Source organism: Sulfurimonas sp. ST-25 (assembly GCF_048079205.1).
Taxonomy (GTDB): domain Bacteria; phylum Campylobacterota; class Campylobacteria; order Campylobacterales; family Sulfurimonadaceae; genus Thiomicrolovo; species Thiomicrolovo sulfuroxydans.
On record NZ_CP182225.1, the window covers coordinates 337,284 to 392,984 of the forward strand.

At 59.1% G+C, this 55,701-nt stretch carries 54 protein-coding genes and 2 tRNA genes (2 of these 56 running past the window's edge); 26 read left to right on the top strand and 30 right to left on the bottom strand.

Annotated features, from left to right (window positions below; all coding sequences use genetic code 11):
- On the bottom strand, positions 1-563 hold the 5' portion of the coding sequence (locus ACM66T_RS01705; RefSeq protein WP_231019998.1) for a DUF58 domain-containing protein. It extends 280 nt beyond the left edge of the window; 563 of the gene's 843 nt are visible here — the first part of the coding sequence; its start codon is at positions 561-563; the stop codon falls past the left edge of the window.
- A complete protein-coding gene (locus ACM66T_RS01710) occupies positions 556-1,476 on the bottom strand; it encodes an AAA family ATPase (protein WP_231020000.1) in 921 nt (306 codons plus the stop codon). The genes ACM66T_RS01705 and ACM66T_RS01710 overlap by 8 nt, the downstream gene beginning before the upstream one ends.
- A gap of 131 nt (positions 1,477-1,607) precedes the next feature.
- On the opposite strand from ACM66T_RS01710, the gene ACM66T_RS01715 reads away from it, so the two are divergent.
- A complete protein-coding gene (locus ACM66T_RS01715) occupies positions 1,608-2,120 on the top strand; it encodes a YeeE/YedE thiosulfate transporter family protein (protein WP_231020002.1) in 513 nt (170 codons plus the stop codon).
- Positions 2,113-2,715: a YeeE/YedE thiosulfate transporter family protein gene (locus ACM66T_RS01720; protein ID WP_231020004.1), complete on the top strand. Its 603-nt coding sequence runs from the start codon at positions 2,113-2,115 to the stop codon at positions 2,713-2,715. The genes ACM66T_RS01715 and ACM66T_RS01720 overlap by 8 nt, the downstream gene beginning before the upstream one ends.
- 10 nt (positions 2,716-2,725) lie before the next feature.
- Here ACM66T_RS01720 and ACM66T_RS01725 read toward each other — a convergent pair whose 3' ends face one another.
- The 5 genes from ACM66T_RS01725 to ACM66T_RS01745 form a co-directional block, all read right to left on the bottom strand.
- Positions 2,726-3,895, bottom strand: coding sequence for a sensor histidine kinase (locus ACM66T_RS01725; RefSeq protein ID WP_231020005.1), 1,170 nt, complete (start codon positions 3,893-3,895; stop codon positions 2,726-2,728).
- The gene (locus ACM66T_RS01730) at positions 3,888-4,541 is read right to left on the bottom strand and encodes a response regulator transcription factor (protein ID WP_231020008.1); all 654 of its coding nucleotides are present in this window, start codon (positions 4,539-4,541) and stop codon (positions 3,888-3,890) included. Before ACM66T_RS01730 ends, ACM66T_RS01725 begins: the two co-directional genes overlap by 8 nt.
- A 65-nt stretch (positions 4,542-4,606) precedes the next feature.
- A complete protein-coding gene (locus ACM66T_RS01735; protein WP_231020009.1) occupies positions 4,607-4,813 on the bottom strand; it encodes a hypothetical protein in 207 nt (68 codons plus the stop codon).
- 42 nt (positions 4,814-4,855) lie between these two features.
- Positions 4,856-5,197, bottom strand: coding sequence for a hypothetical protein (locus ACM66T_RS01740; protein ID WP_231020011.1), 342 nt, complete (start codon positions 5,195-5,197; stop codon positions 4,856-4,858).
- Between the two features lie 70 nt (positions 5,198-5,267).
- A complete protein-coding gene (locus tag ACM66T_RS01745) occupies positions 5,268-7,307 on the bottom strand; it encodes a copper-translocating P-type ATPase (RefSeq protein ID WP_231020013.1) in 2,040 nt (679 codons plus the stop codon).
- Between the two features lie 168 nt (positions 7,308-7,475).
- Between ACM66T_RS01745 and ACM66T_RS01750 the strand changes: the two genes are divergently transcribed.
- Both ACM66T_RS01750 and ACM66T_RS01755 read left to right on the top strand, forming a co-directional pair.
- Positions 7,476-8,597, top strand: a complete 1,122-nt coding sequence (locus ACM66T_RS01750) for a porin (protein ID WP_231020015.1) — start codon at positions 7,476-7,478, stop codon at positions 8,595-8,597.
- 9 nt (positions 8,598-8,606) lie between these two features.
- Positions 8,607-8,867 carry a hypothetical protein gene (locus tag ACM66T_RS01755; RefSeq protein ID WP_231020017.1) on the top strand — a complete coding sequence of 87 codons (261 nt, stop codon included), beginning with the start codon at positions 8,607-8,609 and terminating at the stop codon, positions 8,865-8,867.
- Positions 8,868-8,923: 56 nt separating this feature from the next.
- Here the strand turns inward: ACM66T_RS01755 and ACM66T_RS01760 are convergent, their stop codons facing one another.
- From ACM66T_RS01760 to ACM66T_RS01775, 4 genes are read right to left on the bottom strand one after another with little or no spacing between them, the layout of a single operon-like run.
- On the bottom strand, positions 8,924-9,235 hold the full coding sequence (locus tag ACM66T_RS01760; RefSeq protein ID WP_231020019.1) for a hypothetical protein: 312 nt from the start codon (positions 9,233-9,235) through the stop codon (positions 8,924-8,926).
- On the bottom strand, positions 9,232-12,384 hold the full coding sequence (locus ACM66T_RS01765; RefSeq protein WP_231020021.1) for an efflux RND transporter permease subunit: 3,153 nt from the start codon (positions 12,382-12,384) through the stop codon (positions 9,232-9,234). The genes ACM66T_RS01760 and ACM66T_RS01765 overlap by 4 nt, the downstream gene beginning before the upstream one ends.
- A gap of 3 nt (positions 12,385-12,387) precedes the next feature.
- Positions 12,388-13,392: an efflux RND transporter periplasmic adaptor subunit gene (locus ACM66T_RS01770; RefSeq protein WP_231020023.1), complete on the bottom strand. Its 1,005-nt coding sequence runs from the start codon at positions 13,390-13,392 to the stop codon at positions 12,388-12,390.
- Entirely contained in the window at positions 13,389-14,588 is a 1,200-nt protein-coding gene (locus tag ACM66T_RS01775; protein WP_231020025.1) for a TolC family protein, read from the bottom strand. The genes ACM66T_RS01770 and ACM66T_RS01775 overlap by 4 nt, the downstream gene beginning before the upstream one ends.
- Positions 14,589-14,748: 160 nt before the next feature.
- On the opposite strand from ACM66T_RS01775, the gene ACM66T_RS01780 reads away from it, so the two are divergent.
- Together ACM66T_RS01780 and ACM66T_RS01785 are read left to right on the top strand one after the other, a co-directional pair.
- Entirely contained in the window at positions 14,749-15,900 is a 1,152-nt protein-coding gene (locus tag ACM66T_RS01780; RefSeq protein ID WP_231020027.1) for an SO_0444 family Cu/Zn efflux transporter, read from the top strand.
- Positions 15,901-15,962: 62 nt separating this feature from the next.
- Positions 15,963-17,219: an arsenic transporter gene (locus tag ACM66T_RS01785; RefSeq protein WP_231020028.1), complete on the top strand. Its 1,257-nt coding sequence runs from the start codon at positions 15,963-15,965 to the stop codon at positions 17,217-17,219.
- A 236-nt stretch (positions 17,220-17,455) separates the two neighbouring features.
- Here ACM66T_RS01785 and ACM66T_RS01790 read toward each other — a convergent pair whose 3' ends face one another.
- From ACM66T_RS01790 to ACM66T_RS01825, 8 genes are all read right to left on the bottom strand, one after another.
- Positions 17,456-18,304, bottom strand: coding sequence for a protoheme IX farnesyltransferase (locus ACM66T_RS01790; protein WP_231020030.1), 849 nt, complete (start codon positions 18,302-18,304; stop codon positions 17,456-17,458).
- The gene (coxB, locus tag ACM66T_RS01795; protein WP_231020032.1) at positions 18,301-19,659 is read right to left on the bottom strand and encodes a cytochrome c oxidase subunit II; all 1,359 of its coding nucleotides are present in this window, start codon (positions 19,657-19,659) and stop codon (positions 18,301-18,303) included. Before coxB ends, ACM66T_RS01790 begins: the two co-directional genes overlap by 4 nt.
- A 12-nt stretch (positions 19,660-19,671) precedes the next feature.
- Positions 19,672-19,953 carry a cytochrome C oxidase subunit IV family protein gene (locus ACM66T_RS01800; RefSeq protein ID WP_231020034.1) on the bottom strand — a complete coding sequence of 94 codons (282 nt, stop codon included), beginning with the start codon at positions 19,951-19,953 and terminating at the stop codon, positions 19,672-19,674.
- Between the two features lies 1 nt (position 19,954).
- Positions 19,955-20,602, bottom strand: coding sequence for a cytochrome c oxidase subunit 3 (locus ACM66T_RS01805; RefSeq protein ID WP_231020035.1), 648 nt, complete (start codon positions 20,600-20,602; stop codon positions 19,955-19,957).
- The gene (locus tag ACM66T_RS01810) at positions 20,602-22,248 is read right to left on the bottom strand and encodes a cytochrome c oxidase subunit I (RefSeq protein WP_231020037.1); all 1,647 of its coding nucleotides are present in this window, start codon (positions 22,246-22,248) and stop codon (positions 20,602-20,604) included. Before ACM66T_RS01810 ends, ACM66T_RS01805 begins: the two co-directional genes overlap by 1 nt.
- A complete protein-coding gene (locus tag ACM66T_RS01815) occupies positions 22,241-23,074 on the bottom strand; it encodes an SCO family protein (protein WP_231020038.1) in 834 nt (277 codons plus the stop codon). The genes ACM66T_RS01810 and ACM66T_RS01815 overlap by 8 nt, the downstream gene beginning before the upstream one ends.
- Positions 23,075-23,319: 245 nt before the next feature.
- Positions 23,320-25,440, bottom strand: coding sequence for a hypothetical protein (locus ACM66T_RS01820; protein WP_231020040.1), 2,121 nt, complete (start codon positions 25,438-25,440; stop codon positions 23,320-23,322).
- On the bottom strand, positions 25,437-25,925 hold the full coding sequence (locus tag ACM66T_RS01825; protein WP_231020042.1) for a hypothetical protein: 489 nt from the start codon (positions 25,923-25,925) through the stop codon (positions 25,437-25,439). The genes ACM66T_RS01820 and ACM66T_RS01825 overlap by 4 nt, the downstream gene beginning before the upstream one ends.
- A gap of 131 nt (positions 25,926-26,056) precedes the next feature.
- On the opposite strand from ACM66T_RS01825, the gene ACM66T_RS01830 reads away from it, so the two are divergent.
- On the top strand, positions 26,057-27,052 hold the full coding sequence (locus ACM66T_RS01830) for an NAD(P)-binding domain-containing protein (RefSeq protein WP_231020043.1): 996 nt from the start codon (positions 26,057-26,059) through the stop codon (positions 27,050-27,052).
- A gap of 257 nt (positions 27,053-27,309) precedes the next feature.
- Here the strand turns inward: ACM66T_RS01830 and ACM66T_RS01835 are convergent, their stop codons facing one another.
- From ACM66T_RS01835 to topA, 7 genes are all read right to left on the bottom strand, one after another.
- Entirely contained in the window at positions 27,310-28,962 is a 1,653-nt protein-coding gene (locus ACM66T_RS01835) for a hypothetical protein (protein ID WP_231020045.1), read from the bottom strand.
- A 262-nt stretch (positions 28,963-29,224) separates the two neighbouring features.
- Complete coding sequence (gene amrB / locus ACM66T_RS01840) at positions 29,225-30,004, bottom strand: AmmeMemoRadiSam system protein B (protein ID WP_231020047.1); 780 nt, start codon at positions 30,002-30,004, stop codon at positions 29,225-29,227.
- Positions 30,001-30,582, bottom strand: coding sequence for an AmmeMemoRadiSam system protein A (gene amrA / locus ACM66T_RS01845; RefSeq protein ID WP_416768709.1), 582 nt, complete (start codon positions 30,580-30,582; stop codon positions 30,001-30,003). Before amrA ends, amrB begins: the two co-directional genes overlap by 4 nt.
- A 63-nt stretch (positions 30,583-30,645) precedes the next feature.
- Positions 30,646-31,809 carry a cation:proton antiporter gene (locus ACM66T_RS01850; RefSeq protein ID WP_416768710.1) on the bottom strand — a complete coding sequence of 388 codons (1,164 nt, stop codon included), beginning with the start codon at positions 31,807-31,809 and terminating at the stop codon, positions 30,646-30,648.
- A gap of 3 nt (positions 31,810-31,812) precedes the next feature.
- Positions 31,813-32,661: a biotin synthase gene (locus tag ACM66T_RS01855; RefSeq protein ID WP_231020053.1), complete on the bottom strand. Its 849-nt coding sequence runs from the start codon at positions 32,659-32,661 to the stop codon at positions 31,813-31,815.
- The gene (locus ACM66T_RS01860) at positions 32,658-33,179 is read right to left on the bottom strand and encodes a metallophosphoesterase family protein (protein ID WP_231020054.1); all 522 of its coding nucleotides are present in this window, start codon (positions 33,177-33,179) and stop codon (positions 32,658-32,660) included. Before ACM66T_RS01860 ends, ACM66T_RS01855 begins: the two co-directional genes overlap by 4 nt.
- Positions 33,176-35,401 (bottom strand): type I DNA topoisomerase, encoded by a 2,226-nt coding sequence (gene topA, locus ACM66T_RS01865; protein ID WP_416768711.1) that lies wholly within the window; start codon positions 35,399-35,401, stop codon positions 33,176-33,178. The genes ACM66T_RS01860 and topA overlap by 4 nt, the downstream gene beginning before the upstream one ends.
- 182 nt (positions 35,402-35,583) lie before the next feature.
- Between topA and ACM66T_RS01870 the strand changes: the two genes are divergently transcribed.
- Positions 35,584-36,411: a hypothetical protein gene (locus ACM66T_RS01870; protein WP_416768712.1), complete on the top strand. Its 828-nt coding sequence runs from the start codon at positions 35,584-35,586 to the stop codon at positions 36,409-36,411.
- Here the strand turns inward: ACM66T_RS01870 and ACM66T_RS01875 are convergent.
- Both ACM66T_RS01875 and ACM66T_RS01880 read right to left on the bottom strand, forming a co-directional pair.
- Positions 36,408-37,484, bottom strand: coding sequence for a DegT/DnrJ/EryC1/StrS family aminotransferase (locus tag ACM66T_RS01875; protein WP_416768713.1), 1,077 nt, complete (start codon positions 37,482-37,484; stop codon positions 36,408-36,410). The genes ACM66T_RS01870 and ACM66T_RS01875 overlap by 4 nt on opposite strands.
- Positions 37,481-37,894, bottom strand: coding sequence for a hypothetical protein (locus tag ACM66T_RS01880; protein ID WP_416768714.1), 414 nt, complete (start codon positions 37,892-37,894; stop codon positions 37,481-37,483). Before ACM66T_RS01880 ends, ACM66T_RS01875 begins: the two co-directional genes overlap by 4 nt.
- Before the next feature lie 152 nt (positions 37,895-38,046).
- Here ACM66T_RS01880 and ACM66T_RS01885 point away from each other — a divergent pair.
- From ACM66T_RS01885 to ACM66T_RS01925, 9 genes are all read left to right on the top strand, one after another.
- Positions 38,047-38,122: transfer RNA gene (locus ACM66T_RS01885), tRNA-Val, on the top strand.
- A 139-nt stretch (positions 38,123-38,261) separates the two neighbouring features.
- Complete coding sequence (gene thrS, locus ACM66T_RS01890) at positions 38,262-40,070, top strand: threonine--tRNA ligase (protein WP_416768715.1); 1,809 nt, start codon at positions 38,262-38,264, stop codon at positions 40,068-40,070.
- Positions 40,067-40,600, top strand: a complete 534-nt coding sequence (gene infC / locus ACM66T_RS01895; protein ID WP_255707412.1) for a translation initiation factor IF-3 — start codon at positions 40,067-40,069, stop codon at positions 40,598-40,600. The genes thrS and infC overlap by 4 nt, the downstream gene beginning before the upstream one ends.
- A 133-nt stretch (positions 40,601-40,733) precedes the next feature.
- A complete protein-coding gene (rpmI, locus tag ACM66T_RS01900; protein WP_231020065.1) occupies positions 40,734-40,925 on the top strand; it encodes a 50S ribosomal protein L35 in 192 nt (63 codons plus the stop codon).
- 98 nt (positions 40,926-41,023) lie between these two features.
- Entirely contained in the window at positions 41,024-41,377 is a 354-nt protein-coding gene (rplT, locus tag ACM66T_RS01905; RefSeq protein WP_345970534.1) for a 50S ribosomal protein L20, read from the top strand.
- Positions 41,378-41,462: 85 nt separating this feature from the next.
- Positions 41,463-42,083 carry a uracil phosphoribosyltransferase gene (gene upp, locus ACM66T_RS01910; protein WP_416768716.1) on the top strand — a complete coding sequence of 207 codons (621 nt, stop codon included), beginning with the start codon at positions 41,463-41,465 and terminating at the stop codon, positions 42,081-42,083.
- A gap of 80 nt (positions 42,084-42,163) precedes the next feature.
- Positions 42,164-44,209, top strand: a complete 2,046-nt coding sequence (locus tag ACM66T_RS01915) for a TonB-dependent receptor plug domain-containing protein (protein WP_416768717.1) — start codon at positions 42,164-42,166, stop codon at positions 44,207-44,209.
- Positions 44,210-44,223: 14 nt separating this feature from the next.
- A complete protein-coding gene (locus tag ACM66T_RS01920; protein WP_416768718.1) occupies positions 44,224-44,760 on the top strand; it encodes a YfiR/HmsC family protein in 537 nt (178 codons plus the stop codon).
- Positions 44,757-46,082, top strand: coding sequence for a GGDEF domain-containing protein (locus tag ACM66T_RS01925; RefSeq protein ID WP_416768719.1), 1,326 nt, complete (start codon positions 44,757-44,759; stop codon positions 46,080-46,082). Before ACM66T_RS01920 ends, ACM66T_RS01925 begins: the two co-directional genes overlap by 4 nt.
- Position 46,083: 1 nt before the next feature.
- On the opposite strand, the gene ACM66T_RS01930 is transcribed toward ACM66T_RS01925, so the two are convergent.
- Positions 46,084-47,205, bottom strand: coding sequence for a hypothetical protein (locus ACM66T_RS01930; RefSeq protein ID WP_416768720.1), 1,122 nt, complete (start codon positions 47,203-47,205; stop codon positions 46,084-46,086).
- 110 nt (positions 47,206-47,315) lie between these two features.
- Here ACM66T_RS01930 and ACM66T_RS01935 point away from each other — a divergent pair, with 110 nt between their 5' ends.
- Together ACM66T_RS01935 and ACM66T_RS01940 are read left to right on the top strand one after the other, a co-directional pair.
- Positions 47,316-48,188, top strand: a complete 873-nt coding sequence (locus ACM66T_RS01935) for a hypothetical protein (protein ID WP_416768721.1) — start codon at positions 47,316-47,318, stop codon at positions 48,186-48,188.
- A 130-nt stretch (positions 48,189-48,318) separates the two neighbouring features.
- Entirely contained in the window at positions 48,319-48,543 is a 225-nt protein-coding gene (locus ACM66T_RS01940; RefSeq protein ID WP_416768722.1) for a hypothetical protein, read from the top strand.
- A 103-nt stretch (positions 48,544-48,646) separates the two neighbouring features.
- Here the strand turns inward: ACM66T_RS01940 and ACM66T_RS01945 are convergent.
- Positions 48,647-48,734 (bottom strand) — tRNA-Ser (locus ACM66T_RS01945).
- A 144-nt stretch (positions 48,735-48,878) separates the two neighbouring features.
- Between ACM66T_RS01945 and mnmG the strand changes: the two genes are divergently transcribed.
- The 7 genes from mnmG to ACM66T_RS01980 all read left to right on the top strand — a co-directional run.
- Positions 48,879-50,759, top strand: a complete 1,881-nt coding sequence (gene mnmG, locus ACM66T_RS01950) for a tRNA uridine-5-carboxymethylaminomethyl(34) synthesis enzyme MnmG (protein WP_231021210.1) — start codon at positions 48,879-48,881, stop codon at positions 50,757-50,759.
- The gene (locus tag ACM66T_RS01955; protein ID WP_416768723.1) at positions 50,756-51,625 is read left to right on the top strand and encodes a hypothetical protein; all 870 of its coding nucleotides are present in this window, start codon (positions 50,756-50,758) and stop codon (positions 51,623-51,625) included. Before mnmG ends, ACM66T_RS01955 begins: the two co-directional genes overlap by 4 nt.
- 50 nt (positions 51,626-51,675) lie before the next feature.
- Positions 51,676-52,203: a ubiquinol-cytochrome c reductase iron-sulfur subunit gene (petA, locus tag ACM66T_RS01960; RefSeq protein ID WP_416768919.1), complete on the top strand. Its 528-nt coding sequence runs from the start codon at positions 51,676-51,678 to the stop codon at positions 52,201-52,203.
- Between the two features lie 13 nt (positions 52,204-52,216).
- On the top strand, positions 52,217-53,431 hold the full coding sequence (locus ACM66T_RS01965; protein ID WP_416768724.1) for a cytochrome b: 1,215 nt from the start codon (positions 52,217-52,219) through the stop codon (positions 53,429-53,431).
- Positions 53,432-53,441: 10 nt separating this feature from the next.
- A complete protein-coding gene (locus ACM66T_RS01970; protein ID WP_231020087.1) occupies positions 53,442-54,383 on the top strand; it encodes a c-type cytochrome in 942 nt (313 codons plus the stop codon).
- A 168-nt stretch (positions 54,384-54,551) separates the two neighbouring features.
- Complete coding sequence (gene moaA / locus ACM66T_RS01975) at positions 54,552-55,517, top strand: GTP 3',8-cyclase MoaA (RefSeq protein ID WP_231020089.1); 966 nt, start codon at positions 54,552-54,554, stop codon at positions 55,515-55,517.
- Positions 55,517-55,701, top strand: partial view of a 7-carboxy-7-deazaguanine synthase QueE gene (locus ACM66T_RS01980; RefSeq protein ID WP_231020091.1) — the start only. It continues 574 nt past the right edge of the window; only the first 185 of its 759 coding nucleotides appear in the window; the start codon lies at positions 55,517-55,519; the stop codon falls past the right edge of the window. Before moaA ends, ACM66T_RS01980 begins: the two co-directional genes overlap by 1 nt.

The following is a 55,701-nucleotide window of genomic DNA, read 5'->3' on the forward strand; positions in this document are numbered from 1 at the left end:
CTGCGCAGCCCCTCAAAATCCGTTTCATCCCCGAAGGGGGAGCGTTGCCGCAGCAGGAAGCTGCGCAGGGGTTCGCCCCTGGGTTCAGGGTAGACGATGCGCTCGCAGCTCTTGGCGATCTCGAGGACGAAACGGACCGTCGAGAGGGGAAAGAGGCTCTGCAGGGTGCAGGGCCCCGCCTCAAAGTGCCCCCGCCGCTCGGGGCTGAGCTGCAGCGCGGCACTGAGCGTCGTGTGCGGGGGGATTTCGGGCAGGGTGTTGAGGGCCTCCCCGCCGTGCAGTTCGACGGCCCAGGCCCCCAGCGCAGAGGTGTTGCGTATTTTGAAATGGCACTGCGTTGTCCTGCGGGCGAAGAGGCGGTCGCAGCCGTTTGGTTCCGCCTCGAGGCAGCCGAGGTTGCGCAGCCCGAGCGGCCCGGCGGCAAAGGCGCTGGCAAAGACGAAAAAGAGGGTGATGTAGACGAGGTTGAAGTTGTGCATATAGGCCTCGAGAAAGAGGCTGAAGAGCAGGATGACGACCAGGAGGCTGAAGCGCGTCGCCCGTTGGCGGACGCGTCTACGCATCCGCAGGAACGTGCGAAAAGAGCTCATGGCGGATGCGGTTCAGGGTCGTGACCCCCTCTTTGAAGGCGAGGCGGTGGAGGCAGACTTCGCCGAGGACGGCCTGGACGTCGTCGGGGACGGCGTAGTCGCGCCCGTGCAGGTGGGCCCAGGCCCGTGTCATCGCCGCCAGCGCCAGTGCCCCCCGTGTCGAGAGGCCGTAGACGAAGCGGCCGCTGTCGCGGGTGTAGGCGATCAGCGACTGGAGGTACTCGATCAGCGCCGGGCTGAGGTGGACTGTCCGTACCGCCTCCATCGCCGTGTTGATCGCCGCGGCGTCCATGAGTGGCACCGCCGCGGCGGCACGGCTGCCTCCGCCCAGCAAGACGGCACGTTCCGCCTCTTTGTCCGGGTAGCCGATCCCGAACGAGCAGAGGAAACGGTCAAGCTGGGAGTGGGGCAGGGCAAAGGTGCCGACCTCTTCGTGGGGGTTCTGGGTCGCGATGACGAAGAAAGGCTCTTTGAGATCGTGGCTTTTGCCGTCGATGGTGACGTGGTGCTCCTCCATCGCTTCGAGCAGCGCCGACTGGGTTTTGGGCATGGAGCGGTTGATCTCGTCCGCGAGGAGGAACTGGGTGAAGATGGGGCCCTTTTTCAGGACGAACTTACCGCTCTCCTGGTCGAAGTAGCTGACCCCGAGGATGTCAGAGGGGAGCAGGTCCCCGGTAAACTGGACGCGGCCGAAATCGAGCCCCATGACGTTCGCGAAGGTCTTGGCGAGGGTCGTTTTCCCGACGCCGGGAATGTCTTCAAGCAGGACATGGCCTCCGGCGAAGAAGGCGGCGAGCGTCAGGGAGATGGCGTGGCGCTTGCCGAGCAGGTGGGCTTCGACGGCGTCGACAAGGGGGCGGAATTCGGGGGCGATTGTCTCATTCATGGCTTTATCATAGCATACCGTTTTGCACGATGATCAAAATATTTGAACGAAATTAAAAATTATCTTGATTTATGTTTTTCATTGTCAAATATTATAATTATAAAAACAAATAGGATTGATAAAGGATGATTATGATTAGACGTATTCCCTGGTGGGCCGGCGGACTGCTGATGGCGCTGCTCCTGCTGTTTACCTTCTCCGTTTTCGGAGCGGACCGTCCTATCGGTGCTTCGACCTACGTCCCCTACTTCGCGGGGCTGCTCTTCAACCTCGACCCCGAGCAGTACGGCTACCTCAAGCAGATCGACGGGGCCGGCGCCTGGGAGGGCGTGATGCTGCTGGGCGCGCTTTTCGGCGGGTTCGTCACCTCGGTCTTTATCACCAAGAGTTTCCGTTTCAGCGTCATTCCGACCGCATGGAAAAAGTATAAGAACGGCTCCGTCCTCTCCCGCCTGGCATGGAGCTTCGCGAGCGGCTTTTTTATGATCATCGGCGCGCGCCTGGCGGGGGGATGCACCAGCGGCCACTTCCTGAGCGGCATGAGCCAGACGGCGGTCAGCGCGATGATCTTCGGCGGCGTCGTGATGGCGACCCTACTCATAACGGGCCGTCTCTTCTACAAAAAGGAGGCGCAGGATGTTTGAGCGTATCATGGGGATGTTTGACACCGTCGCGAACGAGGGGCACGGTTCCATCGCCCTTGTCTTTGTCATCGGGATTCTCTTTGGGGGGATCATACAGTACAGCCGCGTCGACAAATTCGAGAAGATCGCCGGGTTCGCGATGCTGCGCGACACCGTCGTGCCGAAGATGCTTTTCCTGGCCGTAGGCGTGGCGAGTATCGGGCTCTACTTTATGATCGAAGCGGGATGGGCGCACTACCACATCAAGCCGATCCTGCTCGGCGGGCTTATCATCGGCGGGGTGATCTTCGGCGTCTCCATGGCGATCTTCGGCAAATGCCCGGGAACGGGCCCCGTATCCATCGCCGAGGGGCGGATCGACGTCCTCGTCGGGGCCATCGGCGGGCTGCTCGGCGGGCTCGTTTTTACCCTCTTCTACGAGCCGGTCTTCAAAACGATCATGGGGCCGGACCTCGGAAAAAGCGTCCTGACGGGGGGTGCCGGCGATTACGGCAGTGTGACAATCCTCGTTTTCGGGATCGCGCTGGTCGCCGTGAGCATGCTCATCCCGCTGCGGCAGGAGTTCGACGAAGCGGACCTGAACCGGCTGGGCTGAGCCGCGCGCTTTATTGTTTTGCCTCTCCCTGCGGAAAGCAGAGGCGGAACCGCGTCCCCTTCCCCTCCTCGGAATCGAGCGCAAGCGCGACCCCGTAGGCGTCGCAGATCCGTTTGACGATGGAGAGCCCCACTCCGAAGCCTCCGCCTATATCCGTGGCACGGGTGAACTGCTCGAAGATCCTGCGCTGCTGCTCCGGCGCTATCCCCATCCCCTCATCCACGACAATGATGCAATTATCATCCATTTCCAGCTGCACGGTTGCGCCCGCCGGGGAGTACTTGACGGCATTGCCGATAAGGTTGCCCAGCAACAGCTGCGCCTCCGCCTCGGGGATGGCAATGTACAGGGTGTGCGTCTTGAGCAGAAGGCGCTGCTGTTTGCTCTCCATCAGCGGCCGGTAGTAGTCCGCGCTCTTTTGAGCTACCTTCGCCAGGTCGATAGCGTGGGGCGTTTCCGTTTTGCGCGCGAAATTGAGGTAGGTCAGGGAACGGTAGATGTCATAGAGCTGCCGGGTACTCGCCGTGATGTTGCGCAGGGTCTTCTCGCTGCAGCGGCCCGCTTGCAGGAGATGCTCGGCCGCCATGGAAAGGGCGGTGATGGGGGTGTTGAGCTCATGGGTGACGTCGCTGACAAAGCGTTCGGTCTGTACGACGCGCTGATGCAGGGGGCGCATAAAGAGTTTGGACAGGGTCCAGGCGACGGTGGCGGCGAGCAGCGCGATGGCGGCCATCATCGCCAGGACGACCTCGCGCAGCTCCGCGAGCACCCCGAAGAGCGCATCGGAGCTGACGACGACGTAGCGGATACTCAGGTGCTCCTTCGGGGCGTCAGAGACGAGGACCATGCGTCCGCCGTACTCTCGGTAGTCGGGCCCGTCGGGAACGAGGGCGGGGGGGAGCTCCCCCGAGACAAGCCGCCCGTCCGTCCCGATCAGGGCGATGCGGACATCCCCGCCGTGTAGTGCGGGGATCTGCAGAGGGGTGCCGTGCATATGGGCCATGATGATCGCCGTGCCGATGCGATCGGCAATATGCTCCAGCCGGTAGTGCTCGTTGTTCTCGAAGGCGTGCTTTTGGGCCGTGTAGTACCAAAAGCCCGCCAGAAGGATGAAGAGAAAAGAGGAGACGATGTAGAGCCCCAGGAAAGAGTAGAAGGAGCGTTTTTCGAGTTCATTCATAGCGGTAGCCTATGCCGCGGACGGTGGTGATGCGTTCGCCGCCGATCAGCTCGCGCAGTCGGCGGATATGCGAGCGCAGGGTCGCGTCGCTGGGGAGCTGGTCGTAGGCCCAGAGGTTTTGCACCAGCTCTTCCGAAGAGAGGGTACGTCCGGGGTGGGCGAGGAAATACTCCAGCATCGCCGCCTCTTTCGGGGCGAGGGATTGCCGTCCCTGCGCCGTTTCGATGCGCTTGGCGTCCGGATCGTAGAAGCAGTCGTCTCCGAGCCTTACTTTCTGACGCTGTTCAATGTTGAAGAGCCGCTTGCTGTTCTCGATGCGCAGCCGCAGCTCTTCGAGGGCGAAGGGTTTGCGGATGTAGTCGTGGGCGCCGGCCTCGAATCCGGCCTTCAGCCTGGCCGTGTCTTCATAGGCGGTGACGAGGATGGCGGGGGTGGTAACGCTCAGTTCGCGCAGGCTCTGCAGCAGGGCGATGCCGTTCTGGCCGGGGACGTTGATGTCGAAAATGAAGAGGTCGTAGTGCTTTGCGTCGATCAGGGCCGTTGCTTCGTCGGCCGTATAGGCCCGGTCCGTCTCGTAATGATCCGCCAGGTAGTCGCCGACGATGTCGGAGAGAACGGGGTCGTCCTCGAGCAGGAGTATGCGCATGGCCCGCCTTCATTGGGAATGACCCAGTTTAATCTGTTTGCGGTTAGAAGCGGCTTTCTGGCGCTTCAGCCGTTTTCGGTCAACTCTGCCTTGAGCTTTTCGTAGGTACCGATATCGATCTCCCCGCGGGCCAGGCGTTCATCAAGCAGTTCAAGGGCCCTGGAACGCCGGCGGCCGTTGTCACGTCCGGCGGCGAGATAGAACACGGCGGCGATGATCAGCAGGGGAAGCAGCCACCACAGCCACATCCAGCCCATGCCGTAGGTATGCATCTTGTCTCCTTTTGTGGCGAGGCGTTATCCAAGGCAGTCGCCTCAGTTACCCCCGGTACACTTTTTCTGACCGCCCATGCCCTGGCCGCCCATATTTTTGCCGCCCATGCCCTGCGGCATCATGGGACCGCCTTTGCGCATCTTCATGTTACACATATTGAGCTCCTGCGTCGTCGTGGCGCTGTTGACGCAGCTCTTGACGTTGTCGAGGTGCTGCATCATCATCATACGGTCATGATTCATATCACCGTTCATCATCATTTTGCCCTGCTGCATGTTGCCTTGCTGCATGCCCATACCGTTGCACTTGCCCATTTGGGCGGCCGCCGTTGTCGTCAGTCCGAGTGCGAGCAGCACTGCCGCAGCGAGCGTGATCGTTTTCATCCTTCATCCTTTGAATGGTATTGAAGAACAGTGTAGTGGGATAGTGTGCAGAGAGTGTGCATGCCGGGCCTCAGTGTGCCGCCCGTTTGAGCAGCTGCGCATTCAGGGCGACGATGACGGTGCTGATGGACATCAAAACGGCGCCGAACGCCGGGCCGATGACGATGTTCCAGGGGGCGAGGACCCCGGCGGCGAGGGGGATGGCGACGAGGTTGTAGCCGCTTGCCCACCAGAGGTTCTCTTTCATCTTGCCGTAGGTGCGGCGCGAAAGCCGCACGGCGTCCACGACGCTGCGCAGGTCGCTTCGGGTCAGGATGATGTCGGCGCTGTCGATGGCGATGTCCGTCCCCGCGCCGACGGCGATGCCGATGTCTGCCCCAAGCAGGGAGGGGGCGTCGTTGACGCCGTCGCCGACCATCGCCACGCGCCTGCCTTCGGCCCGGCGCGCTTTGACAAAGGCGAGTTTTTCGTCAGGCAGCAGCCCCGCGCGATAACGGTCGATGCCCGTCATATCGGCGACGGAGGCGGCGACTGCCTCGTTGTCGCCGGTCAGCATCCAGGTCTTGATGCCGAAGGATTTCAGCGTCGCAACGGCATCCGCGGAGCTGTTGCGGATCCTGTCATCAAGGAGGATGACGCCGACGGGGCGGCGGTCGACGATGACCCAGACCGTCGTCGAGGCGCTGTCGCTGTACACCTGCAGGGGCGACGGGATGGCGAGCCTTTCGCGTGCAATGAGCTGCGGGCCGCCGACCATGACGGCACGCCCGTCGACCTCCGCCGAAGCCCCGATGCCGGGAATGGCTTTGAAGGCGTCGGCCCGGAGCGGGCGGACCCCGACGCTGTCGGCATAGGCGGTGACGGCGCGGGCGATGCTGTGCTCGGAATCGCGTTCCAGCGCGGCAGCATAGGCGAGCATTTCATTGTCATCTTCCAGGGCCACCGTTTTGCTGACGGCCAGGCGCCCTTCGGTGACGGTCCCCGTTTTGTCGAAGCAGATGGTGTCGATGCCGCGGAGGGCTTCGAAGGCCTGCCGGTTGCGGATAAGAATGCCCGATTTCGCCGCGAGCGACGTCGAGATGGCGACGACCAGCGGCACGGCAAGGCCCAGGGCGTGGGGGCAGGCGATAATGAGGACGGTCACGCCGCGCAGCACGGCGTCGGCGGGGGAGAGAAGCAGCGACCAGACGGCGAAGGTGGCACTCCCGGCGGCGAGCGCGGCATAGAAGAGCCACCCCGCGGCGCGGTTGGCCAGGTCCTGGGTGTGCGAGCGGCTCTGCTGGGCCTCTTTGACGAGGGCGATCACCTGCGATAGGTAGCTTTCGCTGCCGGCCTTGTCGATGCGAACGCGCAGGGCGCCATCGAGGTTGAGGGCGCCCATGAAGAGCGTTCCGCCTGCCGTTTTGAAGATGGGTTTGGACTCCCCCGTGAGCAGGGCCTCGTTGACACTGCTCTCTCCCGCTTCGACCGTACCGTCCGCGGCAATGTTCTCCCCGGGCCGCACGAGGATGAGGTCGCCGGGCTGCAGGGCCGTGACGTCGACGTTTTCCGAGGTGCCGTCCCGGTTCAGTCGCGTCGCCGTCTTCGGCATCAGCCGTACGAGGTCCTCAAGCGCGTCCGAGGCGCCGAGGATGCTTTTGGCCTCGATGTAGTGGCCGATGAGCATCACGTCGATCAGGGTGGCCAGCTCCCAGAAAAAGGCTTTGCCGCCGGGGAAGACGAGGGTGGAGACGGAGTAGCCGTAGGCGACGGTGATCGCCATCGAAATCAGGGTCATCATCCCCGGCTGCCGCGCTTTGAGTTCGTCCAGGGTCATTGTCAGGAAGGGTTTGCCGCCGTAGAGGTAGATAAACGTGGCAAGCAGGGCGGTGAGCTCTTCGCGGTAGGGGAAGTCGAAGCGGATGCCGGCCCAGTCCTGGAGCATCGGCGAGAAGAGGAGGATGGGAACGGTGACAATGAGCGAAACAATGAAGCGCCGCCGCATCTCCTCCATGTGGTGCATATGGCCCATGCCGCCGTGCCCATGCCCCGCATGCGCATGGGCCGCGGCATGCTCGGAGTGGTCATGCGCCATCGCGTGTACATGGTGCATCATGTGGTCGTGTTCCATGGGATACTCCTTCGTCAGACTGCTTTCCAACATCATAAAATGTTTGTGTGCACACAGTGTGCACACTATATTGATAGGGTTTTCGTAGACACTTTTTGGGTGCCGATTCAACGAACGGGCAGCTCCGATACCCACCGCGGGCGTCGGCGCCCGGGTTAAGGAGCAGTCATGAAATGTATGACGCGACAGGGAGTACTGCTGTTTTCCCTGGCGACGGTGCTGACGGCGCAGGACGACATTGCGCAGCTGCGCGAGGAGATCACTTCGCTGAAAACATCGGTGGCCGAACTGCAGCGGGCCCGGGAGACGAATGCCGACGGCGTTTTTACGCTCTCGGGGTATGCGGCGGCGGGGTATGCCTATGCCGAACACACCAACGGCGGTTTCGACCTGGTACAGTTCTCGCCGATTTTTCAGTACGCCTACGCGGACCTTGTCCTCTTCACCGGCGAACTTGAAACGAAAATGAATGACGATCTGGAAACGAGTGTGGAGCTGGAGTACGCCTCCGCAAGCATCTTCCTTAACGATTATATGGTGCTGGTTGCCGGGAAGTTTCTCTCCCCGCTGGGGCAGTTCCGGCAGAACCTGCACCCTTCGTGGATCAACAAATTGCCGACGGAGCCGATCGGTTTCGGAGAGGACGGCGCTGCCCCGATCTCCTTTACCGGTCTCGGCCTGCGCGGCGGGATCCCGCTGGGGGCGCTGCAAAGCAACTACACCCTTTTTGTCGCCAATGCCCCCGTGCTGGAGCTTGCCGATGATAACAACACGAGTATCGGCGCAATCGCCGCAGAAGGCCCTACCAGTTCCGATACCGCGGGCTACACCGTCGGTCTACGCTATGCCGTCGACCCGCTGCCCAACTGCGAGATCGGCGTCTCCGGCGCCTACGGCAAGGCGGCGCTCGAAGGCGAATCGAAACGCGATTACACCGTGTTCGATGCGGACCTCTCATGGCACTACGACGGCGCAGACCTGAAAGCGGAATACAGCCAGCAGACGGTCGGGAAGCTGGGCAGCAGCGTCGCCCCGGACACCTTCACCTGGAAGGCATGGTACGCGCAGCTGGCCTATCAGTTCGGGACGCTGCCCGTGGAGCCCGTCGTGCGATACGGCGCCTTCCGCCCGGCCGATTCCGACCTCGACCGTGACCAGGTGTCTATGGGGCTTAACTACCTGTTTGCCCCGAGTGTCATCGCCAAGGTGGCGTATGAGTTCAACAATGCGGACAAGGCGCCGGAATACGATGACAACCGCGTCCTGGCCCAGTTCGCCTTCGGTTTTTAGGAGGGGATGATGAACCGGTTTGCACAATTAATCTGTATCCAGGCGATGGTGGCGGGGGCCCTCTGCGCGGCGCCCGCCGGTGAGGGCGACCCCGTCAACGGGGCGAAGGTGTGGGCCGACACCTGTGTGCGGTGCCACAACATACGGCCCCCTTCGAACCTTTCCGAACGGGCATGGCGGATCTCCATGCAGCACATGCGGGTCCGCGCCAACCTGACGGGCAAAGAGGCGCGCGATACGCTGGCGTTTATTCTGGAATCAAAAGAGTGACCGCCGCGCGGCCCTTGAGGCCGCCTGTCCCCTGTTACAATCACTTCGACTGTTTTTTATTTCGACGCGTTGTACTCAAGCGTCAGCTTGCCCGTTTCGGGGTCCCGGACGCAGTCGTAGACCGCTTCGACCGTTTTCGCCTGCGTGACGCACCCCATGCGCGGGTCGGCTGCCGACATCTGGGTAAGGACCGCACGCTGTTTTTTCGCCAGTTCCGAGCTGCCGCTGACCATATTGGCCCCGCATTTACCGGCCCCGCATTTCATGGCACCGGCGGTAGGGGTGTCGGATGCTTTTTTCTGATCGCTGCAGCCTGCGAAGGCGACGAGCGCTGCGAGCAGCGCGGCGGTATAAAGAGTTGGATTCATCTGTTTTCCTTTTGAGTGGTGTGGGCAGTGTCGCCCGGTTGTTTGTTCAAGTGGCGCCGCTCGTACATCTCGTAGAGAATCGGGATGATGAGGAGGCTGAGCAGCGCCGAGGTGACGATCCCGCCGAGCATCGGGGCGGCGATGCGCTGCATCACCTCGCTGCCGACACCGTGGGTGTACATGATGGGGGCGAGGCCGGCGAGGATGGAGAAGACCGTCATCAGCTTGGGGCGGACCCTCTTGACGGCCCCCTCATTGATCGCCGCTTTCAGGGCTTGGGCGTCGAAACGTTCGCCCAGCGCCGCGCGGGAAGCTTCCACGCTGTCGGTGAGGTAGACGATCATGACGATGGCCGTCTCCGCGGCGATCCCCAGCAGGGCGAGGAAACCGACGATGACGGCGATGCTCATGCTGAATCCGAGCATCCAGACGTAGACGACCCCGCCAAGCAGCGCAAAGGGGAGCGTCAGGAAGACGATCAGGGTCGCAACGAGGCGCCGCAGCGAGAGGTAGATGAGCAGTAAAATCACCGCCAGCACCGCCGGGATGATCCAGCGCATCTTCTCCATGGCCGAGGCGAGGTACTCCGCCTGGCCCGCCCACTCCATGTGGTAGCCCGGCGGCAGCGGGAAGTCCGCGAGGGCCTTCAGCGCCGCGTCTTTATAGGCGACGGCGCCTACGCCCGGGCGCGGGGTGATGTAGACATAGGTGACCGGCGTCGCCATTTCGCTCTTGATGACCGAGGCGCTTTCGCGGTAGCGGACGTCGGCGAAGGTACAGAGGGGGACGAATCCCAGCGGCGTCTTGACGGGAAGAGCGCGGATATCGTCGAGGTTCCGCCGTTCATCCTCCTCGAGGCGAAGGGCGACGGGATAGCGTTCGATCCCTTTGTAGAGCGTCGTCACCTTCATGCCGCCGATGGCCGCACGGGTGGTTTCGAGCAGGGCCGTCTTTGCCAGCCCGTAGCGCTGCAGTGCCGTTTCGTTGATATCGATGTCGATATAGTAGCCCGCGGCGGAGCGGTCGGCGAAGACAGACTGGGATTCGGGCAGTGGCATCAGTTTCTGTTCGATATCCCGTGCCAGCCGCTGCAGCGTCGCGGCGTCGCTGCCGTAGAGCTTGATGCCCACGGGGGTGCGGATGCCGCTTAAGAGCATATCGATCCGGCCGCGGATGGGGTAGGTCCAGGAGTTGACAAGCCCGGGAACCTGGAGGGCTGCCTCCATGTCGTTTCGCAGCTGCTCGTAGGTCATCCCTTCCCGCCACTGGGAGGGGTCTTTGAAGGTGATGATCGTCTCCAGCATCCCCAGGGGCGCGGGGTCGGTGGCGGTGTCGGCGCGCCCCCCTTTGCCGAAGACCGTCTCCACCTCGGGGAAGCTCTTGAGGATCTTGTCCGTCTTCTGCGTCAGCGCCTTGCTCTGGTCGATGCTGATCCCGAAGGGTGTCACCGGCATGTACATGAACGTCTGTTCATTGAGCATCGGCATGAACTCCCACTCGAGCTTCTCGTACAGCGGCGCGATGGCGACGAGCAGCGCGAGGGAGGCGGCCAGGACGACGTAGCGCAGCTTCAGCCCCCACGCCAGCAGGGGCTGGTAGAGCCAGAGGAAGAAGCGGTTGATGGGGTTGGCGGTCTCTTCGCGGATGGGGCCGCGGATAAAGGAGACCATCAGCACCGGCACCAGCGTGACGGCGAGAATGGCGCCCGCGGACATGGCGAAGGTTTTGGTGAAGGCCAGCGGGGTAAACAGCAGCCCCTCCTCGCCCGAGAGCGCGAAAATGGGGAGGAAAGAGACGACGACGAGGGCGAGGGCGAAGAAGATGGGGCGTCCCACCTGCTGCGCCGCCGCCACGACCGTCTCGGCGTGTTCGGCCGGTGTGAGCTCGCGGCCCAGCTCCCCGCGCTTTTTACGCAGCCGCTTATGGGCGTTTTCGATCATGACGATGCTCGCGTCCACGACGGTACCGAGCGCAATGGCGATCCCGCCGAGGCTCATGATATTGCTGCCGATGCCGGCGAGCTTCATCAGCCCGAAGGTCGCCCCGATGACGAGCGGCAGCACGAGCAGCACGATGAGCGAAGAGCGCAGGTGCATCAGGAAGAGGCCGATGATGATCACGACGATGATGCTCTCTTCGACGAGGGTGTCGGTCAGGGTTCCGATTGCCTTGTCGATCAGCCCGGAGCGGTCGTAGGTGGTGACGACGTCGACCCCGTCGATGTGCAGGGCGGCCATTTTCGCCTTGATCTGCTGGATGACGCTGTAGACGTCCTCGCCGTAGCGTACCATGACGATTCCGCCGACGACCTCGCCCCGGCCGTTAAGGTCCGCCACCCCCCGGCGGGCGGCGGGCACGACTTCCACCCTCCCCAGCTGCGCAAGGGTGACGGGAATGCCCTCTTTGACGGTGACGACGAGGTTCCGGATGGCATCCAGGTCTTTGAGGTAGCCCTTCGCCTGCACCATCCACTCGAAGCCGTTCTGGATGACGATGCGCCCGCCGGTATCGTTGTTGTTCTGCCGCAGCACCCGCGCGACGTCGCCGACGGAGAGGCCGTAGCGGATCAGGGCGTCGTTGTTGACGGTGAGCTGGAAGGTCGGCACGAAACCGCCCACGGTGGCGACGTCGCTGACGCCGTCGACGCCCATCAGGGCATATTTGAAGTAGTAGTCCTGCAGGGTGCGCAGCTCGGCGAGGCTTTTCGTTTTCGATGTCAGGGCGTACTCATAGACCCAGCCCACCCCCGAGGCGTCCGGCCCCAGGGCGACTTCCATCCCCTCGGGCAGTTTGCTCTGGATGGCGGCAAGCTGCTCCAGGACCCGTGAGCGGGCCCAGTAGAGGTCTGTTCCCTCCTTGAAGATGATGTAGATGAGCGCATTTTCGTAGGTGGAGAAGCCGCGCACGGTGCGGATGTCGGCGATGGAGAGGAACTGCGACACCAGCGGGTAGGTTCCCTGGTCCTCGACGATCTCGGGGCTCTGCCCCTTCCAGGTGACCTGGACGATCACCTGGGGCGGGGAGAGGTCCGGCAGGGCGTCGAGCGGCGTCGTCATCACTGCCCGGTAGGCGCCGAAGATGAGAAAGAGCGTCGCCATAAGGACAAGAAAGCGGTTTTTGACGCTGAAGGCGATAAGGCGTTCGATCATTCCCTACTCCAGTCCGCTGATCTGGGCGTCGGCATCGAGCATAAAGAGGGCGTCGCCGGCGACTTCATCCCCGGCGCTCAACCCGGAAACGACCTCGAAGCGATCCTTGTCAAGGGGTTTGACCTCGATCTTGACGGGTTCGAAAACCCCCTTGAAATCCCCGGCGCGGAAGACGTACCATCCGCCGTTCTTGCGCAGCACTGCCGTGCGGGGAAGGGTGAGCAGCGGCAACGCCGCCGCCGCTGCAGTGACCGTGGCGTACATGCCCGGCAGCAGCTCGCCGTGGGGGTTGTCGACGGCGAGGCGCAGGGTGACCGTGGCCGCCTTGGGGTCGATGTCGGGGTAGAGCGTAAGCTTTTTGGCGGGGTAGGCCCGCTCCACGCCGCTGGCCCTGACGGTGAAATTGTTCAGGGAGGCGAGCCGCGGCAGTTCCTGCTGGTAAAGCGCGGCCTCGACCCAGACACGCTCAAGGTTGACGATGGTAAAGAGCTTCATGCCCGCTTTGAAAGCGGAGCCTTCGACGACGCTCTTTTCAAAAAGCCACCCCGATGCCGGGGCGTGGATCGTGGTGAGGGAGTCGGCTTTCATCCCGGAGCGGACCGCGTCGATCTCGGCGCGGCTGACACCGAGCAGCGTCAGTTTTTTACGAAGGCTGCGCAGCATCTCCGGGCTGGGGCGCGTCGCGTTGAAACGCAGGGCAGTGAGGTAATCCTCCTTCGCCTGGAGCACCTCGGGCGAGTAGACTTCGGCCAGCGCCTCGCCCTTCTTGAGCCGGCGGTAGCGCGTATCGGCGTAGAGCTTCTGGACATAGCCGCCGAACCGTGGCGATACGTCGTACATGCGGGAGTCTTCGGCACGGACATAGCCGTAGTTGGTCTGCGCCCGCGCGGCGCTGGTCTGCTGTACTTTGACCGTTTTGACGGCAAAGAGCTGTTCGACGCTCGGCCGCTCATCGGCACATAGCAGCAGGGGCAGCAGGGCTGCGAGGACTAAGATGTGTTGTCTCATTTGATCTCTCCCGTCAATGCTTTAAGGCGCGCGCCGGCGCGGAGGTAGTCGGCTTTCGCGGCGATGCGCTGTTCGTCGAAACGGAGCTTGCGTTCGAGCAGGTCGAAATAGTTGAAAAGGTCGCTGCCGCTGCGCAGTTTCGCGTCGCTGAGGTCGACCATGTGCTCCACCTGGGGCAGGCTCTCCTCGGTGATGATGCGGTAGGTGCGGTAGGCCTCGGTCAGCGCCGCGTACGCCGTCTCGATCTCGCTGCGCAGCTGCAGGCGGTAGTCGGCGGCCGCCTCCGCCGTTGCCAGCTCCGCCTTCCGTGCCGCCTCGGTGTCGTCGCGCTCTGCGCCGTAAAGGGGGAGCGCCGCGCCGACGGTGACGCTCAGGTAGTCGGGGTGGGCTTCGCGGTAGTAGTAGCCCACCATCACGAAGGGGTCGGCGTTGGCCGAGAGTGTTTTGACCTTCGTCTCCGCCGCCGCGGCCTTTTGGTCGGCTGCTTTGACGCGGTAGATCCGGTTGTTCTCCAGCCGCTGTAGGTAGGTCTCCAGGGGCGGCGGGGGCGCAACCGCTTCATCGGCCTCGACGGCGTCGAAGGGGGCCTGCACGAGGTAGGCCAGTCGCGCTTTTTGCGCCGTGAGCATCGCCGTGAGCTTTTCCCGGCGCACGGCGATGTCGGAGCGGAGCAGCTCGGCGGACATAATCCCCATATGGCGGTCACGCTGGGTGGAGGCGTAGGCGGTGTTGAGGGCGATGTTCTGGTTTGTTAGTTCCAGGTAGTTTTGCAAGACGCCCAGCCGCGCGTTTAGTTCGGCGACGGTGTAGGCCCGCAGACGGATCCGCTTGGCCAGCTCTGCCTGCGCCGCCTCAAAGGAGGCGAAGAGCACGGCTTTCTGTGCCCGTACCTTCTCACCCGCCGCGCCGCGTTTCCCGAACCAGGGGAATTTCTGTTTGAGCGTGACGGAGGTGAACTGCATCGGCTCGAGGGTGCGGTCCATGGGGTCGTCGAACTGGATGTCGTTGATGCCGACGAGCAGCTCCGGGTTGGCGAAGAGGGAACTTTTGTCCTCCAGGGCGTCATAGGCGCCGAGGCGCTGTTCGATTATCTTCAGCGAGTGGTGCTGTGCAAGCGAGCGGTCGATCAGGGTGTCGATCCCCTCGGCCCGGAGCGCGGCGGCAGCGAGCAGCAGGGCTAAGAGCGGACGGAACATCGGTCTCCTTTTGAGTGAATAGGAAATGATACTGCGGCTGTGTGTAAGAAGTGTGCAGGTCAACCTTAGCGCCCGGACATAAAAACGGTAAGCTTGGCGGATAAAAGCGGGTTATAAAACGTTTCGTCGGACAATAGCGTTTTCGCATGAAGGAATAGCAATGGAGTTTCTGCTTCTGTTTTGGGGTGCACTGGTCGACCTGAGCAATGCGATGGCCCCCTATATCATTTTCGGCCTCCTCTTCGCGGGCCTGCTGCACGAACTCGTGCCTGATGCGCTGGTTACGAAGCACCTTGGCAGCGACAACGTGGCTTCCGTCGTCAAGTCGACCCTCTTCGGCATCCCGCTGCCGGTCTGCTCCTGCGGGGTGATCCCGCTGGCGACCTCCATCAAAAAGAGCGGGGCGAGCCACGGGGCGACGCTCAGCTTTCTCATCTCGACGCCCATTACGGGCGTAGACTCCATCCTCGCGACCTACGGGATGTTCGGATGGGCCTTTACCCTCTACCGCGTCTTCACCTCCATGCTGATGGCGATGATTGCCGGGATCCTGACGAACCTGTTCGGTTCGGAGCCTGAACCCGCGTCCACGCCCGCGCCGAAGGCCCCGGCCTTTTCGATGGCCGCACCGCCGAAACAGGCCGCGACCGTCGGCTTCAGCATGGCCGCCCCTGTCAAAGAGGAAGAGAGCTGCTGCAGCTCCGGCTGCGGCTGCGAAACGGAGACGAAAAAGCGCTTTTCGATGGTCGGCGCGCTGCGCTATGCCTTTGTGACCCTGCTAGGCGACATCGCCAAACCGCTCTTCTGGGGGCTCATCGTCGGGGCGCTGATCACCGTGGCGATCCCCGAGGACCTCGGCACGCTCCTCGCCGAAAACAGCTGGCTTTCCTATCTCATCGTTATCGCCGTCGCCGTGCCGATGTACGTTTGCGCGACGGCCTCGCTGCCGATTGCCGCGGGGCTGATGCTCTCTGGGGTGAGCGCCGGGGCGGCCTTCGTCTTCCTGAGCGCGGGCCCCGCGACGAACACCGTCACCATCGGTGTCGTGAAAAAGATGCTGGGAACAAGGGCCCTCGCCATCTACCTGGGCACCATCACCGTGGCCAGCGTCGTTTTCGGGCTCATGCTCGACTGGCTCTTCATCCGTGCCGAGATCGACCCGAAGGCGTTGGTGCACCTGCATGAAGAGGCGGGCATCATTGCCGTCGCGTCGTCGCTGCTGCTTTGGGGGCTGGTGCTCTACTTCCTCGCCAAACCGTGGTTCCGCAAAAAAGAGTCATCGTGCTGTTCGGGGGAGAGCTGCTGCAGCTGAGTCTTGATTAAATCAAGAAAGATTGATATAGTTTCGCCTGATTCAAACCCAAGGATGTTCCCATGCTGACGGCGGCCCTGCTCTTTCTTCTTACCCTTCTTTTCGTCATCTGGCAGCCCAAAGGGCTCCAGATCGGGACGACGGCCGTCATCGGTGCCGTCATTGCCGTCGTCCTCGGCGTCGTCAGCGTCGATGACGTTTGGACGGTGACGGGAATAGTCTGGGATGCGACGCTCGCCTTTATCGGGATCATCCTGCTCTCCCTCGTCCTCGACGAGATCGGCTTCTTCGAGTGGGCGGCGCTGAAGATGGCGAAACTCTCCGGCGGCAGCGGGAACAAGATGTTCGTCTACATCCTGCTGCTCGGCGCCCTGGTGGCGGCCTTCTTCGCCAACGACGGGGCGGCGCTCATTCTCACGCCGATCCTGCTGGCGAAGATGAAGCACCTGCGCATGAACCCCGTCGCCGTGTTCGCATTCCTGATAGCGGGGGGCTTTATCGGCGACAGCGCCTCCAACCCGCTGGTGATCTCCAACCTTACCAACATCGTGACAGCGGGCTATTTCGACCTCGGCTTCTGGGAGTATGCACAGGCGATGTTCCTGCCGAACCTTTTAAGCATTATCGCTTCGATCATTGTGCTCTGGATCTATTTCCGCAAAGATATCCCGCTCAAGGTCGACGTCTCCGAACTCCCCGAACCTTCGTCGGTCATCAAGAATATGACGATGTTTAAGCTCAGTTGGGGTTTTCTCGCCCTGCTGATGGCGGGCTACTTTATCGGCGACCGCTATGACCTCCCTGTTTCCCTCTTCGCCCTGGGGGGGGCGGTTATTTTCCTCTTCATCGCCAACTACTACAAGGCGGTCAAACCCGTTATGACCGTCAAGGCGGCGCCGTGGCAGGTCGTCTGGTTTTCCATAGGCCTCTACGTCGTTGTCTACGGGCTGAAAAACGCGGGGCTGACCGATTACCTGGCCGATGCCGTCACGGCGATGGCGGCGCAGGGAGAGGCGGTGGCGGTCATCGGGACCGGTTTCCTCTCCGCCGGTCTCAGTGCCGTCATGAATAATATGCCCACCATTATGATCATGGACATCGCTATCGCCGACGCGGGACGGGACGCCCTGGCGTACGCGAACATCCTCGGGGCCAACCTGGGGCCGAAGATGACGCCGATCGGCTCGCTGGCGACCCTGCTGTGGCTGCATGTCCTTGCCAATAAAGGTGTGAAAATTGGGTGGGGGGAGTATATGAAAGTCGGCCTTGTTATTACGCCGCCTGTTTTGTTGGCGGCGTTGGTTGGGCTGTTGTTTTAGATGTTTATTGTTCCCTTTCTTCTTTGCTCGCACAAAGAAGAAACCGAACCCGAAAGAAGAAAGTGCGAAAGGCTGCCGCTTTCGGGATATTCCATTCTCTTGTTATCCGCTCGACACGCTAATTTGCGCTTCGGCCTTGACGGAAGAAGCGGATTGCCGCATGCTTCTCTTAACTCTTAACTCTTAACTCTTAACTCTTAACTCTTAACTCTTAACTCTTAACTCTTAACTCTTAACTAGATCGTATCGATACTCATCAGGGTCATTGTGCCCAGCAGGAAGAGGTTGATCCCCCGGAAAAGGGTACTGGCGCGTTCCGCGGTGAGCTGTCGGAAGGGGATGCGTCCGCCCGCGGCGGCCGTGGCGGCGGCCAGTGCTGCCAGCAGTAGAAGGATGGCGGAGCTTCTGATCCCGAAGATCGCCGCGGTGTAGAGGGCGCAGAAGATGGTGAGCATCCACCAGACGCAGAGCACCCGTCGAAACCCGGTCTCGCCGAAGATCTCGACGGCCGTCGGGAAGCCCGCGGCGCGGTAGTCGGCGTCGTGTTTGGCCGCGAGGAGCCAGAAGTGGGGGACCTGCCAGACGAAAAAGAGCAGCCCCAGCGCAAAGAACTCCGGATCGGCGAGGCTCCGCCCTGCGGCGAGCCAGCCGATGGCAGGGGGGATCATCCCCAGCAGGCCTCCCGGTACGACGGCGAAGGCCGAATAGCGTTTGAGGATGGTGTAGACGCCGTTGTACCAGAAAGGGACGAAGAGGAAGAGCAGCAGGCCCGTCGTCTTCAGGGTGGCGGAGATCAGGAGCGTCCCCAGGGCGATCAGCGCCAGTGAGACGGCCAGTGCGGCATCGGGATGGACCCGCCCAGAGGGGATGGGCCGCCGTTTCGTGCGTTTCATCTTGCTGTCGCTCTCCCACTCCTGGTACTGGTTCAGCGCCGAAACGCCCAGGGCGAGGAGCAGCACGGCCAGCGTCGAGGGGAGAAGCGGCGCAAGATCTCTGCCGCCGCCCAGGGCGAAGCCGAAAACGGCGGAGAGCGTCACCGCCGCCGAGAGGCGGAATTTGGTCAGTTCCATCAGTGTGCGAATCATTTGAGCTCCTTCATGTAGGTGACGAGCGCTTCGATCTCCTCAGCGGAGAGCATCTTCCCGAAGGGGGGCATAAGCCCCGGCGCAAAGCCTTCGACGATGTCGGCGTTCGGGGTTTCGACGGAGCTGCGCAGGTACGCTTCGTCGGCCGTTACCTCGCGGTTTTTGCCGTCGGTGACGACCGTCAGCTTGCTGCCATAGAGGCCTTTGAGCGTCGGACCGAGCTTTTTCGAACCGTCGAGACTGTGGCAGGCGCCGCACCCTTTTGCATTGAAGAGGGTCGCCCCGTCAGGGGCGGCAGACGCCTCCTGCGGTGCGGTCGGTTCGGCTTCCGCCGGTGCGGGTGCTGCGGCCGGCTCCATCGTTGGCGCTGCGGCGGGAGCGGCCGTCTCGGGGGCCGCACCGCCGCCGTTTTGCTCTTTGATGAAGGCCACGAGCGCCTTCAGCTGCTCGGCGTCGATCTGGCCGGAGAGGTCGGGCATGACGCCATCCGGGAAGCCCTCGGCCACGTCGGCGCCCGGTGCGCGGATGGCACGTTCGAGGTAGGCGTCGTCGACGACGGTCCGGCGCGTTTTGCCGCCCGTTGTCACGGTGACTTCTTTGCCGAAGAGTCCCGCAAAAGAGGGACCGACGATAACCGAACCGTCGAGGCTGTGGCAGGAGGCGCAACCCAGCGTTTTGTAAAGCATCTCCCCTTTGCTTTTGGGTGCGGCCGTGTCGTGGGGGCTCAGCTTGTCGCTGGCGTACCACGCATCAAAATCCGCCGTCTTCATGACCTCGACTTTCGTGAGCATCTTTGCGTGTCCGACGCCGCAGTACTCGGCACATTCGATGTCATACCTTCCCGGTTTTGTGGCATTGAACCAGATGTGCGTTTTACGCCCGGGAACGACATCCTCCTTGACCCGGAAAGCGGGGACGAAGAAGCTGTGCAGGACGTCGCCGTCGGGCGCACTCATGATCAGCTTAACGTTTTGGCCGACGGGAACGTAGAGTTCGTCGGTCTGTTTGCCGTTGGGATAGGTGAAAGTCCAGGACCAGCGCTTGCCCAGCACGTCGATGGTGAAGGCGTCCTTGGGCATGGTACGCAGGTCCCGGAAGGAGGTGTAGCCGTAGTAGAAGATGACGAAGAGCAGGATCGTCGGGATGACGGTCCAGGCGATTTCCAGCCCCAGGTGGTCGCGAATGTTGCGGATCTCCCCGGGCTCGACACGACTGTGGTGGTAGCGCACGATAAAGAGGAGCATCAGGCCGGCCACGAGGACGAACATGGCGATGGAGATGCCGGTCGTGATCCAGAAGGCCCGGTCCACGTCGGCGGCGTAGGTGGAAACGTCTTGATTGAATCCTTCGAGCATGCCTTCTCCTTTTTATGAGTGGGCCACGTCGATACCGACGATGACGAAAAAGACCAGTAAGATCACGAGAGCCATGCCCACATACCCTTTGAGGTACGCGGTCTCGCTGCGCAGGTGCATGTAGTACGCGGCGACCAGGGCCACCTTCATGGCGGCGATGAGCAGCTGGATGCCAACCGTGCCGCCGACGGCAAGGGGGAGGAGCGAGGGCTGCACGAAGGTCAGCAGCGTCAGCAGCAGCAGGCCGCCCAGCACTTTGGTATAGAGGGCGACGGAGGGGGTGGCGTGTTCCATCTCAGACTCCTATCATGTAAAACAGCGGGAAGAGGATGATCCAGACGAGGTGGACGAAATCCCAGTAGAGCGTCACGTTCTTCATCACGATGGTGTGCTCGGGCCGGATGCCGCCGGAGCGGATCAGCAGGAGCACCCAGCTCATCAGCGCCACGCCGGCGATGACGTGCAGGCCGTGCAGACCCGTCATGACGAAGTAGAGGCCGAAAAAGAGGATCTCGCCTCTGTCCAGGGCGTCAAGTACCCCCGAACCGGGGTAGATGCCCCGGCTGATCTCCATGTTCCACTCGACGGCCTTGATCCCGAGAAAGATAAGGGCCATCAGGGCGGTCGCGCCCACGAGCAGGACCGCGGCGCGGACCCTGCCCCGGCGCAGCATCATCGTACCGAGCCCCATGGTGTAGGTGCTGATGAGCAGGATCATTGTATTGGTGCCGCCCAGCCAGACGTCGAGGTGGCCGGAGGAGGCGACATAGCTCTCCGTGTGGCGGTAGAAGTAGATGGCGAAGAGCAGAAAGAGTGTCCCAAACATCATCGCCTCGGTCATCAAAAAGACCCAGAACCCGAACTTGGCTCCGCCGTAGTCATTGTGAAAGTCGACGACGGGATGGGGCTGTCCCTGTGCGTCGTATGCCATTTCCTGTTGCATCAGCGTATCCTCCGGAAGTTTTCATCGAACTGCACGAGGGGCTCGCCCGCCTCGTACTCATAGGGCTCGAAATCCACGTAAGGGATCTTGGGGAAGTTCTCCAGCGGCGGGGGCGAGGGGATGTGCCACTCCAGTGTCGTCGCGTTCCAGGGGTTTGGACCGGCGTCGCGTCCCGAGCGGAGTCCCCGGTAGAAGGTGTAGACGATCATGACCAGGCCGGATGCTATCAGCAGCGCCCCGACCCCGGAGATCTGGTGGTAGACGGTGAAATCGGGCAGATAATCGAAATAGCGGCGGGGGTTGCCGAAGAAGCCGGCGAGGAACATCGGGAACCAGAGCATATTGAACCCGACGAAGGCGAGCCCGAAGGCGATGCGCCCCAGCCCCTCGTCATAGAGCTTCCCGGTGATCTTCGGGTACCAGTAGTGCAGCCCCCCGATAAACATAAAAATGACCCCGCCGAGAATAGTGTAGTGGAAATGGGCCACGACGTAGTAGGTGTCGTGCAGGTGGATGTCCGGGCCGATGGCGCCCAGGGTCAGGCCCGTCAGCCCGCCGACGGTGAAGTTGATGATACTCCCCAGGATCCAGAGCATCGGCGTGGCGAGGACGATGGAGCCTTTGTACATCGTCGCTACCCAGTCGAAGATCTTTACTCCCGTGGGCACCGCGACGAGGAAGGTGAGAAAGGAGAAGATGACCCGGGCCAGGTCGCTCATGCCCGAGGTGTACATGTGGTGGCCCCAGACGAGGTAGCCGATGCCGGCGATGGAGGCCGAGGAGATGGCGATGGCGTGGTAGCCGAATATGGTGCGGCGGGTGAAGGCGGGCAGCACCTCGGAGACGATGCCGAATCCCGGAAGGATCATCAGGTAGACCGCCGGGTGGGAGTAGATCCAGAAGAGGTGCTCGAAGAGGACCGGATCGCCCCCCTTCGTCGGGTCGAAGATCCCTATTCCCAGGGTGCGTTCAAGGATGACGAGCAGCAGGGTGATGCCCACGACCGGGGTCGCGAGCACCTGGATCCATGCCGTGGCGTAGAGTCCCCAGATAAAGAGCGGCATCTTGAAAAACCCCATGCCGGGGGCGCGCAGCCGGTGGATGGTGACGATGAAATTGAGCCCCGTCAGGATCGACGACAGGCCCAGGATAAAGGCGGCGCTCAGCGTCGAGAGTACATGCGCGTCGGTGCGGATGCTGTAGGGGGCGTAGAAGGTCCAGCCCGTGTCGGCGAACCCGTGCCCCGTGACCAGGGAGGAGATCCCCAGGATTACGCCGAGGACGTAGAACCAAAATGAGATGAGGTTGAGCCGGGGGAAGGAGACGTCGTGTGCGCCCAGCATCAGCGGCAGCAGAAAGTTGCCGAGGGTCGCGGGGATCCCGGGGACGATGAACAGAAAGATCATCGTGACGCCGTGGAAGGTGAAGAGTTCGTTGTAGGTCTGCGGTTCAAGGAACTGGGCCCCGGGCGCGAAAAGCTCCGCGCGCATCGTCAGCGCGGCGCCCACCGCCAGGAAAAAGAGCGTAAACATCAGCGTCATATACATCAGGCCGATGCGCTTGTGGTCGATGCTGAAGATCCACTGCAGGACGGGGTTGCGCAGATGGCCGAACATGGTATGGGTTTCATGATAGAAGCTAGGCATTGTTGTCCTCCATGGAACGCTTTTTTCTGCCGGAGAGCACCAGGTAGAGGAAGAAGCCGGCCAGGATCAACGTCAGGGCGATGGCCCCGAACTTTTCGGCGGCAAAAACGTAGGTTTTGTTCTTCGGGTCGAAGGCGAAGCAGAAGAGGAGCCCCTTGGCGATGGTGGGGCGCACTTTTCCCTGTGAGGCTTCCATCAGGGCCATCTGGATATCAAAGGGGAGCTGCTGGATTCCGTTGAGGTAGCGGGTAATCTTCCCTTGGGGCGAGAGGGCGACGAGCACGGCGGGGTGGACATACTCTTCCATGCCGTTCGGTCCGACCTGTTTTTCGTATTGGAAGCCGACGGCATCGGTCACCTTTCGGATGTTTTCGTCGCTGCCGGTCAGGAAGGTCCAGGCGGCGGGATCGAAGGGACGGGGCATGGAGGCGAGGAGGTTCGCCTTTTTCTTGGCTGCGTCGGCAGGCCCCTCGTCGGGGTTGAAACTGAGGGTGATGATCTTATACTCTTTGCCTTCGGCCAGTTTGACCATCGTGAGGTTTTGGGCGAGGTCGTTGAGCTGGGGGGTGCAGAGGCCGGGACATCCGTAGTAGTTGAGGGTGAGAATGGCCGGTTTGCCGTCCATGACCTCCCCGAGCGTGACACGGTGCCCTTCGTCATCGACAAAGGGGACATCCAGCGGCAGCTGTCCGGCGGGATGTTCGATCATCCCCAGCGTGGGCGGCGTATCGGCGTAGCCTGCCGCGGCACAGAGCAGAATGCATGCGAACCAGTAGAGCGGCAGCGCAATTGGGTAGGTCTTTTTTCGTCGTATGCCGGCGGACATGGGATGGTCTCCTTGTGAACAACGTCGAAATGATGGTCGTGATAGAGGCCTTATAGTCGTCGGCCCGATAAAACTGCTGGATTCCCCTCCGGCATTTTCGGGTAGAAAATGCATGTTTTTGATCCGGAAACCGGAATGGCATTATTCGGATTTCTAATACTATGCTAACGAGAAAAACCAAAAGAAATCTTTGGATTTTTGTCTAGTTTCGGTCCGCCCCGTTTCGTTTCAATCCGAAAGAGGGCTTAGATCGTGCAGTGGTCCTTGTGGATCTCCCTGCTTTTGGGAAAGGGGTCGATGGAGAGGAGGAAAACGGGGAGCAGCAGCAGGTCGGTGGCGAGGGAGAGCGTAATGAGCTCGGCGCCGAACTTGCCGATGTCGCGCAGGCTCGCGATCGACGTCATCATCAGCGACGCGAAGAAGATGACGAGGACGAAGGCGCCGATGACGACGGGGACGGCGCCGTAGAAGAAGGTGATCTCCAGGGCGTGTTTGCGGCTGCGTCCGAAGAAGCGGGCGCGGAAATACTTGAAAGCAAAATGGACTGTCGCATCGGAACCGAGCCCGACGGAGATGGACATCGCGATGAGCATCTCGAGGTTGACGGGGGTGTCGAGCAGTTCCATCGCCAGACCGAACCAGGCGATGGGGATGGCGTTGGTGATAAAGCCGATGTAGATCATCCGTCCTGACCCGAAGATGATCCCCATGATCAGACCGATGATGACGAGGGCCGTAAAGAGCGAGGCGGCCAGCACGACGATCTGCTGCTGTTTGGCGCTGCGCACGAGGGTCTGGACGTCGCTGAAGTGCAGGGGGAGCGCCCGGTAATCGCGCAGGTAGGTCAGCAGCGCCGCCGTATCGACGCCGGGCTCCATGAAGAGCGTGAGTTTGAGCGTCTGTTTTTCGTCGTCGAAGTAGCGCTGGTTGAGGTCATACATGTCGATAAAGAAGAGCGCGCGTAGGATCGCCTGGTCGTCCATTGGTTCGTCGGGGGCTTCGGCCTGGTGAATGAGGCGCAGCAGCGCGGCGACGCTGTCGACCCGGTCAACACTGGCGAAGCGGCCTGTCAGCTCCGAGGCGAAGGTGTCGATCTTGGCCACGGTGGCGGGGTCGATCTCCTCGAACGGTACGGTAAGCACGAGGGTGCGGCCGCTCTGGCCGGGGGAAAGGAGCAGGTCCGCGCGGGTCAGGAAGAGGCTGAGCCCCAGCAGCAGGATACCGATGGTGACGAGGTTGAGCAGTCGCAGGAGTTTGGGATTGTAGTCCAGTTCCCGGCTGACGAAGTAGTAGACGGGACGCGTAAAACGCACGCGGGGGTGGCGCACCCGGAAATAGCTGAGTAGGGCGATCAGCAGCGTCGTGTTGAGCAGCAGGGCGATGAGGGAGGCGCCGATGATGCTGATGCTGAGCATCCGGACGATTTCGTTCTCGGAGAAGAGCAGCGTTCCCAGCCCCACGGCAGTGATAACGGTGGTCCAGAGTGCCGGCGTCACCGTACGGTTGAGGGATTTGAGCAGGGCCCGGTGGGAGTCGTCTCGGTACTGTGTCACGTGCCACCGGTAGTAGAAGTAGAGATAATCCACCAGGGCGATGGCGATGATAATGAGCCCCAGGGCGAGATGCAGTTCGTGCAGTCCGGTGATGAGGTAGACGAGTTCGAAGGTGAAGAGGAGGGTGCCCGAGACGACAACGATCGCGGCGAAGGCGGAGACGTAGTTGTGAAAGATGATCCGGAAAAAGAGTATGACGGCCAGGATGATCAGGCACAGATACAGCAGGGTCTGCCGGTAGCTGAAGCTGCTGTCGGTTTCATCGAGCGTATACCCGAACGGGATGGAGAGCTGTGTCCCGGCCAGCCGTTCGTCCCCGTAGAGGTAGAAATCGAAAGCGCCGAAGTCCTCCGTGACGTAGCGGCGGTAGGCGTCGGGCAGGGCCCGGATAAACGCATACGCCTGGGCGGCATTGAGTTCGGAGAGGGGAAGGGCCTTGATGAGCGACGAACCTTCGGTTGCCTTGTCGTTGTAGATGTAGCGGCTGCTAAAGAGCGAATCGACGTGCCGTACCCCTTTCATCTGTGTCAGCTGCGTATGGAGCGCCGCCAGTTTTGACTTGGTGTCGTCATCGAACCGGTCGACGTAGACCCGCAGATGCTGCACATTCTCGGGCACGATTCCCAGGGCCTTCGTCATGGCAAGCTCCTGCGAACCCCCCAGCCAGAACCGTTCGTCGCTGAGAACAAAACTGAAACGCCCCAGGGCGAGCGTCAGCAGGGCTAGCAGCAGAAAAAGCCCGATCACGGCGGCGCGATTACGGGTGATGAAGGTGACGTAGCGGCTGACTTTGGGGGTCTCTTGGTATCTCATGGCTGCTTCTTTTTGTCGAGGATGAGGTAGGGGCGTTTGTCGACGCCGATCTGCTCCGCTGCCTTCTTGATGCGGGCGACCTTGACGTGGATGATTGGCGGGGTAAGGCGGTTGAGTTTGGGCAGGGGGGCGCGCCTCAGCATATAGTCGAGCATCGCCTCTTTGGGACGGGGGGCGTTGTAGATGGCGTTGATGACGGCCCCGGACTTGAACATGGGATGGGCGTAGAGAAAAAAGTAGTAGTGGTAGCGCCGCTGCATCTTTTCGTTTTCTGTAATCATGCCGACAAAATCCCGCGAATGGGGGCAGCGCGGATCGATAAAGGCGTAGACGTCCGTCGGCCCTTTTCCCAGTTCGATGGCGTCGCCCTTGATGTCAAAGAGAAGGGGCAGCACTTCGCTCAGCGGTTTTTTGATGGTTGCCCCGGCGGCATAGGGGGCGGTGAACAGCAGGACCGAAAGGAGGCTGAACAACAGAAATTTCATGCTTAGTGACGATTATAGTATACCTTCTTCCCATTTGTCTGTATAAATAGAACAAATAGGTGGCAGCGGAGGGGTTTCGTTAACCTAAAGTGCTACAATAATAGGCAATTTAAACGGCTGCAGGAGAGAGTATGGATCAAGTTTACAACCTGGCGATCATCGGGGCGGGCCCCGCCGGAATCGCTGCCGCGGTAGAGAGCTATCTGCTGGGGATGCGCGACATCATCATCCTGGAGAAGGGGCAGAGCCATAACGAGACGATCCGCAAGTACTACAAGGACAACAAGCGCGTTGACAAGGATTGGCAGGGGCAGAAGGTCGAGCTTGACGGCAACATCTATTTTATCGACGGTACAAAAGAGAGCACGCTTGATTTTTTTGATGAGGTGCTGGCGAAGCACTCGGTAAAACTGCAGCCGCAGACGGAGGTGCAGAAAATCGTCAGAGGCGACGACGGCATCTTCGACGTCATGGTCCCCGGCGGCAGCATCCGCGCGCGCTACGTCGTCGTCACCATCGGCCGGATGGGCAAACCGAACAAACCCGATTACAAGATCCCGCCCGCGATCCGCAAACAGGTCAACTACACCCTCGACGATGTCGGTGAGGGCGAGAAGATCCTCGTTGTCGGCGGGGGCGATTCGGCCGTCGAGTACGCCGTCGACCTGGCCGCGAAAAACGACGTAGCCATCTGCTACCGCCGCGCGACGTTCCGCCGGGCCAACCCCACGAATCAGACCGACATCGCCAACGCCATCGCCCACGGCGAGGTGCGCCCTATTCTCAACACGAACATCGAAGGGCTTGAAGAGGATGCGGGCAAAGTGAAAGTCCTCTTCGAAGAGCGCGAGCCGGAGAGTTTCGACCGCGTTATCTACGCCATCGGCGGGACGACGCCGAGCGCCTTCCTTACCGGTTCGGGCATCGGCATCGAAGAGGGGTGCCCGGTCCATGACGAGAACTACGAAAGCGACGTCCCGGGCATCTTTGTCGCCGGGGACATTACCCAGGAACGCGGCGGCTCCATCGCCCTGGGGCTTAACCACGGTTTTTATATCGCGCGGCACATCCTCGACAACGACAAAACGCTGCGGCGCGATGACGATGTCATCAAGCGTCTCGATTAAGGGTCCCTGTAGAAGCTGAAACGAGCAGAAAATGATCCGTTCTCTAGAGGAGAATAAATCCGAAAACGGTATTGGTTGATTGCAAAAGAGGTTATCAAATTACGAGGTGAGAGAAAGAAAGCGTGGTGAGGTAATGAACTCCTAGAGTTAAAACATTCAACGAGACCGGTTTTTCATCTGCTGAACGCTCTTTCTTTCCCGAAGGAAGATGTTTCCGCTTTTGCAGCGGAAACATCTAAGATAGATACCTGATCTGATTATTTAAAATAGAAGCGGGTGTCGATCAGATTCGCTTCCGTAGAGCCTGTGGTCGCGGCTTCATCATAATTGCCCCACAGAAGTTGCTGGTTTGGTGCAGCACCGCGTCTACAGTCAACGCTATCACCTGAACCGCCTGTGCCTCTGATCTCGAGAACCAGGTTTGAAACACCGTCATAGTGGAATGGCTTTTTCAGAGTGATGCCTACCCAGTCACCCGCTTTCACTGCAGGGGTGTTGATCATACCGGAAAAGACAAGGGTTTTATCTGTCATAAGGTTGTCTGCGAAAACACTTGATAAATCCATGGAAGTCGTGTGCGCCATGGTGACGTCGTAATCAAAGCCTGAATCCGCAGGATTGTCGGTGTTGGCTCTACACTCGATACGGTTGATCGTACCTGCAGATCCCAGTTGGTAAGCGCTGTAAAGCTGTTGCATAGAACCTACCGTGGCCCAGAACGGGAAGGCTTGTCCACTATTGCTGGTAGACATGAGAACATTTGTCGTTGCGCCGTTGAAGCGGAATTTGGCATTGTTGACATAGCCGTCTACCGTGCCTGTAGCGGTGTTAATGCCATAAACACGCTGGCTGCCCCCCATATCGACCGCTTCGGCATAGTTCAGACCCCCCTGTCCGATGGACGTTGTGAAATCGACGACAAGGTTGTCTGTCCCGTTATAGTTGAAGCTGCCGTCCAGAGGAATCCATACCCATCCGCCGGCAGGAATGCCGGCCGGGACATGGACGGTGACATCCTGTGCAACGGTTACAAACTTATCGGCGTTGTCGGCAAATGTCGCCGAAAGAACGTTAGATGATGCATGCCCCATTTTAACGGTCATCGTATAGTTCCCTTCAACGGAGAGTTTGTTCAGCCGCAAGGCATAGCCGGTAATGGGACCGGAACCGTTGATATCGGCTGCCATGTACATGTTCTGTAAATGGAGATTTGCTCCTGTCGTCAATGGGTAGGCATGGTCCAGACCCGTGCCGTAGTACTGGGTGTTGTCCCCGCCGCTGAATGCGAATGTCGCTTTCAGCAGAGTCCCATCAAGACCGGTGGCTGTCGGTGAAACGGCGCCAAAATTATAGGCCCTGCGCGGCTCTGGCCTATCACCTCTCTGGGCATAGAGGTTGGCTGAACATGCTGCGCTTCTTTCAAACTCAATGACAAGGTTGTCTTTACCATTATAAGCAAACGGTTCATCAAGCGTGATGTCGAATGCTTCTCCCGCATTGCCGGCCGGGATGGTCAGTGTTCTGTTGTCGAAAACAGTCTGCAGTGAACCATAGCCATTTTCTACGTTGTCAGCGTAGGTGGCTGTCAGGTTCGATTCGCCGCTATGTCCCAACCTGATGGTCATCTGCGGACACGAAATCGCGGCGGGTTCGTCGTAAAAATAGTAAAGAGAGATCTTCTCTATATTACCCGAGCCCTCGATTTCCGAAGCCAGATACAGGTTCTGATACTTTTGATAGGCATCATCATTATTTAGCGGGTACCTATTGCCTGATGTCACGCTGTCAACGACCGTTTTCAGGAAAACCCCTGCCGGTGTTGACGATCCGCCACCGCCGCCACATGCCGTCATGGCCACGATGGCCGCCGCTGATACGGCTGCCGTTAGCATTTTGCTTACCAAATTCATCATGTACTCCTTATATGATTTTGGTCGTGTTTTCATTACCTATTAACCATTCTACACCTTTACATATTGAGATTGCTTAAATAGAAAATAATAGTAAACATTAAGAATAGAAAAATTTTATATCATTAAAATAAATTATTATATATTTATAGGAAAAAGTTTTATGGAAAATAGGGAGAAAAACGGCTAGCGTTGTGTCCATTAGACCGATGGTTTTTGGGGGTAGTACTCTTTAGGCAGCAGCAGAAACGATATTCCGCTGTTAGTAGAACACCGCCGAAGTATACCCGACGACGTTGCTCGTATCCTTCGTAGCCCAGCTGCTGGTGCGGTAGTCGAGGAGTTTGACGTTGAGGTCGTCGTTCTGCGCGGCGATCAGCACCCCCTCCACTCCGATGGCACCGCAGGCTTCGCATCCCGAATGCATCATGGAAGGTTCGCGTTTGTCAATGGCGTTCAGACAGATATTGTCGAGCCTGTTCGCCTCCTCCTCCGTATAGAAGTGGCTCAGATCCGTACTGATGACGACGACGTTCTCTTCGTCTTTGAGCAGATCGGTAATGATGACGCCGAGGGTTTTCGGATCGAAGGCGCCGTAGACCATCTCCACGACCTCAAGTTGTGGGGCATAATGCTTGATAAAAGGCATCTGAACCTCCGTCGAGTGTTCCATGTGCATCGCCGGCTCGAACGCAAGCCCGTAGGTCTCCTTAAGATGCTCGGCATACGCCCTGTCAATGGTCAGCGACCCCAGCGGAGTGGAGAACTCGTCGAAGAGGGAGACGCTCATCCCGTGAAAGGCTACCCGGTGGGACGGTCCGATGACGATGGCGCGTTTGGCGCTGCTGTGGCGCAGCTGCTCGAAGGCCAGGTGCGCAGTGAAGCCGGAGTACATGTACCCCGCGTGGGGGACGATCAGCGCCCGCGGCGTTTCGGGGACGTCGACGTTCCCCATCTCTTCGAACGCTTTGAAAAAGCGCTCGATCTCGGAAGCCTGGGCCGGGTAGAAGGAGCCGGCATGTGCTGTAGTGCGTGCGCTCATAGCACACCTCCTGTTTCAAGCGGGGCATCCTCGAAATGCTCCGCCTGGTAGGTGAAGATCTCGGGATGGTGGTTGAGGACGTCCGTCCCCAGGCCGGCCTTGAGGCCGAGGTGGGCGAAGAAGGCGTCGAAGTCGGGCAGCTCCTCCCACACCTGCGGCAGGAAGGTTGCACTGCGTCCCCCCAGCTGCAGGATGACCCCGTCGACGTTCGGGCGGATCTTGCGCCGCAGGTCTCCGGTATCGTCGTAAGGGAGATTCTCCGGAACACTCAGGAGCGATACCTCCACACTGCAGCGGCGGTATTCACGGTCGGTCAGTGCCGAAAAGCGGGGGTCGCTGAAGGCCGCCGCTTTGGCATTGGCGATCACATCTTCGTAGAGTGAGGTGTGCGGCACGATGGAACCGATGCAGCCGCGCAGTGCCGTTCCCCCGATCTTGAGGGTAACAAAAGTGGCACGGGGCTCATCCAGTTCCGGGAATTGTGCAACCAGTTCGGCTTTGTCGAACGGAAAAGGTTCACCGAACACCGATGCGATCGCTGCGCGTGCAAGCTGCAGCAGGAGGGTCTGAAGCGTCATAGCCGTCTCCTTTATGCCATATTAGATGATTATAGCACAAAAAGTGTTACCAGGGGTGACAGGTTATCCGTGGAGCTCTTCCGCCGGCATCCGGACGATATGAAGCAGTTTGATAGCGATCATGACGACGATGACTTCGAAGAGCGAGGCGAGGATCAGCGCGTAGTAGTGGAGCTTGTCGATGCTGTTGTTGGTGTAGGCGAGGGTCGTAATGGCGATGAGGAGCGTCAGGGGCATGGCGTGGCTGAGGCCGATGCGCAGGGCGTCGCGCCACCCCATTGCCGGGGCGAAGATCTGTGCGGCGATCAGGCGGATTGCGATCATCAGGAAGGTGACCATCAGGGCTTTGGCAATTAGCCCCTCCATCATCAGTGCACTGAGATCGAACGTTGTGCCGATATAGATGAAAAAGAGGGGTACGAGAAAGCCGAAGCCGAAACTGCCGAGTTTCTCCGGAAGCTCATGTTTATGCTCGAAAAAGGTGGGGATGAACATCCCCGCGATAAAGGCGGCAAAGGCCAGTTCGAGGTCGAGGTAGAGCATGATGGCCACCAGCAGGAAAAGGATGCCGATGGAGAGGCGGACGTCCTGTTCTCGGTTGTCCACGTGGGGCATCAGCATCGTGGCGACTTCGGGAAACCACCAGAAAAAGAGCTGCAGCAGCTTGAACAGCAGCATGATAATCACGATAAAGAGGATGAGCGAACCGATGGTCTTGAACAGTCCGATGCCGTCGCCGTACTCGAGCGCGGCGGAGGAGACGGTCAGGATGGCGATAGAAACGACCTCACCGATCCCGCCGGCGAGCATGGCGAGGCCCAGCCATTCGGCTTTGCCGTACTCCTTGTTGAGGGCTGCGACGAGGCCGACGGAGATGAGCGGCAGCAGGACCATGAAGATGCGGCCGAGATCAAAATACCAGACGGCGATGCCGGAGAGGGCATAGAGGGCCGCGAGGTAGAGGGTGATGCGCCTCAGAACGGTGCGATCCAGACGCCAGAAGGTGCGCAGATTGATCTCCATTCCGGCGAGGAACATGAGAAACAAAAAGCCCACTTCTGCAATGAATTCGAAGAAGTGGCTGCCGTGCAACAGTCCGACGAAACCGAAAAAGGCGCCGAGGATGATCTCGATCGGCGTCGTGGGGATCTTGAAGAGTTTGGCAAGGAAGGGGGAGAAGATGATGATCAGCGCCAGGGTGATAATGAGCGTGATATCATGATCCATAGGTTACTCCCCGACACGGTCCGCAACGGCGAGGCCGAGATCGCGTAGCATCTCGAGGTCGGCATTGCGGTCGCGGCCTTCGGTCGTGAGGTAGTTCCCGACGACGATGGAGTTGGCGCCGGCGGCAAAAATCTCGTGCTGCCGTTCCCCGAACATCAGTTCCCGCCCGCCTGCGACCATGATGCGCTCTGCGTTCGGAAGCATCTGCCGCGTCAGCGTGATAAGCTCCAGGGCTTCGTCCGTCGTGAGGGGGTTGGGACGCAGCGGCAGGGCCGGATTGTGGTGATAAAAATTGATGGGAACGGAGACCGGGTTCAGTTTCTGCAGGGAGGTGAGCATACTAATGCGGTCCTCCTGGCTCTCGCCCAAGCCGAAGATCCCGCCGGAGATCAGCTTGAGACCGACGGCATTGACGTTTTCGCAGGTCTCGAACCGTTCGTCCCAGGGGTGGGTGGTGCAGATCTGCGGGTAGAACTCCCGGGAGGTCTCGAGGTTGTGGTTGTAGGCTTTGATGCCGGATCGTTTGAGGGTTTCGAGCTGGGAAACGGAGGCGGTACCGTTGCAGGCGATCAGTCGCAGCCCAGGGACCTCAGCGTTGACGGATTCGGCGACTTCGCAGACGAAATCGAGGGTACGTTCGTCAAGCCCTTTGTGCGCCGTGACCAGGCAGAAGCCAAGGGCACCGGAGGCTTTGGCTGCACGGGCCTCTTCGATGATGTCTGTGACGGGCTTTTGCTTGTAGCGGGCAATATCGGCCTTATAGCGTACACTCTGCGAGCAGAACTTGCAGTCTTCGCTGCAGGTGCCGCTGTTGATGTTGCTGATGGCGCACAGAAAAACCTTCTCGGTCATGCCGATTCCCTCTCGAAACTGAAGTGTCTGGCGTGGAAGGCTTCCTCTTCCAGCGGCCGGCTGTACTGGGTGACGCCAAACGTGTCATCCGTGATCTCAAGCATAGCACATTCCGAGACCGGTTTGGAGCGCGCGCATGCCTCGCCGGGATTGAGGTAGAGCGTCCCGTTTTTAAAATCGCACTCGAAGGTGTGGGTATGGCCGAAGAGCACGATCTGGGCGTCGGGTGCCATATAAAACGGCAGGTGCATCAGTTTGAATTTCGTTTTTGCCAGTTTGAAGTAGTGGGGCTCCTGCACCAGGCTGTAGCGGTTATGGACCGCCGCGAGATGGGGGTCGTTGTTGCCGTAGACGGCAACGTAGCGTTTGCCGCAGGTTTTCAGCTGTTGGAGCATCTCCTCTTTGACGATGTCGCCGCAGTGGATCAGAAACTCGGCCCCCTCGGCCAGCAGGTGGTCGATCACCTGCTGGGAGTAGTCCACTTTTTTATGGGTATCGGAGAGCAGCCCGATTTTCACGCCTCTTCCTCAATCGGGGTGCGGTGCTTGCACTTGACGCACTCATAGACCTCTTTGCCGCGGTAGGTGCGGCGGGCAAGGACGCCGTCACACCCCTCCTGGTCGCACTTCTTGTCCGTCGGCTCGAACTTCGAGATGAACTTGCATTTGGGGTAGTTTTCGCATCCCCAGAACGCGCCGCGGCGCGACTGGCGGAAGAGCAGCTTGCCCCCGCAGTCCGGACAGGGGACCGAAGCTTCTTTCGGGGCTTCGAGGGGACGGGTGTTTTTGCATTTCGGGTAGGCGCTGCAGGCCAGGAATTTCCCGTTGCGGCCGCTTTTGATGACCATCGGGCTGCCGCACTTGTCGCACACCTCGTCGGTCGTTTCCGGTTCGGCGGCGGGTTTTGCCTCGCCCCCCTCTTCGGCAACCTGTTCGGTGTATTTGCACTTGGGGAAGCCGCTGCAGGCGATGAACTTGCCGTAGCGGCCCGAGCGCATCAGCAGCTCCGAACCGCATTCGGGACAGTTGCGTCCGATCGGCTCGGCCATTTTGAGGCTCTTGATCTCTTTTTTCCCCTTCGTGATCTCCTCCATAAAAGGGAAGTAGAAGTCGATAAGGACACTCTGCCAGTCGTGATGTTCGTCGGCGATCTTGTCGAGGATCTCCTCCATATTGGCGGTGAAGTTTGCGTCGACGATCTCCGGGAAGTGCTTCTCGAGCAGTTCGGTGACGGTAAAGGCGACTTCCGTCGGAACGATCTGGCGTTTTTCAATGTTGATATAGCTGCGGGCCTGCAGCGTCGAGATCGTCGGCGCGTACGTTGACGGGCGGCCGATTCCCTCGGCTTCGAGCTTCTTGATCAGGCTCGCCTCGGAGTAGCGTGACGGTGGCTCGGTAAAGTGCTGGGTCGGCGCGATTGATTCGAGGGCGATGCTCTGCCCCTCTTCGAGGGTCGGGAGCAGTTTGTCCTTGTCGTCGGTGCCGAGGACTTTATAAAAACCGTCAAAAAGGAGTTTGCGGCCCGTCGCCCGGTACTCGGCGCTTTCGCTTTTGAAGGTGATGGACTGCTGCTCGAAAACGGCGTCAGTCATCTGGCAGGCGAGGAAGCGGGTATAGATGAGGCGGTAGAGCTTCAGCTCGTCGGGTTTGAGGTATTGCGCGGCGACCTGCGGCGTGAAGTCGAGCATCGTCGGGCGGATTGCTTCGTGGGCTTCCTGGGCACCCTTGGCCTTCTTGCCGTAGGCTTTGGGAGACGCTGGCAGGTACTTTTCGCCGTAGGTATTGGTGATGGTGTCGCGGGCCGCCTCGACGGCCTCTTTGGCCATATTGAGGGAGTCCGTACGCATATAGGTGATGACACCGGAGGTGCCGGTGGGTGTTTTGACCCCTTCGTAGAGGGTCTGTGCCAGCATCATCGTCTTCTTCGGGGAGAAGCCGAGCTTGCTCGACGCCGTCTGCTGCAGGGTCGAGGTCATGAACGGCGGCGGCGTGGAGGTCTTGCGCTGCTTGGTCTCGATCGCATTGACGCTGAAGGCTTCGCCGCGGATGCGTTCGGTCATCGCCTCGGCCATTGCCTGGTTCTTGATGGCGAGCTTGTCGAGTTTTTCACCTTCGTAGCTGTAGAGGTTGGCGTCGATGCCCGGGGCAAAGACGGTATCGATGGTCCAGTACTCTTCGGGTTTAAAGGCCTTGATCTCCCGCTCGCGGTCGACGATGATCTTCAGTGTCGAGGACTGGACGCGGCCGCCGGAAAGCCCTTTTTGGATCTTGGAGCTCAACAGCGGGGAGAGTTTGTAACCGACGATGCGGTCGAGCAGGCGGCGGGTCTGCTGGGCGTTGACGCGGTCCATGTCGATCTCCCGGGCCGTCTCCAACGCGTGCGCGATGGCCGTTTTGGTGATCTCGTGGAAGACGATGCGCGGCAGGGCGGCGGGGTCCTTTTTGATCGCATGGGCAATGTGCCATCCGATCGCTTCTCCTTCGCGGTCCTCATCGGTCGCGATATAGATTTCATCCGCTTTTTTTGCCAGCTCCTGGATCTGTTTGACGGTGGGCGCATTCTCCTTGGAAACGCTGTATTCAGGGGTGAGCGTACGTGCTTCTTCGTCGACTTTGATGCCGAAACGGCTTTTGGGGAGGTCGCGGATATGCCCCTTGGAAGCGATGACTTCGTACCCTTTTCCGAGGAAGTTCTTGATGGTTCTTGCCTTGGCCGGGGACTCTACGATAATCAGTTTCAATGAGTTTCCTATATATATAGTATTGGCGATTTGAGTTCGCAAGTGTAGCGAAAAAAGTTTTAACGCCGCGAAGCCGGATGGCGAGATTAAGGCAGAGACAAGTTTGCCGCCGCCCGAAAACGGTGCAGGGCTTTGAGGGGCACGGTTTTGTATAATGGTCCGACGTCAAGAGGGAGGAAACGATGGAAATGACAGAAAACCGTCTTATGGATGAGGCCCGGCACGAACCGGTGAAGAATGTTTTTCGTCTCGGGTGGGAGTTTATCGTAGTAAACCGTACTCTGGCACTGATGACGGTGGCCGCTTTTGTCCTGTTGACGCTGCTGGAGCTGGTCCCGATCGTCGGTCTGGCGGCCTCGGTGGCCGTCGGGGTTTTTGCCCAGTCGGTGCAGATCTATGTCGGGCGGGCTTTCGCGGAGGCGGCCTCTATTGACGCTTTCCTCTCCGAGGCCCGCCTGACGACGCTGAGTACCTTCCTGACCCGTTACCAGGCGCCGGCTTTCGGGGCATGGCTCGGATGGTTCGTCATCAGCATGGGGGCGTTCATCGTCTGGATGACTCTGGCACTCTCTGCGGGGTTTGATCCCGCGATGCTGGAAGAGACGATAGCGGATGAGGCCCAGCTGATGGCATTGATCGAGGCGATGGGGCTGAGCCTGCTGCCGGTGTTGCTCATCGGCATGCTGATCATCTATGTCTATCCCATCGCCCAGGGGCGGGTCATCCTCTCCGATACCTTCGGCGATGCCTTCAAGGCGGTCTTTTCGGTCTTTCTGCCCTCCGTCTGGAAAGCAGCGGCGGCGGGGGAGTATTTCCGTTTTCTCTTCGTGTTCGGATTGGCGCTTTTGGGAATAGGCATGCTCGTGGGGATCGCGATGATGCTTCTGTTCTTTATCCCCCTTCTCGGCCCGGTCCTGTTTGCACTGCTGATGGCAGGACTCTTTTACGTGATGTTTTTGGTGATGGCGATTGCGAGCATTTTGGCACGCTCGATGGTCGAAGCGTTTTAGAAGCTGCAGCCTCGGTAGGCGTACTTCTCCGTCGCTTCGCGCACGGCCGCGGCGACCTGCCTGACTTCGCCGACGGAGAGCCTGTGGTGGCACGGCAGCTGCAGCAGCGCCTTGTAAAAATCCTCCGTGATAGGTAATCGAACCCCCTCATCCTTGAAAGCGGTCGTTTTGTAAAGCGGTTTGCAGCAGACGGTCACTTCAATCCCTTCCCCTCTTATGCCGCTATAGATATCCTCTTTCGGACAGTAGAGCTGCGGGGTCAGCAGGATGGGGTAGCTTGCGGGTGCGTCGTCGGGGGCACGCTTCATGCAGTCAAAGAGAGTGGAGCGCAGATGCTCGTCCAGCAGGGCGCTGTTTTCGCGGCGGCGTTCGCAGGCGCTCTCCAGGTGTTGCAACTGTTCCAGGGCCACAGCGGCGGCGAGGAGATCCAGCGCTGTATCGGCTCCCCGCAGGGGGAGGTCGTAGTTCCAGAGGCTGCCCGGCTGACGGCCCCCCCGGCGGAAAAGGCGGGCACTTTGCGCGGTCGCATCGTCGTCGGTGAGCAAAAAGCCGGTGGGGCTGACGCCGTCTGGCATGAGGGGCGCGAGGGACCAGACGGCAGCGCCGGAAACCTTCATCGGGAGCAGGGAACCGGTGGCGTCCTCTATCAGCGCCAGCGCGGCCGGAATCTCCGGAGCGGTCGAACGGATGCCCCCGAAGTGGGCGAAGAGGAGAGCGTCTGTTCCCGCATCGATCGCCTTTTCAACGGCGGCGGTCATGAGCACGCCGTCAAGACCGATATCGGCGTAACGGGTGCGGACACCGCTGCGGCAGAGCGCACTTGAGCGGTGCGGCGGGGCCATGGCGTCGGTGATGATCGTCGCTTCTTTGAGGGGTGCGAGGAGCGCTTCCAATACGGAGGAGGGGGTGTCGAACGCAATGGCGTGGGCGCAGCCGTGGTAGGCCGCAACGGCGCGCTCCAGCCGGTCGGGTGCGTCAGGGTCGAGTGCAAAGGTACGCGCCGCGAGGGCGTCACGTTCCCCGGCCCGGGCCGAAAAGGGGATGGGGGCTGATGTGCCGCCGGGGGCGCTCATTGTTTCGGCGACTCCATGGCATCATCGAGATCGGCATAACGGGTCTCGTCCTTGGGCTCGGGCTCCGCTTCGATCACGAAGTGGCTGTGTTGCACTCCCCTTTGCGGTGTCACCGAACGCGAAGAGCGTTTGCGAAGCAGGTAGCGTTCGGTGCGGTAACCGCCGAAAAAGAGCGCCCCGAGCAGGGCCAGGACGAAACTGCCGATCGCCCAGGTTTTCGTATAGGCGCTCCACTCCCCCTGCCAGACGGTTTCGATCAGCAGCAGGATGTCAAGTTCCCCCGTTACAATCATCAGCAATCCGAGAAAAAAGAGGTAGGGGGCAACGAGCAGGATAATAAAAAGCAAAAAAGGATTGACATAAACGGGGCTGTCCGCCATGCGCGACCGTTCCAACTCCATTGCCGTCATTTGCGCTCCTTAATGCTGTAAATATATAATCATAGCATAGCTGCCGTTGTCTAAACGCTTTTGCCTGTGCGGCGGAAATGGCGACAGAGCATGCTCTCTTCTTAAGCAGTTTCTAATGTATGAGGGGCTATAATTTCGGCCTCTTAACTGATGGTCCCATAGCTCAGTTGGTAGAGCACCACCTTGACATGGTGGTGGTCACAGGTTCAAGTCCTGTTGGGGCCACCATTCTTCCAAACAACATTAAATCCTTTCTTTTATATGATCCTTTAACGAAGTTCCATAGGAAAATGCGCTAGAATCACGCCAATATTTTCGGACGTCTTCGGGTGTCCCGTGACAAAATGAATGTTAGGAACAGAGATTGATGGATGCTATTGCACTCAAACATAACGACGATATCATTGATTTGCAAACCGCCGAGGCCCTCGGAATCAGCGGGGAAGCGATCACACTGGATAATTCGGACGACGCCCTGGAAGTGTTGCGCCACTCCACGGCACACCTGATGGCCCAGGCGATCAATTCGCTCTACACCAATGCCAAGTTTTTCGTTGGCCCCGTTGTCAAAGACGGATTCTATTACGACTTCAAAGTCGACGAAGAGATCGGTGAAGCGGACCTGAAGAATATCGAGAAAGAGATGCTCAGACTGGCGAAGAAGAAGTTTGACATCGAACGCTACGAGATCTCGATGGAAGAGGCGAAACACAAATTCGGCAACGACGAGCTGAAACTCGATGTCCTGAAACGGATCCCGGAGACCAAAGTCTCCGTCTACAAGCAGGGTGATTTCGAGGACCTCTGCCGCGGTCCGCACCTGCCGAGCGTGCGCCATATCCGTCACTTCAAACTGACGAAGATCGCCGGGGCCTACCGCGGCGGCGACAGCAAGAACGAGATGCTGACCCGTATCTACGGCGTCGCTTTTGCAGATAAAGAGACCCTCAAAGCCTACCTCGACCGCATGGCGGAGGCGGAGAAGCGCGACCACCGCAAGATCGGGAACGAGATGAAACTCTTCACCTTCCGCGAAGAGGTCGGTGCGGGCTTCCCGATCTGGCTTCCGGCCGGCGGACGCCTGCGTTCCCGCCTGGAGGGGCTGCTCTTCAAGGCGCACCGCAAGCGCGGCTACGAGCCGGTCCGCGGCCCGGAGATGCTGCGTTCGGATCTCTGGAAGACCTCCGGGCACTACCAGAACTACGGCGAGAACATGTATTTCACCAACATCGATGAGATCGAGTTCGGTGTCAAGCCGATGAACTGCGTCGGCCACATCAAAGCCTATGAACACGATTTGCACTCCTACCGCGACTTGCCGCTGAAGTACTTCGAGTACGGTGTTGTCCACCGCCACGAGATGACGGGGGCGCTGCATGGGCTCTTCCGGGTTCGGGAGTTCACACAGGATGATGCGCACATCTTCTGTACGGCGGAACAGATCGAGGAGCAGATCATCGAAGTCATCGATTTCGTTGACAAGATCATGCAGACCTTCGGTTTCGAGTATAAGATGATGGTCTCTACCAAGCCGGAGAAGGCCGTCGGCGACGACGCGGTGTGGGAGATCTCAACCAATGCGCTGAAAACGGCGATGGAGAAACACGACCTCGCCTATGAGATCGACGAGGGGGGCGGGGCCTTCTACGGGCCGAAGATCGACATCAAGATCACCGATGCCATCGGACGCGAGTGGCAGTGCGGTACGGTCCAGCTCGACTTCAACCTGCCGGAGCGTTTTGCACTCGAATACACGGGCGAAGGCAACGCCAAGGTACAGCCGGTGATGATCCACCGTGCCATTTTAGGTTCATTTGAGCGATTTATTGGTATATTGACAGAGCATTACGCTGGGGAATTCCCGATGTTCGTTGCGCCGACGCAGGTTGCGATCATCCCGATCGCCGAAACGCACAACGCTTACGCGAAGGAGCTGTCGGACGCCCTGATGGACATCGGAGCCGATTCGGAGATCTTCGACAAGAACGAGAGTCTGAACAAACGGATCCGTACGGCGGAAAAAGGACGGGTGCCTATGATCATCGTTATCGGTGATGAAGAGGTAAGCAATAAAAAAGTGGCGGTACGCGACCGCCGCGAACGGACGCAGTATGAGCTCTCGGAAGCAGAGTTCATGGGGCTGATCCAGAAAAAAATTAATGAGGTACATTTTTGAGTAAAAAACAAGACCGCGTCATCATGAACGATGACATCCGAGCTCACGAGGTACGCTGTGTCGTAGACGGCGGAGAAGCACTGGGCATCGTCCCGACAGATGTCGCGATGGACAAAGCAAACGAGCTCGGACTCGATCTTGTTCTGATCTCCCCGACGGCAAAACCGCCGGTTGCGAAGATCATGGATTACGGCAAATTCAAGTACCAAGAAGAGAAGAAGAAAAAAGAGGCGAAGAAGAAGCAGGTCAAGATCGAGGTCAAGGAGATCAAGCTCTCCGTCAAGATCGCCGAGAACGACGTCGGCTACAAGGTCAAACACGCCCGCGAGTTCCTCGAAGAGGGCAAGCACGTCAAATTCCGCGTCTTCCTGCGCGGCCGCGAAATGGCCCACCCCGAAGCGGCCAAGGACGTTCTGCTGAAGGTGTGGCCGATGGTCGAAGATATCGGCGTCATGGACAAAGAACCGCGCCTGGAAGGGCGCTACTACAACATGCTCGTCCTGCCGAAAAAAGACGACAAGAAGAAATAACCCTTCCCCCCACTGCCGGCAGCCGCCGGCATCTTCCGGACACCCTATTCCAATTTAACGTTTTTTACGCTATAATCGCGTCCTCATTTTATACCTGCAGGTGTAAATGTCGAGATTACAGAAAGGATGCACGATGCCAAAGATGAAATCGGTCAAGGGCGCTGTCAAGCGTTTCAAGGTCAAGAAAAGCGGCAAAGTCAAACGCGGTACAGCGTTTCGCAGCCACATCCTGACAAAACAGGATGCCGGTACACGCCGTAAGCAGAACACGCCGAAGTATCTGACAAATACAGATGCCAAAGCCGTCAAAGAGATGATCGCGTAAGCGGTCCAACAGATAACTCTCCAGCTCAGGCTGGGCAAGTCCGCACAGCGGCACCCGGAACAGTGAAACAGATGAACGGGTAAAGAAAGGAAAAGAATATGCCAAGAGTAAAAACGGGTGTCGTCAGACGCCGTCGTCACAAAAAAGTACTGAAACTTGCACGCGGTTTCTACAGCGGTCGCCGCAAACACTTCCGCAAAGCGAAAGAGCAGCTCGAGCGCAGCCTCGTCTATGCTTACCGTGACCGCAAGCAGAAGAAACGCGATTTCCGCAAACTGTGGATCGTTCGTATCAACGCGGCATGCCGCCTCAACGATATGAACTACTCTACGTTCATGAACGGTCTGAAAAAAGCAGGCATCGAGCTTGACCGTAAAATTCTTGCCGACATGGCGATGAACGACGCAGCGGCTTTCTCCGCCGTCGTCGCACAGGCCAAAGCGGCACTGTAATCTTCCGGGGCTGCGGCCCCGATTCTCTTTTTCCCTTTTAGACAATCTTCTGTACAATTGATGATCCTTCTTTTGAGGAACATTCATGACCCATGCACTCCATTCCGCTTTGACAACCCATCTCATCAACCGGCTGCGTGACGGGACAACCGATGCAGAGCAGTTCCGACGTCTGGTAAAACAGCTGACGCTGCTACTGGCGAACGCGGCGCTTGGGGAGCATGATCTGAAGCCCGTACCGCTGCGCACCTGGCAGGGGGAGTGCGCGTATGCCCTGGTGGATGAGTCGGAGATCGTTTTCGTGACGATCCTGCGCGCGGGGCTGCCGATGCTCGATGCCGTCATGGAACTTTTCCCCAAGGCGTCGGCCGGTTTCCTGGCGATGAAACGGGATGAGGCGACGCATGAAGCGAAGCTTTATTATGACCGCGTGCCCGAATGCCGCGGCCGGCATGTCGTGATCGTCGACCCGATGGTCGCGACGGGGGGATCACTCAGCGATGCCGTGACGCTGCTGCGGCAAAAAGAGCCCGCACGGATCACGTCGCTGCATATCATCGCCTCCCCCGAAGGGGTGCAGAAGGTCATGGCCGGCCATCCCGATTTGGCCCTCTTCGTCGCGCAGATCGACAGGGAGCTCAGTGCGGACAAATTCATCCTCCCCGGCCTGGGCGACGCCGGAGACCGGGCCTTTAATACCCTATAGATATAGTCGCAGAATTTAACAATCCCCTCAGATGTTCTCTTATAATATAGGATTATGTTATATCGTATTGAGGGTATTACGTGAAACTGGGAACAGTGTTGGGATGCGCCTTCCCCCTGATGCTTATGGCTTCCGGGACGGGCAGCGACGATCTGGCAGCTTTGCTGGAAGAAGCGAACCGTGGGGTTGCATCAGCGGGTTTGAACCTCGACTACACCGCCTCTGTCGTCTCGGTTCTTGAACATGACCAGCTGTTCCGGCTCGGGGTGAACACGCTCTTCGAGGCCCTCTCGATCATGCCCGGTGTTGAAACGAGCATCAGCCAGTTCGGAGTCAAAAAAGTGATCGTGCGGGGGCTGGACAATCCCAACACCTTCACCTTCGACAAAACGCGCCTGGTACTCGACGGCGTTCCTGTCGAAACCGCTTTTCTGTCGAACACTGCCACCTTTCTGGAGCTGCCCGTGGGCATCATCGAGCGGATCGAAGTGCTTCGGGGACCGGCATCGGCCTATTTCGGCAGTGGGGCCTTCAACGGGGTGATCAGCGTGACGACGCGCCACCGCGCAGCGGACGGCAGCGGCCTCTTTTTCGGCGGCGGGAGTTATGCCTACCGTATGGGCGGCGGACGCATCTTCGCGCCGCTGGGAGCGGAGACGTCGCTGCAGGCGGATGTCTACCTGCAGCGTTCGGACAAATTTCTCTATGCCGGTGACGACTTTGTACCGGACTATATCTATGATCCGGGGACGGGGGCCGTCCCGTTTCTTCGCGCCTCTGAAAGTAATGAACGTCTGAACGACTACAGTATCGGCATGCATTTTCAGCACGGCGGGTGGAGCCTGAAAAGCCGACTGAAAAGCAGAGAGAGCGGGAATTATTACGGGTGGAACGAACGCCTGGAGCTTGATACGGATCCCCGCAATATCGAGCGGTACTTTTTTGCCGAAGGGGGGTACGAAGCGCCGGTGGGGAGAGCCACGACGCTGCATACGACGCTCGCGTACAGTTTCTACGACCTTGATGTCGAGGCTCAGGACTATTATCACGATCCGAATGCCGGGGTCTGGGTCCCCTACCGCTTCAGTGTAAACGAAAGCGAGGACAGTTTTCGGGTCGAAAGCCGTCTGAAGAGCGGGGCTGTTGAGGGAAATGCCATCGAAGCCGGTGTGCTGTGGCAGCGCATCCGGGAGCGCAGCAACGAGATCAGCGACACGATTACCCCCTACGGCGACCGTCCCGTCGTTGAAGAGGGGTTGCGACGCGACAACCTTGCCCTCTACCTGCGGGACAGTTGGGATGTCAGCAGGAAGGTCGGTCTGCTGCTTGCCGCGCGGGGGGACTACTATGCCAAGACGAAACGCTTCTACCCGAGTCTGCAGGCCGGCGCCCTCTATACGCCGGATGACCGCTGGCAGTTCAAGCTCAATTACGGCCATGCCTTCCGTGTCCCTTCCTGGGTCGAGCAGTATTCGGTCGAATACGGTCCCGGCGACGGTACCCGTGCCGGGAACCCGGGGCTGACCGCGGAAACGACAGAGACGTTCGAAGCGATCGCCATTTTTAAACAGGACACCGGGCAGCGTCTACAGCTCAACAGCTATTATGCGCTGCAGCGCGATGTCCTCGATATCGATGACAAACCGGCCGAAGGCGGCTACCGGAACTGGCCGTCGCGGACCTCTGCGGGGTTTGAAATGGCGTATGATGCGATGCTGCTGGCCCAGGATCATCTGCACCTGAGCCTTTCGTATACCCATACGACGTACCAGACGGCCGGCAGCGGGATCGAGCAGCTGATGCCGACGGCGGCGCTCTGGATGACGAAGGGGTACTATGTCCACTATATGACGCCGCTCTTTTCGCTCTCGCTTTTGGCCAAGTATATCGGCGAACGACCCTATAACCGCGAGTTTGAATCACGGGCGGGATCGTCGAACCTTTCCCCCTACCTGACGCTGGACACGACGCTGGCCTATGTCAGTCCGGTGCACTGGAGCCTGCTGATCAGCATGAAAAACCTCACCGATGCCGATGTGCGCTATCCCAGCTACTACTCCCGCCATCCCGAGGGGCTTCCCCGGGAGGGCAGGAACTTTCTGATCACGGCAGAGTACCGGTTTTGAAACGGTTGGGCACCTTGGCACTTTTGCTTCCGCTGGCCCTGGCGGCATACCAGTATGAAACGGTGCTGCTTGAGACCCAGGCGAAGCTGGTACCGCGTTTTTTGCGGATGAGCACAGGGGTCATGAATAACGTGGAGGGACGTCTGGCGATCTGCGTCGTGTACGACGAGGGCGAAGCGGAGGTAGCCGATGCCTTTGCCGGCATGGTCCGTTCCGCCTACCCCGACGGGTGGAAAGGGGAGCGGATCTGGATTGTCAAGAGCCGGTACGGAAGCCTGGAACGGCGCTGTGCACGCAGCGAGCTCCTTTTCCTGCTCAACGCGGAAGAACCTAAGGTCTGGCGTGCTGTCTCTTTTGCGACGGCGAAGCGCAAATTGACGGTCTCCTACGAAAACCGCTATCTTGAAGAGGGGGTACTCGTCTCGCTGCACGTGGGTCGGAGTGTGCGTCCCTACCTCAACCTATCGCAGGCGAAAGCGGCGGGGATCCACTTCAGCAGCGGACTCAAACGCATCTCCAAATTCCTGGAGCCACCGAGGGGGCGACAATGAAAGCGTCGATTAGCGTTCGTACCCGCATCCTCGGCACGGTGGTCGTCTTTGCCCTCGCACTCTTTTTACTGGTGCAGTATCAGTACGAAGTCAAGCTCAAGGTCATTCTTAACGCCACCGAACAGAGCAAGTATGAGACCGTCGCCAACACGGTCCTCCCCGTCCTGGCGGTAAACACGGCTTTTGAGCTGAGGGAGGAGAATCGGCAATATATGACGGAGCTGGTAGAACAGAACCCGGACCTGGTACGCATTGTTCTCCGGACGGAGCAGATGGGGACGATCGACACCCAGGTGAGGGAACCGTCGGAAGGTCCCAAGATCCGTCTGCAAAAACGCCTCCCCGACCCGCAGGGCGGAAGGGCACTGGGGGACGTCACCTTCGTCTTTACCAGCCGGGTCCTGCAGATGACGGAGCATGAACAGCGGACGTTCATTGTCAGCTTCGTGCTTGTCGCGGGAGTGCTGCTGATGCTGCTGATCATCATTCTGCACTATGCCATGCGGCCGATCTACGTGCTGCTGGAGTGGATCCAGAACTTTGATCCCAAAACCGATGACATGAGTACGATGCCCGCAGCGTGTTGCGATGAGGTGCGGATGATCGAGGAGTCGATGCAGCAGATGTTTGAACGTATCCGCCACTACACATCCGAGCTCGATGAGCTCAACCGGCACCTGGACGAAAAGGTACGCGAACGCACGGACGAACTGAGCTGGACCAATGCGCAGCTCCAGGAGGAGATCCGCATTCGCGAGGAGGCGGAGCAGGCATTGAAATCGGCGAACGAGCGTTTGAAAGCGCTGAGCCGCCTGGATGTGCTGACCGGTATTGCGAACCGGCGCTCGTTCCAGGAGCACCTGACGGAGCATTGGTCGATCTGCGTACGCGAACATCTGCCGCTTTCGCTCATTATCTGCGATATCGACAATTTCAAGCGGGTCAACGACTCCTACGGACACCCCGCCGGCGACGTCGTGATCCATACGATTGCCGAGATCCTCGGCAGCGAGATCAAGCGTGCAACGGATCTGGTGGCGCGGTACGGCGGCGAAGAGTTTGCCATCATTCTTTTCAATACGGGGCATGAAGATGCCCTGGCTCTGGTCAAACGGCTGCAGGAGAAAGTGTGGGATATGCCGAAACTGCCTCCCCCGGCGGAGTCGGTGCGCGGCGTGAGTCTCAGTTTCGGCTACTGTTCGATGGTGCCGGGTCCTGCGGACAGTATCGCCAAATGTATTTCCGCGGCGGACGAGGCGCTTTACAGGGCGAAGAAAGCGGGGCGTAACCGCATCGTGTACGGCGGACGCGATCGGGTCTAGTCTACTCCGTTACGTGGTGTTTGGAGAGTTTCCGGATGACCGTATCGACCTGGGCAGTGGTCATGGCATGGTGGGGTTTGATGACGTTGCTGATATAGGCGATTTCCGTCACGGTGACGCCGAAGGGGTCTTTCTTCACGGAGTGGGGACGGCCGTTGCGCTCGGTGATCAGCTCCAGGTTCTTGCGGCTGTGGGAGAGGAAAAAGTTGAGGATATAGCCCCCGGTATGCTCCTTCTCGACCGCGATGTAGGCCCGGGCGTCGTTCGGGTTGGCAATGCCGGGGAAACGCTCTTTGAAGGCGTCGGGTTCCATATAGCCGATGTACATTTTGACGAAAAGATCGTGGTAGCGCTGCACGGTCTTGGAGAAGAGGAACTGCGTATTGATCACCCCGTTCTTGATCCGCGTCTTGTTCAGCACCCACCCCAGGGTGTTGTAGTAGCGGAACGGGTGGATTTTGAGATCTTCCGTCCCGACGATCTGCGATCCGCTGATGCGTTTGAAGGGCTTGCGTCGCGGACGTTTCTCCTGCTTCAGCCACTCGAATACGCTGGCGGCACTGTAGGGTTTGGTGACCCAGGCCGTCGCGTAATCGGGCAGGGTGCTGAGCCCCGTCACCCCTTCATTCAGGACCAGGAGGGCCTTGATGTCGTAGTGGGGAAAGAGGGTCTGCAGCAGTGCGCGTTTTTTCCGCATGCGTTTACGCAGGTTCGTCACCGAGCCTACCAGGGTCATCTCGACAAAGTAGAGCTCCTTCTCCGTAAAGAACATCGCATCGAATTCGCCGATCTCGTTGCGTTTGATGCGGTAGACGATCTGCCCCTTCCAGTTGACGGAGAGGGCGTTGGGCTGGGCCTTCGTACGTTTTTTGTGCGGCCCTTTGACGATGAACTTCTTGATGAACTTGTGCTGCTTGGCGTAGCGCAGCAGCATCTCGTAGGCGTAGTTTTCGAAGACTTCCCCTTCGAAGGAGCGGTACGCGCTCATGAAGGCGTCGCTGTCGGGACCGAGCCCCTTTTTGACCAGGGAGAGCAGGTGCTTGACGTGGTAGTCGTAGTAGAGAAGGTTATCGCCCAGTTCGCTGTCATCGAGGTTGGCGATGGCTTTGCTGATTTTGGGCAATACGACTCCTTTTCCGGGGCACCTTCGGTTTTTGGGGACATTATAGAGAAAGTCGGCTGTGAGTTCGCGAAAACCATAAGGAGTTTAACTTCAAAGGGTATAATGGAGGTATGAAGAAACGACATACCTTGATCATGGCAGCGGCGGTGTTTTTTGTCCTGCTGAGCGGATGCGGACCGGTCGAAGATGTGCAGACGCAGGACAACAATACCATCGACCTGCCGACGACGCCGGCCAACAACTGCCCGGCGGGTTCCTACTCCGAAAACGCTTTCGGATGCTACGGCGATAGCGTCCTCTTCCCGAGCGCGACGGGGGAGACGGTGGCCGAGGACGTGTGGAGCATCTACTCCCAGAGCAACACGGACCGCACCGACGGCATCGTCTTTTATGACCGCTACCAGTACGGTTACAGCTTTCAGGCGGACGGGTTCGGTTTCCAGCAAAACAGGTCCGACGGCTACAGCAGCTACTGGGAGTGGGGTGTCGCCGCGACCGGGAACCCACTCTCCGTCGGCAATTATGACGGGGTGACCCACCAGTACACCTCTACGGGCCAGGGCTACCAGGGGCAGCCGAACTGCTACGAGGTGACCGACAACGGTCAGACCCTTAAGCTCTGCCATGAAACGCTGCAGAACCAGGACGCCAATGTGTCGACGTCGGGCTACTATTACGGTCCGACGGTCAAGTTCGGGAACCTGCTCAACTACAACTTCGTCGTCGTGGGGACATGGACGATTTCGGGCTATTCGGGCAATACGGCGCCGTCGGAGACGCTCTACTTCAGCGAAAACGGGACGATATCGATCGGCAGCGGCGGCGAATGGGGCGTCAGTGCGGACGGCAAAATAATGGAGATCGCAGGGGTGCGCTATCTCGTCTTTCAATACCTCGAAGGCACCGACGCGAACTGTATCGCGACCATCGAACTCTCCGGCGGAACCGCTACATCCACGCTCTGGAAGATGTGTAAACTGTAGCAGACGCCTCCTCCCCGGCCGGCGGCCGGTTCTTTCCGTATTCTCTATCTGCGCCGAACGGCATTCATTTGCTCTTGTTTCCTCATCTGAAATAGATTATGATTGCTACATATAGTCTCGGAGGAATACGATGAAGTATGATGACGATGATGCTTCGGCCGGCAGGGAGAACCCTGCCCCCTATGATGATGACGATGATGCGGCGCCGCGGAAAAAGAGACCGGCAAAAGAGGAGTCCGAAGAGGAGCTTCCCAATGAAAAAAGAGGGTATACGGACCGCGAACGCGATATGATCGAGGCGTGGCTGAAGACGCATAAACCGACACGGGATTCATCGGAAGATGAAGAGGAGTAAAACTTCTGACGGTCGATGCTACTGTAGAGGTGCCGAAGGGCGTAAAATGTTTCTATGAGTGATGGTGTGTTCAAAGCGGGATAAAATAAAGAGGTGATGGATATGGCAGACAGGAAGGGATTCGAACCCTCGAAGCTGTTACACTTACACGCGTTCCAGGCGTGCGCCTTCAACCGCTCGGCCACCTGTCTACATTTTTTGAAGACCCGCATTATACCCGATCAATCCTCAATTTAGTTTTAAACGAAGCAGCTAGACAGAGGTATCGGCTCCGAAGTCGCTATAATTCCATTTATTAAAAGGTTGAAAAGACCTGAATAGCGGAGAGAGACGTGTTGGAATACGATATTATCGTCGTCGGCGGCGGTCACGCCGGTATCGAAGCCTCCCTTGCGGCGGCACGCATGGGCAAGAAGACCCTGCTGGTCTCCATGCTGGCCGAACAGGTGGGGGCGACGTCATGCAACCCGGCCGTCGGCGGATTGGCGAAGGGGCACCTGGTCAGAGAACTTGATGCCCTCGGCGGCGAAATGGGACTGCTCACTGACGAGGCGGGGATCCAGTACCGTATCCTCAACGCCGCCAAAGGCCCCGCCGTACGCGGCAGCCGGGCGCAGATCGATATGGACAAGTACCGCATCGCCGCGCGCAACGTCATTTTGAACACCCCGAACCTTGACCTGCTGCAGGAAACCGTCGAGTCGCTGCTGGCCGAGGGGCAGACGGTGACTGGCGTGCGAACGAACCTGCTCAACGAGTACCGCGCCAAACGCGTTGTCCTCACGACGGGGACCTTCCTCAAAGGGGTGGTACATATCGGCGAGGTGAAACAGACTGCGGGCCGTTTCGGGGAGTTCTCGGCGGAGAACCTCTCCGATTCGCTGCGCCTCCTCGGTCTCAAGGTCGGCCGCCTCAAAACGGGCACGTGCCCCCGCGTCGATTCCAAGACGATCGATTTCTCCGTGATGGAGCAGCAGCCCGGCGACGAACTGCCGAACCCCTTCAGTTTCCGGACCGACCGCGAGACGTTCGCCGAAGAGAAGCAGCAGCTCCCCTGTTACATCGCCTACACGAACGAGGATACGCACGGTATCATCGAAGGCAATTTCCACCGCGCCCCGCTCTTCACCGGCCAGATCGAGGGCATAGGCCCCCGCTACTGCCCCAGCATCGAGGACAAGATCAACCGCTTCCGGGACAAAGAGCGTCACCACCTCTTCATCGAACCGCAGACGGAGGAGAATACGGAGTGCTACATCAATGGGATGAGCACGTCGCTTCCGCCCGACGTTCAGCAGGCGATGGTCCACTCCGTGCGCGGCATGGAGAACGCGAAGATCGTCCGCTACGGCTATGCCATCGAGTACGACTACGTTGACCCGACGGAGCTGAAGCACTCCCTGGAGACAAAGAAAGTCAGCCACCTTTTCCTCGCCGGGCAGATCAACGGGACGACGGGCTACGAAGAGGCGGCGGCCCAGGGGCTGATGGCCGGCATCAACGCCGCGCTCTCGCTGGATGGGCGGGAGCCGCTGGTACTGGGCCGCGACGAAGCCTACATCGGTGTCCTGATCGACGACCTCGTCACCAAGGGAACGAAGGAGCCCTACCGCATGTTCACCTCCCGCGCCGAGTACCGTCTGCTGCTGCGCGAAGAAACTGCCGATATCCGCCTGGGCAAATACGGCCACGATGCGGGACTCATCGACGATGCGACCTTTGAGAAGTTCGAGGCGAAACGGCTGCAGATCGAGGAGGGGATGGCCCTGATCAACGCGACGGAGTACACACCCAACAAGGAGTTCCTCGCCTTTCTCGAGAGCATCGAAGAGGAGCGTGTAACGGACAAGATCAGCGCCCAGCAGCTTATCGCCCGCAAAAGCTTCACCCGTGAGAAGATGCTGAAACTGCTGCCGGAACTGGAAAAGTATGACCCCTATATCCAGGAGCAGATCATGATCGACGCGAAGTACGCCCGCTACGTCGAGAAGCAGCTCGACGAGATCGAGAAGATGAAGAAGAACATCAGCATCAAGATCCCGGAAGGGTTCGACTTTGCCTCCGTCAAGGGGCTCTCCAACGAGATCGTCGAGAAGCTCAAAACCTTCAACCCGCCGACCCTGCAGGCAGCCTCGCAGATCAGCGGGGTGACGCCGGCGGCGATCGAGATTCTACATATCTATATCAAGATGGCACAGAAAAAGGCGGCAGGATGAGACTCTTTTATTATGTACACACCGGGCACCGCATCGGCCTGGACCGTTTCCGCCGTGCGGCGACGATCATCCGCGCCCTGGGCGACGTCGACATTACCCTGCTGACCTCCGATTTCCGTATCGCCTCGATGGCCCGCGAACACGGTATCAAGCGTGCCGTCGGCGTTGACGTCGTGCGCAACATTCCCCAGATCGCGAACAACGGCGACAAGATCATCTTCGACTCCGCCGAGATCAACCCGGTGATGCTCGATGACATGACCCGCTACTTCTCGACCTTTATCCGTATCAGCGACGATCCGAACGACCAGAAACATCCCGATGAACTGCTCGTCTCCCCCTACCTCGAAGGGGAGGGGATCTTTAAAGGGGTCACGGTGGACGATACCTGGTTCGAATCCAAGCCCAAAACGATCAAACGGGCCTTCTTCTTCGGTGATGATGACTACGAGGAGGACCTGGCGGCGAACGCTTCTGCCTTTGATGGGCTGGAGCTGGAGCTGCTGGAAGGGTTCTACTGGTTCTACGGCTACGGCGGGAAGCTGGGGGAACACTTCAGCGCGCGGCACGACGAAGAGTCCTACGATACCGTGGTCGCCGGCAGCGAATGCCTGGTGACCTCTTCGCCGCAGGCGGTACTGGAACATCTGGCCGCCGGCGGCAAGCCGATCTACCTGCAGCGTGCCGACTACCCGACCGATTTCATCCCGCTCTTCGAATCTCTCACCATTCCCGTTATTCACGGTTTTAATAAGTCTGCATTATCGGCAGCATTAAACGAAGTGCAATCACATACCTATCACGCTTGTCCCAAAAATAGCGAAGAATTGGCAACCTTTCTTAAACAAAATCTAGATTTATATTGACTTAATCCTATTTTATATAAGATAGAGCGAAATATTTTATAAGAGAGGACATAACTATGGAGCAAAGCCGTAGGGGTTTTATGGGTAAAGTCTTCGGAGCGGTGGCCGGTGTCGGCGCCGTCGGAGCACTTTATGCCATGAAAAAATCGTGGGACCCGCTTCCGAGCGTCAAAGCCGCGGGTTTTACGACAGTCGATCTGAGTGCTGCCGAACCGAATAAACTGATGGTCGAAAAGTGGCGCGGGAAGCCGATTTTCATTCTGAAGAAAACACCGGAGATGGTCGCGAAACAGAGTGCCGAGCAGACGGCGCGTGACATTGTCGTCAACGGAGAGAACTTCCTGATCTGTATCGGCCTGTGTACGCACCTGGGGTGTATCCCGGCTTACCGCGAAGCGAAGCAGGACTTCAAATGTGCCTGTCACGGGGGTGAGTTCGATGCAAGCGGCATCGATACCCTTGCACCGCCGCCGAGCCCGATGGTGATCCCGCCTTTCAATGTCAAAGGCAACACGGTCGTACTGGGTGAAGAGGGCGAAACGTATCGTCAAATGAAAGATGCCGGCGTGCTGGCGTAAGTGAGGAGGGGAAATGGCACACTTTACTAAAGCAACCAGCGTACATGACTGGTTGAACCAGCGCCTGGCGATCGATACGCTGCAGCGCGTACTCTCAAAAGAGTACTGGATTCCGAAAAATATCAACTTTCTTTGGGCAATGGGGATGGTCCTGGCGTTTACGTTCGGCATCCTTCTCGTATCAGGGATTTTCCTGCTGATGTACTATCAGCCAAACGTCGACACGGCCTTTGACAGTGTCAACTATACGATCATGCGCGAAGTGGATTTCGGCTGGCTCTGGCGTCACGTTCACGCCGTTGCGGCTTCCGTCGTCTTTTTGATCATCTATATTCACATGCTGACGGGAATCTACTACGGTTCGTACAAAAAAGGCCGGGAGATGATCTGGATCTCCGGTATGCTTCTGTTCGTAGCGTTCTCCGCCGAAGCGTTCAGCGGTTACATGCTGCCGTGGGGCCAGATGAGCTACTGGGCGGGTATGGTTATTACCAACCTCTTCAGCCTCGGTTCGCTGGAATTCAATGGCCTCGTTGAATGGATCCGCGGTGACTACGTCCCGGGTCAGGCCTTCCTGGACCGCTTCTTTATGCTGCACGTCCTGCTGATCCCGCTGGCGATCCTGGGCGTCATCGGCCTGCACTTCGGTGCCCTGCGCATCCCGCACGTCAATAACCAAGACGGCGAAGAGTTCGATTTCGATGAAGAAGCAGCCAAGTATAAAGCCGGCAACAAGAAAGAGTCCAAGGTTATTGCCTTCGCGAACGACTTCCTTTCTAAGGATATGTTCGTCGTGAGCATCTACCTGATCTTCTTCTTCTACCTGGTCTTCTGGCACTTCGGTTTCGCGATGGACCCGATCAACTTCGACCCGGCCGACGGGCTGAAGACACCGCCGCACATCTATCCGGAGTGGTACTTCCTCTGGTCGTACGAGATCCTGCGTCCGTTCCCGAAAGACCCGGGCCTCGTCGCCTTCGGCTTTGCACAGGTGATCTTCTTCCTGCTGCCGTGGCTTGACCGCAGTCCGAATGCCGTGCCGGCCAGCCGCCGCGGGCTCTTCTTCTTCTGGTTCTGGGCAATGGTCGCTGACCTGATTGTCCTGACCGCGATGGGCAAGCTGCCGCCGCAGGGCGTCTACAGCACGATCGGCCTGGTTGCCGCATGGGTCTTTATCGTCCTGTGGGTGGTTCTGCCGTTCATCACAAGAAACGAAAAACGGGCATAAGGAGAAGTTGATGAAAGAATTTAAAATTTTAGCTGTTGTCATCTTCTTTACCCTGGTGACCTATTGGCTGGTTGAACCTTTTGCCCATTCACAGATGCATGCGCATGTCGAAAGCGAAGGATTCTCCTATGATGATCTTCCGCCGCTTGAGAAAACGGGCGACGCTACCCGCGGCCAGGAACTGGTCATGGGCGCGGGCGGCTGTATCGGCTGTCACAGCATTGAAGCTGCGGGCTTCCCGGCGGCAATGTCGCCGGTCGACAACAGTGCGGCCTACGGCGTCAACCCGCCGGACCTGAGCAACGCGGGCGGCATTTACGCTGCCAAGTTCCTCGCGGCCCTGATCAAGAACCCGACGCAGGCGTTGATGGTCGAGCACAAGTTCACGCCTGAGAGCGGCAAGATGCACCCGATGGTCGCCTTCTACGGCGCCGGCGGGGACATCGACCAGGAGGTTGCCGATATGGTCGCCTACCTGCAGTCTATCGCACCGAAGCCGGATCAGATCACGCCGAAGCAGGCGTTCGATACGGCCTGCGGCCGCTGCCATGCCGTCAAATACGAGAACTGGACGCAGATCGGCGAGAAACCGGCCTTCAAGAAAAAACGCGACGAACTGGTCTTCCTGACACAGGTCGAGGATTACAACGCGAACCTGATGGGCTATATGGGTAAACTCCCGCCGGATCTCTCCATGTACATCCGTTCCCGCGGTGAACACTACATCTCGACCTTTATCGAGAACCCGCAGAACCTGCTTCACGGCACGGCGATGCCGCGGGTCGGTGTCAGCAAAGACGGTGCGGAGAAGGTGATCGAGTACCTCGTAGAGGCAGGCGATCCGAAGCACGCCGAACGCGACAGCGTCGGTATCAAGGTGATGATCTTCCTGCTCGTCTTCGCGGCGGCATCCTATCTCTGGAAAAAAGAGATCTGGAAAGATCTGCACTAACGCCGGGGCCCGCGGCCCTGCCGCACCCGGTTACTTAACCCATCTCAACCCTTTCCAATCAACTTCCCGCTATAATTTCACTTTTCTAATGGATAGGATACCTTTCCACACATCAAAATATGAGGCACATTCCGAGCGATTCGGACGTCCCTTGAAAAAGAGTAGGCATTGCTGGTAGACAAGTTTGACAGGACCGTTGATTATCTCCGCGTTTCGGTAACGGAGCGCTGCAATTTCCGCTGTCAGTACTGTATGCCGGAAAAACCCTTCTCCTGGGTCCCCAAAGAGAAGCTGCTCAGTTTCGAGGAGCTTTTCGCCTTTATCAAGGTGGCCATCGACGAAGGGGTCAAGAAGATCCGCATCACCGGGGGCGAACCGCTCCTGCGCGAAGATCTCGACGTCTTCATCAAGATGATCCATGACTACAAGCCCGATGTCGACCTGGCGATGACAACCAACGCCTACCTGCTCAAGGGTGCGGCGCAGAAGCTTTATGATGCCGGGCTGCGCCGCCTGAACGTCTCCGTCGACTCCCTCAAGCCGGAGGTGGCGGAGAGGATCGCCCAGAAAGACGTTCTGGGGCCGGTTCTCGCGGGCATTGACGAGGCGCTCAAAGTCGGCCTCAAGGTCAAAGTGAACATGGTCCCGATGAAGGGGGTCAATGACGGCGAGATCCTCGACATCCTAGACTACTGCAAAGCGCGGGGAATGGTCGTGCGCTTCATCGAGTACATGGAAAACGTTCACGCCCATGATGAAGTCAAAGGGCTTGACAGCGAAGAGCTGCTCAGCATTATCGGCAGCCGCTACGCCTACAAGGACGAGGGCTTTGACGGCCACTCCCCGTCGCACTACTACAAGCTCGGCGATGGCTACGAGTTCGGCATCATCGAACCGCACAAGGACGATTTCTGTAAAAAGTGCAACCGCATCCGTCTCACGGCCGAGGGACAGCTGATTCCTTGCCTCTATTTCGACGAGGCGATGAGCATCAAGGACGCCGTCAAGCGGGGCGACATCAAAACGGCGGCCCTGATCCTCAAAGAGGTTGTCAAGAACAAACCGGAGAAGAACCGCTGGAGCGATCCGGACGGCGAGCACTCCAAGCGCGCCTTTTACGAAACGGGGGGCTGATGCTCTACCTGGTTGAACACTTCTACTCCATCCAGGGCGAGGGGCGCTATACGGGCGTGCCGTCGCTCTTTTTCCGTTTCGGCGGCTGCAATATGCGCTGCGAGGGATTCGCCTGCAGCGAGACCGCCGCGAACGGGGTGACGGTCACGGGCTGTGACACCGTCTACGCCGTCAACAAACAGCA

What these genes read in the sequence shown, in the direction of transcription:
- ACM66T_RS01710 (WP_231020000.1), bottom strand. Translation starts at nt 1,476, where the DNA reads ATGAATGAGACAATCGCCCCCGAATTCCGCCCCCTTGTCGACGCCGTC.
- ACM66T_RS01715 (WP_231020002.1), top strand. Translation starts at nt 1,608, where the DNA reads ATGATTAGACGTATTCCCTGGTGGGCCGGCGGACTGCTGATGGCGCTG.
- ACM66T_RS01720 (WP_231020004.1), top strand. Translation starts at nt 2,113, where the DNA reads ATGTTTGAGCGTATCATGGGGATGTTTGACACCGTCGCGAACGAGGGG.
- ACM66T_RS01725 (WP_231020005.1), bottom strand. Translation starts at nt 3,895, where the DNA reads ATGAATGAACTCGAAAAACGCTCCTTCTACTCTTTCCTGGGGCTCTAC.
- ACM66T_RS01730 (WP_231020008.1), bottom strand. Translation starts at nt 4,541, where the DNA reads ATGCGCATACTCCTGCTCGAGGACGACCCCGTTCTCTCCGACATCGTC.
- ACM66T_RS01735 (WP_231020009.1), bottom strand. Translation starts at nt 4,813, where the DNA reads ATGCATACCTACGGCATGGGCTGGATGTGGCTGTGGTGGCTGCTTCCC.
- ACM66T_RS01740 (WP_231020011.1), bottom strand. Translation starts at nt 5,197, where the DNA reads ATGAAAACGATCACGCTCGCTGCGGCAGTGCTGCTCGCACTCGGACTG.
- ACM66T_RS01745 (WP_231020013.1), bottom strand. Translation starts at nt 7,307, where the DNA reads ATGGAACACGACCACATGATGCACCATGTACACGCGATGGCGCATGAC.
- ACM66T_RS01750 (WP_231020015.1), top strand. Translation starts at nt 7,476, where the DNA reads ATGAAATGTATGACGCGACAGGGAGTACTGCTGTTTTCCCTGGCGACG.
- ACM66T_RS01755 (WP_231020017.1), top strand. Translation starts at nt 8,607, where the DNA reads ATGAACCGGTTTGCACAATTAATCTGTATCCAGGCGATGGTGGCGGGG.
- ACM66T_RS01760 (WP_231020019.1), bottom strand. Translation starts at nt 9,235, where the DNA reads ATGAATCCAACTCTTTATACCGCCGCGCTGCTCGCAGCGCTCGTCGCC.
- ACM66T_RS01765 (WP_231020021.1), bottom strand. Translation starts at nt 12,384, where the DNA reads ATGATCGAACGCCTTATCGCCTTCAGCGTCAAAAACCGCTTTCTTGTC.
- ACM66T_RS01770 (WP_231020023.1), bottom strand. Translation starts at nt 13,392, where the DNA reads ATGAGACAACACATCTTAGTCCTCGCAGCCCTGCTGCCCCTGCTGCTA.
- ACM66T_RS01775 (WP_231020025.1), bottom strand. Translation starts at nt 14,588, where the DNA reads ATGTTCCGTCCGCTCTTAGCCCTGCTGCTCGCTGCCGCCGCGCTCCGG.
- ACM66T_RS01780 (WP_231020027.1), top strand. Translation starts at nt 14,749, where the DNA reads ATGGAGTTTCTGCTTCTGTTTTGGGGTGCACTGGTCGACCTGAGCAAT.
- ACM66T_RS01785 (WP_231020028.1), top strand. Translation starts at nt 15,963, where the DNA reads ATGCTGACGGCGGCCCTGCTCTTTCTTCTTACCCTTCTTTTCGTCATC.
- ACM66T_RS01790 (WP_231020030.1), bottom strand. Translation starts at nt 18,304, where the DNA reads ATGATTCGCACACTGATGGAACTGACCAAATTCCGCCTCTCGGCGGCG.
- coxB (WP_231020032.1), bottom strand. Translation starts at nt 19,659, where the DNA reads ATGCTCGAAGGATTCAATCAAGACGTTTCCACCTACGCCGCCGACGTG.
- ACM66T_RS01800 (WP_231020034.1), bottom strand. Translation starts at nt 19,953, where the DNA reads ATGGAACACGCCACCCCCTCCGTCGCCCTCTATACCAAAGTGCTGGGC.
- ACM66T_RS01805 (WP_231020035.1), bottom strand. Translation starts at nt 20,602, where the DNA reads ATGCAACAGGAAATGGCATACGACGCACAGGGACAGCCCCATCCCGTC.
- ACM66T_RS01810 (WP_231020037.1), bottom strand. Translation starts at nt 22,248, where the DNA reads ATGCCTAGCTTCTATCATGAAACCCATACCATGTTCGGCCATCTGCGC.
- ACM66T_RS01815 (WP_231020038.1), bottom strand. Translation starts at nt 23,074, where the DNA reads ATGTCCGCCGGCATACGACGAAAAAAGACCTACCCAATTGCGCTGCCG.
- ACM66T_RS01820 (WP_231020040.1), bottom strand. Translation starts at nt 25,440, where the DNA reads ATGAGATACCAAGAGACCCCCAAAGTCAGCCGCTACGTCACCTTCATC.
- ACM66T_RS01825 (WP_231020042.1), bottom strand. Translation starts at nt 25,925, where the DNA reads ATGAAATTTCTGTTGTTCAGCCTCCTTTCGGTCCTGCTGTTCACCGCC.
- ACM66T_RS01830 (WP_231020043.1), top strand. Translation starts at nt 26,057, where the DNA reads ATGGATCAAGTTTACAACCTGGCGATCATCGGGGCGGGCCCCGCCGGA.
- ACM66T_RS01835 (WP_231020045.1), bottom strand. Translation starts at nt 28,962, where the DNA reads ATGAATTTGGTAAGCAAAATGCTAACGGCAGCCGTATCAGCGGCGGCC.
- amrB (WP_231020047.1), bottom strand. Translation starts at nt 30,004, where the DNA reads ATGAGCGCACGCACTACAGCACATGCCGGCTCCTTCTACCCGGCCCAG.
- amrA (WP_416768709.1), bottom strand. Translation starts at nt 30,582, where the DNA reads ATGACGCTTCAGACCCTCCTGCTGCAGCTTGCACGCGCAGCGATCGCA.
- ACM66T_RS01850 (WP_416768710.1), bottom strand. Translation starts at nt 31,809, where the DNA reads ATGGATCATGATATCACGCTCATTATCACCCTGGCGCTGATCATCATC.
- ACM66T_RS01855 (WP_231020053.1), bottom strand. Translation starts at nt 32,661, where the DNA reads ATGACCGAGAAGGTTTTTCTGTGCGCCATCAGCAACATCAACAGCGGC.
- ACM66T_RS01870 (WP_416768712.1), top strand. Translation starts at nt 35,584, where the DNA reads ATGGAAATGACAGAAAACCGTCTTATGGATGAGGCCCGGCACGAACCG.
- ACM66T_RS01875 (WP_416768713.1), bottom strand. Translation starts at nt 37,484, where the DNA reads ATGAGCGCCCCCGGCGGCACATCAGCCCCCATCCCCTTTTCGGCCCGG.
- ACM66T_RS01880 (WP_416768714.1), bottom strand. Translation starts at nt 37,894, where the DNA reads ATGACGGCAATGGAGTTGGAACGGTCGCGCATGGCGGACAGCCCCGTT.
- thrS (WP_416768715.1), top strand. Translation starts at nt 38,262, where the DNA reads ATGGATGCTATTGCACTCAAACATAACGACGATATCATTGATTTGCAA.
- rpmI (WP_231020065.1), top strand. Translation starts at nt 40,734, where the DNA reads ATGCCAAAGATGAAATCGGTCAAGGGCGCTGTCAAGCGTTTCAAGGTC.
- rplT (WP_345970534.1), top strand. Translation starts at nt 41,024, where the DNA reads ATGCCAAGAGTAAAAACGGGTGTCGTCAGACGCCGTCGTCACAAAAAA.
- upp (WP_416768716.1), top strand. Translation starts at nt 41,463, where the DNA reads ATGACCCATGCACTCCATTCCGCTTTGACAACCCATCTCATCAACCGG.
- ACM66T_RS01925 (WP_416768719.1), top strand. Translation starts at nt 44,757, where the DNA reads ATGAAAGCGTCGATTAGCGTTCGTACCCGCATCCTCGGCACGGTGGTC.
- ACM66T_RS01935 (WP_416768721.1), top strand. Translation starts at nt 47,316, where the DNA reads ATGAAGAAACGACATACCTTGATCATGGCAGCGGCGGTGTTTTTTGTC.
- ACM66T_RS01940 (WP_416768722.1), top strand. Translation starts at nt 48,319, where the DNA reads ATGAAGTATGATGACGATGATGCTTCGGCCGGCAGGGAGAACCCTGCC.
- ACM66T_RS01955 (WP_416768723.1), top strand. Translation starts at nt 50,756, where the DNA reads ATGAGACTCTTTTATTATGTACACACCGGGCACCGCATCGGCCTGGAC.
- ACM66T_RS01965 (WP_416768724.1), top strand. Translation starts at nt 52,217, where the DNA reads ATGGCACACTTTACTAAAGCAACCAGCGTACATGACTGGTTGAACCAG.
- ACM66T_RS01970 (WP_231020087.1), top strand. Translation starts at nt 53,442, where the DNA reads ATGAAAGAATTTAAAATTTTAGCTGTTGTCATCTTCTTTACCCTGGTG.